Genomic DNA, 57,671 nt, shown 5'->3' with positions numbered 1-57,671 from the left:
AAAAAAATAAAATTCTATGAAAGGAATAGTAGATATATTATTAGTATCTTAAGCGAGTAGAGGATGGTGTAAGCTCTATGAGAAAGTATGTATTGAAGACATCCTGGAGAAGTTTATCTGAAGGTGTTAATATGCAGGGAGTATTTGGATTTCCCTAGTATTTGAAAGTTAATTTTAGTAGGATAAGCCGGAAGCCTCCGTTAAAAGGTTAGAGATGACTTAGTTTATTTGCTTAGTCAAAGTAGAATGGCACCGTGAAGATAATGCTTTCACTTCTATACATGAAGTGGGAGTTTTTTTATTTTTATAAATTGGGCCCGGTTTATGTTTACAATGCTGCTATTTTATTTTTAAGCAATATTTTAAGTCAAAAAGGGTGGTACCGCGAAAATTTTTTGCCCCTTGAGTTTAGCTAGCTCAAGGGGCTTTGTTGTTAAAAAATATATGTAAATTTAAAGGAGTATTTGAAATGAAAAGAGTAATGATTAATGAAATAGATAATTATATAAATAAAAAAATAGTAATTAAGGGATGGGTATATCGCATAAGAAAATTAAAATCCATAACATTCATCATATTGAGGGATAGAACAGGCTATGTTCAATGTGTAGTAAGTAATGATGAGTTTAAATTAAATACAATTAAAGTGGAAGCCGTAATAAGTATTTATGGAATGGTTAAGGAAAGCAATAATAAATATAACGGATTTGAAGTTGATGTGGAACAGCTGAATATTATTAATAATGTTTTGGCAGAACTGCCAATAGAATTAAATAAAGAGAATCTTGATATTAATTTGGATACAAAATTAAATAATAGAATGTTAAGCATAAGGCATGATAAGGTAAATTCAATCTTTAAAATCCAAAATATTATAGCTAATGGTTTTAGAGAATACTTAAATAATGAAGGATTTACTGAAATATCAACACCTAAGTTGGTAAAAGAAGGAGCAGAGGGTGGCACAGAATTATTTAAGGTTGAATATTTTGAAAGACAAGCCTATTTAGCCCAAAGTCCACAATTTTATAAACAAATGATGGTTGGAGCAGGTTTTGAAAGAGTGTATGAAATAGGCCATGTATATAGAGCAGAAGAACACAATACTAATAGACATTTAAATGAGTATATAAGTATGGATTTAGAGTTAGGCTTTATTGAAGATGAAGAAGACATAATGGATTTAGAAGAAAGGCTGCTAAAACATATACTTACAAAAGTATTGAAAGAAGGAGAAGAATATTTAAATATTTTAAAGGCAGAAGTTCCAGTTATAGAAGACAAAATTCCAAGAGTTAAGTTTTCTGAAGCAATAGGAATATTAAAGACAAAGTATAATAAAACAGGATTAGATGGAGATATTGACCCAGAAGGAGAAAAATTAATATGTAAATATGCCAAGGAAAAATATAATAGTGACTTTATCTTCTTAACCCATTATCCAAGGGAAAAACGACCTATGTATACAATGCCTTGTGGTACTGAAGAAACACATAGTTTTGACTTGTTATTTAGGGGGATTGAAATTACCACTGGAGGACAGAGAATACATGAATATGATATGCTAATAGAAAACATGAAATATAAAGGATTAGACCCTGAAAATTATGATAGCTATATATCAAACTTTAAATATGGAATGCCACCTCATGGAGGTTTAGCAATTGGACTAGAAAGAATAACAGCTAGACTTTTAGGTTTTGAAAATGTGAGAGAAGCAAGTTTAATACCGAGGGATAGAACAAGATTGATGCCATAATCCTAGAGCCAGGCTCTTAAATTTTACTAATAAGTATATATAAATATTGGATAATATATAGATACACAACGTAAGAATTAGACTTAAGCTAAAATTACCGAAATCCAATACATTTGTCTTCCACAGGACTAGTGAAATTTTCGCTGGAAGGTTCTAAGTGGAAGGTTGCACCCATTTCTGCATGTTCCTAAAGTAAATTTATGACAAGCAGAAAATGAAACAACCTTCCACTAATAACCATCATCAGCTCAATTTCACATGCCTGCTTCCAGAAAAATGTATCTGATTTCTGGTGTAGTGTTACGATTATAATTACTCAATAATACATATATATATATTCCATTTATAAGTTTGATTATTAAATTGGATATATATATAATTTAATCTTAACTTTTATATTACGATAAACTAAGGACTCTATGGAAATACATGAGTAGCATTTAAAAATTAACTATAATATGATAAATTATTGTTAAGGGAGTGAAGAAAAAATGAAATATGATTTTGAAACACTTATATCAAGAAAAAATGTTGGAGCAAGCAAATGGAATTTGATGCAAAAGTTAAATAAGGATATTAATGAAGAAATAGTTCCATTTTCTATTGCTGATATGGAATTTAAGAATCCTCCAGAGATAATTGAAGGTTTAAAAAAATATATGGATGCTAGTGTTTTTGGATATACTGAAGCCACAGAAGATTATTATAAAGCAGTGTGTAATTGGATGGAAAGAAGACATGATTGGAAAATTGAAAAAGAATGGATCACAGAATTTTCTGGAGTTGTTCCAGCACTATTTACTATTGTTAGGGCACTAACCAATGAGGAAGATGGTGTTCTTGTTATGACTCCAGTATATTATCCATTTTATAAAGCAATAGAAGCTGGAAATAGAAAGATAGTAAAAAGTTCTTTAAAACTTTGTGAAGATCATTATGAAATTGATTTTAAAGATTTTGAAGAAAAGGCAAGTTTAGAAAGCACAAAGTTATTTATTTTATGTAGTCCACATAATCCTGTTGGACGTGTATGGAGTAAAGAAGAACTGATAAAGATAGGAAAGATATGTATAGATAACAATGTGCTTATAGTAGCTGATGAAATTCATTTTGACTTAATTATGCCTGAATATAAACATATGGTTTTTGCAAATATTTCTGAAGAATTTGCAAGTAATTCAGTAATTTGTACAGCACCAAGCAAAACATTTAATTTGGCAGGGCTTCAAGCATCAAACATAATTATTCCTAATAAAAGAATAAGAGATAAAGTATTACATGAAAAAATGATTACTATGGGAAATGCAGGGTTAAATATTTTTGGATATAAGGCTTGTGAAATAGCTTATAATGAATGTGAAGAATGGCTTAATGAGCTTATTGAAGTTATACATCAAAACAAAAAGCTTGTTGAAGAATTTATGAAAGCAAATTTACCAGAGGTTAAAGTAATAAACTTAGAGGGGACATATCTTCAATGGCTTGATTTTAGTGCAATTGAAAAGGATCATAAAGTCCTTGAAAAGTTTATGAGAATGGAAGCTTTAATGTTTTTAGATGAAGGATATATCTTTGGAAAAGAAGGAATTGGCTTTGAAAGAATAAATTTAGCTTGTCCAACAAAGATACTTGAAAAAGCATTAGAAAGACTACTTGAAGCTGTGAAGAAGTGCTATAAGTAGTAAAATTCAATAGTTATATGCCACGATGACTTGGAAAATAATAAGAACAAACATACGTATAATTATCATTGTATTTGGTAAGAATTGCATTATAGATTATATTAGCGCTTATGATTAAATCCATGTTATAATTATTCTAGCAAAATTAAGTATAATGTCTTTTCACTTAATATATAATTTAACAAAGGATTTACTAAAGAAAAAGGAGTGAATGCTTGTGGCAGATAATGATCAAATGTTTGATTTACTAACTAAAATGTATTCAGAAGTTCAAGGTATAAAATCAGATGTTGGTTACATGAAATCAGATATCGGTAATATGAAATCTGACATTAGTAATATGAAATCTGAGATAAATGAAAGATTTGATAATTTAGAAAATGTAGTTCGCAAAACTGATATGACTATTGAAAATGAAATTAAACCTAAAATTGATGCTTTATTTGATGGATATAAACAAAATACAGAATTAATTTTTGGTTTAACTACTAAAGTAGATAATTTACAAACCGATGTAAATAATTTAACCATAAGAACTATAAAAAATGAAAATAGTATAATTCAGCTTTCAAAACATAAAACCATAACTGGAATGAGTTAAATCATATAAAATGTAGTAGCATAAATGTGTGCTGCTACATTTTTTTGTAGTTTTTTATTTGATGTAATAGATAATTATTCCATAGATAAAAATAAGGGGTATAATGGTGGAGATAGCCTAATTAATAGTGGATGGGTTTGATTCTTATTATGTCTATAATTAGAAGTTTATGTTCATGAGAAAATGCTTAATTTCTAAATTAAATTTAGGATAATGAATGGTGAACCATATCATAAGTGAGCAATAAATTTACTAAAATTGGGTATGGAATTGCTAGAAATGACTTACCATATAAAAATGAATATGGTAAGTTTTTTGTATAAGATAGATATGTTAGAGAATATTAATTTATTGTGTCTTATAGGTAGTATATAAATGACTACTTTATTAAACGCGCACCTAGTTCAAATGCTTTTTGACTGTCGAAAGGAAATTGAACTTTTCGATGTGTTGCTTTTGCTTCTTCAGAAAAAAAAGTAGATTCATATTTTGAGTAATCATCAAATTGGTAAGTATCATTACAATACATTACTTGTGGTTTTGTAAATATACGTTCTATAAAGGATTCAAATTTACTGAATGTTAATTTATAATTTAAATTTTCCATTATTTCTTCTGGAGAACCCATTGTATAAATGAAAGCTGTTGACATCCTTTTTGGTGCAATTGTAGAAAGGTTCTTATCGTACACTAAATAGGGAAATAACAATCTTTCTAAAAATGAGTGTAATTGACCTGATATATTATCCCAATATACTGGAGAACCAAAAATAATTCCATCAGCTTGAGATAACCTTTCTAGAATTTCTTGAATATCATCTTTAACTGCACATTTTCCATAACTTTTACCTTCAAGTCTTTTGCAAGCAAAGCAACTTCTGCATCCAGTATAGTTTAAGTCATATAAATTGATTATTTCAGTTTCAACTTCTTTATCTTTTGCAACTTGTACTACCCCATCTAAAACTCTTTGAAGTAAAGTAGCTGTATTCTTATTTTTTCTTGGACTTCCGTTAATAGCATAAACCTTCATAGTAACACTCCTATTTTCAATATTTTATTTTTCTGTTATAATCAATATACCATTAGGATATAAATATACAAGTATGTAGTTTTTTCTTCGTTAGTATAAAAAGTATACTGTAAAGTTTAAAGGAGTTGTGATTATGAATAAGAATATAGATTGTAATCAGAAATCCCCTAATAATATATATGAGGTACAATGTCCTACTTTATATGCACTTAATATTTTAGGGCAAAAGTGGAAATTGCCCATTATTTGGTATTTGGCGGAAAATGATATTACAAGATATAATGAATTAAAACGAAGAATTAAAGGCATTACTACCACTATGCTCACAAAGTCTTTACGAGAATTAGAAGAATATAATATTATTGTTCGAACTCAATATAACACGATTCCTCCTAAAGTTGAATATTCTTTAACGGAAAGAGGTAAAGCGTTAATTCCTGTTTTGAGTGGATTAAATGCGTGGGGTGAAGAACAAATTGAAATTGATAAATCAAAGTAAGATTATATATAACATAAAAGAATTGTGTATGAATTTATTTTAATTATTGGAAATATTTTAGATATAGAAAGTTTTGAGGATATTGAAAAATATTTAAGTATATGATAAATATATTTTGGTAAGAGAGAAAATGGTTCACAAAAAACTATTATTGACAAAATTTATACTATAAGCTATTATTTTAAGTAAATTGAATAATAAAAGCAATGAAAAAGAGGAGTAGAAATTTGGAGGCATTGAAAGGAAACTAACTCATAGGAGTTGAGGAGTACAGTTCTTTTCTTGAATCATAGATTTGGAGAGAACTAGTTAGAGAGAGGGAGTAGCTGAAAACCCTTATGCTGAAAGTTTTGAAGGTAGCTTTTGAGCTTCTTTAGTGAAATAATAGTAGCTAAAGACGGTTTATCTGAATCGTTATTTAAATTAAGAGTCCATTAGAGCATATATAATTGCTTGTGTGGAAATAAAGGTGGTACCGCGAGTCTTCGTCCTTTTGTGATGAAGGCTCTTTTTAGCGTTGAAAATTAAAAATATAAAATTCATAATTAAAATTCAACGATTCAATTTAGGCATTATATTAATAGAGGAAGGAGTGTTAGAATTTTGTTTATGAATTATTGGTGGCAATTATCATTATTAGTTGTATTTAGTTATTTTATTGGTAATTTTTGTACAGCTATTGCTATATCAAATAAGTTTATTCACAAAGATATTAGAGAACTAGGAAGTAAAAATCCAGGTACTACTAATATGACTCGTGTATTTGGTTTAAAATATGGAGTCATGACTTTATGTTTAGACTTTTTTAAAGGTTTTGTTTGCTCGTTAGTGGGCAAAATGATATTTACTTCAATAGGTGGAGCAGAGATTGGAATGTTTGCTGGTTATTTAGCTGGCTTTGCTGTTATACTAGGACACATTTATCCAATATTGCTTAGATTTAAAGGTGGAAAAGGCTTTGCCACAGGTATTGGAGTTTTCATGGCTGTAAATCCAGGTTTTACATTGATTTCATTGATTGTAGGGGTAATTTTATTGCTAATTATGGATAGGATGTCAGTGTTTGCATTAATCTTTTTTGCAGCAGAGGCAATTTATCATTTGATTGTATATACAAAAGACTATTGGTGGATTTCCTTATTTGCATGTTTATACTTTGTATTAGCTACTATTGCCCATCGATCTAATATAGCTAGATTAATGCATGGTGAAGAAAAGCCTCTTGGACTAATTGGTATTCTTAAAAATGAGAAAAAAAACTAATAGAATAAAAAATAATTATTCTAAGCCGATTTTTTTAAAAGCAAGGCTTTGAGATATATGATTACTAATATATGTCTTAAATAATTTTAAAATGCTACAGTAATTTGAATGTAGCTATATATAGCGCTATGACAAGGAGCATTTAATACCTTGTACATCAGATTTTAAACGGAGGAATAGAAATGTCAGAAGAAATGAAAAACATTGCAACCACATATGATCCAAAAGAATTTGAAGACAGAATTTATAAGAATTGGGAAGAGAAAGGCTATTTCACACCAGTAGTTGATAAGCGTAAAAAACCTTATACTATAGTTATGCCACCACCAAATATAACAGGTCAACTTCACTTAGGGCATGCCTTTGATGATACACTTCAAGATATGCTTATTAGATTTAAGAGAATGCAAGGATATGCTGCTTTATGGCTTCCTGGTGAAGATCATGCTTCTATTGCAACAGAAGTTAGGGTGGCTAACATGCTTGCTGAACAAGGTTATGACAAGAAGGAAATGGGAAGAGAAGCTTTCCTTGAAAAAGTTTGGGAATGGAGTGACAAATACAGAGCTACTATAAGAAACCAAGTTAAAAAGCTTGGAGTATCTGCTGACTTTACAAGAGAAGCATTTACAATGGATGAAAATCTTAGTGCAGCTGTTAAGCACGTATTTGTTAAGTTATATAACGAAGGGTTAATTTATCAAGGAAATAGAATAACTAATTGGTGTACACATTGCCAAACAGCTTTATCTGATGCAGAAATTGAATATGAAGAACAAGCAGGACATTTCTGGCATATCAATTACCCATTAGCTGATGGAAGTGGCTTTCTTGAAATTGCTACAACAAGACCAGAAACCTTACTTGGAGATAGTGGTGTTGCTGTAAATCCAAATGATGAAAGATACAAACATCTTATAGGTAAAACAGTAATACTTCCATTAGTAAACAGAGAAATTCCTATAGTTGGTGATGACTATGTTGATTTAGAATTTGGAACTGGTGCAGTTAAGATGACTCCAGCTCATGATCCTAACGACTTTGAAGTTGGAAAAAGACATAACTTAGAAATCATAAGAGTTATGGATGATCAAGGAATTATCAACGAAAAAGGTGGAAAATACAAAGGTCTAGATAGATACGAAGCTAGAAAAGTTATAGTTAAAGATTTAGAAGAATTAGGTCTTTTAGTTAAAATAAAAGATCATGCTCATAACGTTGGTACTCATGATAGATGTGGAACTACTGTTGAACCAATTATTTCTAAGCAATGGTATGTTAAGATGGAAGACCTTGCAAAGCCAGCTATTGAAGTAGTTAAGAGTGGTAAGACTAAATTTGTTCCTGAAAGATTTGATAAGATTTACTTTAACTGGATGGAAAACATTCAAGATTGGTGCATTTCAAGACAATTATGGTGGGGACATAGAATCCCAGTTTACTATTGTCAAGATTGTGGTGAAATGATGGTACTTGAAGATGCACCAAATGCTTGTACTAAATGTGGAAGCACTAATATTAAACAAGATAATGATGTACTTGATACATGGTTTTCTTCAGCATTATGGCCATTCTCAACACTTGGTTGGCCACATAAAACAGAGGATTTAGAATATTTCTATCCAACAAGCACATTAGTTACTGGACATGATATTATCTTCTTCTGGGTTGCTAGAATGATATTCTCAGGACTTCATTGTATGGGAGAAACTCCATTTAATACAGTACTTATTCATGGTTTAATTAGAGATTCTCAAGGAAGAAAAATGAGTAAATCTTTAGGAAATGGTGTAGATCCATTAGAAGTAATTGAAACTTATGGTGCAGATGCATTAAGATTTATGATAGCTACTGGTAATGCTCCAGGAAATGATATGAGATATTATCCAGAAAGAGTTGAATCATCAAGAAACTTTGCTAATAAGATTTGGAATGCTTCAAGATTTGTTATGATGAACCTTGATAAGGACATAATGAACAAATATAAAGACTGCAAGGAATATTCTTTAGCAGATAAGTGGATCTTATCAGAAATGAACACTTTAGTTAAAGAAGTTACAGAAAACATGGAAAAATATGAACTTGGAATTGCAATGCAAAAGGTTTATGACTTTATGTGGACTGAATTCTGTGATTGGTATATAGAACTTGTTAAACCAGTATTCTATGGTGATGATGAAAAAGCTAAGGGAATAGCTTACAATGTATTAAATACTGTATTAATTACAGGCTTAAAATTATTACATCCAGCTATGCCATTTATTACAGAAGAGATCTTCACTCATTTAAGTGATGAAGAAACTATTACAACTTCAGCTTGGCCAGTATTTGATGAAGCTTTAATAAATAAAGAAGCAGAAGCTGATATGGCATTCGTTATTGAAGCTATAAAAGGCTTAAGAAATGTTAGAGCTGAAATGAATGTACCACCATCAAGAAAAGCAAAGGTTATTTGCTATATAGCTGAAGATGCTAAAAAAGCATTTAATGCAGGAAGTGCCTATATTGAAAAATTAGCTTCAGCTTCAGAAGTAGAATTTATAGCTGATAAAGCAAATGTACCAGCTAATGCAGTATCTTTAGTCGTTAAGGGTGGAGAACTATTCATGCCTTTACTAGACTTAGTTGATAAAGATAAAGAATTAGAAAGATTAAATAAAGAAGTTAAAAAGCTTGAAGGCGAAATTGAAAGAATTGATAAAAAATTAGGAAATCAAGGTTTCGTAGCTAAAGCACCAGCAGCAGTTATAGATGCTGAAAAAGAAAAGAGAGTAAAATATGTAGAAATGCTTGAAGCTGTTAAAGTTAGAATTGAAGCTTTAAATTAGCTAATTGTAGGTAATATTTATAGAGGATGAGTTATTATTTTAATGGCTCATTCTTTTTTCATATAAAAGGTTAGAATTTAAAAAAAATTAGGCCGTGATAAAATTTATGATTATCAAAGAAAAAAGATTAATAATTTGATAGGAAAAACCTACAGAATTTTAATGGGAATTATTCAACCTTAACATAAATATACTAGAGTATAGAAATAATAAATGGTACATTATAGTATTTTTCATTAAGAAATGGAGGTTTAAATGAATACTAAAAGAAATTTTATTAATTTAATTTTTTGGATAAGTATATCAATATTATTTAACATCTTTATATATCTAACAAGAGGTCAAACAGCTGCAGTTGAATACTTTGGTGGATACATATTAGAAATGTCGTTGAGTTTAGATAATTTATTTCTATTTATTATGGTATTTAGTAACCTTGGAATAAGAGAAGAATATCAGGAAAGAGTATTACTATATGGAGTAGCAGGTGCTATGGTACTAAGATTGATATTTATTTTGCTTGGAGTAAACATAGTTAATAGATTTCATTTTGTGCTTCCTCTTTTTGGTCTTATATTAATATATAGTGGATTTGCTGTATTTAAGAAAAAGCATGAGGATAAAAAACTTAACAATAATTTTTTGATTAAACTAGTAAAAAAAATAATACCAGTAACAGATCTTTTTTATGGACAGGCTTTTTTTGTTAAACAAAAGAAAAGAATATATGCTACACCTCTTTTTGCAGCTCTTATAATAATAGAAGGTTCAGATGTAATTTTTGCTATCGATTCAATACCTGCAATTTTTTCAATAACTACTGATACTTTTATAGTATATACTTCAAATATCTTTGCTATCCTCGGCCTTAGAAGCATGTATTATGTCTTAGCTAAAATGAATACTAAATTTAGATTTATGAAATATGGAGTAAGTGGAATACTGATTTTTACTGGAATAAAACTTATATCACTTATTGTTAAGATACAAATTTCAGTTACAAATTCTGTATTAATTATACTTAGCATTCTTTTAATCAGCATTTTATTGTCTATAATATTTAGTAATACAGCTACAAATAAAAATAAAAAAATATATCACTAGAGTAATTTGACTATGATAAAAATTGCTTTTTTCTAGAAAAAAGCATAAAATAAAACAAGAATAAAATTATAAATAAAAGCAATAATCAAAAAAGTTAACAACTGACAGTGAATTTCGATTTGTAAGTATAAACTACAGACTGCTATTTGCAAGTTGCGCCTGTAAACTGATAACTACTAACTGCAACTGTAAATTGTAACCTGTAAACTGCATAACTCAACTGTTAACTGTAAACTGAACAAATTGGGGGTAAATTATGTTATCAAAAGATATGATAGAAATAGGAAGCAAAAGATCGACAATTAGAGAAATATTTGAATTTGGGAAAAGAAGAGCTGAAATTGTTGGGAGAGATAAAATTTATGATTTTAGCATTGGAAATCCTAATGTACCAGCACCAGAATCCGTTAAGGAAGCTATTCTTGACATACTAGAAAATGAAGATTCAACTGTTGTTCATGGATATACTAGTGCTCAAGGTGATGATAAGGTAAGAGAGAGTATTGCTGATTCAATTAATAAGAGATTTGGCACTAATTTTACAAAGAATAATTTATACATGACAATAGGGGCAGCAGCTTCTATAAGTATATGTTTTAAAGCTTTATCCTGCAAAGATGATGAATTCATTACCTTTGCACCGTTTTTTCCAGAATACAGATGCTTTGTTGAAGCAACTGGGGCTAAGCTTATCGTTGTAAAGGCTAATATTGAAAATTTTCAAATTAATTTTGAAGAATTTGAAAAGAGTATAAACAAAAATACAAAGGCAGTAATTATAAATTCGCCAAATAATCCATCTGGAGTTGTGTATTCTGAAGAGACAATTTTAAAATTAACTAAACTTTTAAAAGAAAAATCTAAGGAATATGGCCATACAATTTACTTAATTTCAGATGAACCATATAGAGAAATAGTGTATAAAGGTGTTGAAGTCCCATATATTACTAAATACTATGACAATACTTTTGTTTGCTATTCTTATAGTAAATCACTATCATTACCTGGTGAGAGAATAGGCTACGTATTAGTGCCTAATGAAATTGAGAATTTTCAAGATACTTATGCAGCTATTTGTGGAGCAGGAAGAGTTCTTGGATATGTTAATGCACCAAGTTTATTTCAAAGGGTAGTAGCAAAATGTGCTGACCAAACTTCTGATGTTTCAATATATGAAAGAAATAAAGAATTATTATATAATGGTTTAATTGAAATGGGATATAAATGTGTAGAACCAGGTGGTGCATTTTATTTGTTCCCTCAATCGTTAGAAGCTGATGCTAAAGCTTTTTGTGAGAGAGCAAAAAAATATGATTTGCTATTAGTACCTGGTGATGATTTCGGCTGTCCAGGTCATGTTAGAATTTCTTATTGTGTGCAAACTGAACAAATAGTAAATGCATTACCAATATTTAAAAAGTTAGCTGAAGAATATAATATTACAAAGTAGAGATAAAAATATAAAAAGAGGTACCGTATAGCAGCTATTAAGTAGTTATAAGGTACCTCTTTTTAAGTGTATCCAAGTGTTAGTGGGCATTATCCATCATTTGATTAAGATTGTTCTAAATGATAAAATTTGTGCAGTCAAATATAAAAGCTCCAGGGAGAAAGTTTGTGTTTCCAAATGTAAAAGCTCCAGAGGAGAAAGCTCATGTTTCCAAATATAAAAGCTCCAGAGGAGAAAGTTCGTGTAACCAAATATAAAATTTGGACATTTACTTTTTGGACATTCACTTTTTGGATTTTCATTTTTGTGACAGTCATTTTTTATAGGTTCGCTTATATTTTAGAAATTCTTCATACTTAATATTTAATTCGTAATTGTAATATAAATAGATATATGTATTAGGAATTTGTTTGTATTTGAAGTATAATGTAAGAAAGGAAATACACAAAGCAAAGAGGTAAGCAGAAATGAATATGACTTATGAAGAAGCAATGAATTATATAACAAGTGTAGGGAGATTTGGTTCTAATTATGGACTTGAGAGAACTTTTAGAATTTTAGAGTTACTTGGAAGTCCACATAAAAAACTAAAATTAATACATATAGCAGGAACAAACGGAAAAGGCTCGACTACAGCTATGGTCACTAAAATTCTTAGAGGAGCAGGTTATAAGGTTGGAATGTATACATCTCCTTATTTAGAAGAGTTTGAAGAAAGAATACAAATAAATGGTGAAAACATAAATAAAGATAGATTAGTTGATTTATTAGAAAAAGTTAAAGTTGTAATTGAAAGGGTAGTTGAAGAAGGTTATGAGCATCCAACCGAATTTGAAATAATAACAGCTTTAATGTTTTTACATTTTTATAATGAAAAAGTTGATTATGCAGTTATTGAAGTTGGGCTAGGAGGAAGGTTAGATTCTACAAATGTAATTGTACCTAAGGTTTCTGTAATTACTTCTATTAGCCTAGATCATGTTAATATTTTAGGAGATAGTTTACAAGCAATAGCAAAAGAAAAGGCTGGGATAATAAAAGAAAATGTACCTTTAATATTATATCCACAAGAAAAGGAAGTTGAAGAAGTGATTCTTAAGGTAGCTGAAGAAAAGAAATCTAGAGTTTATTTAGTTAAAAAAGAGGATAGTAGATTACTTAATATTAATAATGATGAATTATATCAAGAAGTTCAGGTAAAAAGTAATAAGAATACATATTCAGTAAAACTACCTTTATTAGGGGAACATCAAATAATAAATTTATCTGTAGCATTAAATGTTATAGAGGCATTATATGAAATAGAAAATATTATAATTAATAGAGAACTAATAGAGAAAAGTTTAGAAGATGTTAAATGGATTGGAAGACTTGAAGTGTTAGGCAAAAAACCTGCAATAGTTATTGATGGAGCACATAATATTGATGGAATAAAAGCACTTAGACGAAATGTTGAAAAATATTTTAAGTATAATAAGTTATATTTATTGCTTGGTATTTTAGCAGATAAACAAGTCAAAGAAATGGTAAAAGAAATAACTCCAATAGCAGAAAAGGTTTATGCATTGACACCTCATAGTGAAAGAGCAGAGCTTAGTGAAGATTTAAAAAAAGAGATATTAGAGTTTAATCCTAATGTTGTTTCATTAGAAAGTTACGAAGAAGCATTTTTTTCAGCAGTAAATGAAGCTGAAAAAGATGATTTAATATTAATCAGTGGATCGTTATACATGGTAGGAGATATGAGAAAAATTATTACTTCGAAAAATAAATGTAGCATATAAATTCTAATTAATATTGCATGCAGTAATTGATAAGTGAATGTTGAGAATTTACAATTGATAATTGAAATATTTAAAAATAAGTATTGATCTTGAAGAAAAGGGGCAAGGATGGGTTTATGGTTAAGAAAGACAAGAAAAATATAATAAAATCTATTTATTATGATTTAAAAGAATATCATTATAGTAATGCAAATGAGATTTATGGGTATCAAGATTTTGAGACAGCTGGAAAGAGAGAGTATAAAGTTATAACTAAGAAAACTCACCAGCTTGAAAATTATGAAAAAAATAGACTTGCAAATGAACTGATGAAAATATTTATTAAAGAAATCTATTCTTCAAATGAATTAAAAAATGTAAATAGCTTTATAACATCAAATCCAATAATAAGATATTATGATAATTTTATTAAATTGTTTAAGGAATTTATAAGTAATGATAATAATGCGTTGGAAAATTTTAGAAATGGTATAATTAAATTAATCAAAGAAAGTGCTTATAGTGAAGAAGTAAAATTAGGATTGTCATTAGCTCCATTTTGCAATATTGAAGATATAGATGAGATATTGGAAATATTCTCTATTCACAATGAATATTTGTTTTATACAATAATGGCATATGAGCATATTGGAAAATGCAACAATATTATATTTGAATTAGCAAAGAAATCAAACGGATATGGTAAAGTATTTTGTGTAATGAATCTTAAGCCAATAACTAATGAAATAAAGAAATGGATGATAGAAGAAGGTGCAGATAATAATGTAGGAGGTACAGAATTATTATCGTATACTATGCTTTCTTTAGATTTATTAGACTATCTTGAAAATATAGAATTCACAAAAAGAGAAATTGAACTTTTGTCAAAATCGTTTAGTTTACTATTTTCAGACTATGGCATTGAAGAAATTAACGATGGAATAATAGTTTGTCGTAAGTTATTAGAAATCATAGATAAAAATAGTAGCGGAATATATTCTTTATATGCGGTAATATCAATACTTTATTCAATAGAAGCTGTTATTATAGAGGATTATAAAAACAAAAGGAATTTTCTTTCAAATAGATTTACTGATGCTTATAAAGAATTAATTGAAACTTGCAAGGAAATTTGTAAGAAAGAAATATGGCATGAAATAATAGCTAAAGAAGTGTCTAATGTTGAAGTAGAAAGCAGTGTTTTGATAAGCTGTGCAGAAAAGACACAATATAAATTAAAGAAAAAAGAATTTGAAGCAATTTTTAAGAGAGATTATACAAATGCATTATTATATAAATATGCGTTTGCAGTAGGTAATAAATCTATAAAAAAGGTTATCCTTGATTTGGGATTGCAAAAGTTGCCTCTTGATCAAATATTAAAAGGGCAAGATGAATTGAAAATGGATAATTTAGTTTATGATGATATTGCACAAATTTGTTTCTTTATATTAATTAAATATCTTGAATATGAGGATTACAAAGATAAATATAAGGAATTAAATCTTCAAGCCTTGAGAGCAGCTTTAATTGAAACAAGGCTTCAGGCGGCAACTAATCTTCAAAGATTCAAGGATCAATTTGATAAGATCGACAATGAACTTATAAATGATGCTATCAGCAGTGAAATGGTTGTTGAGGTTAGAAGGTTATTAAATTCCTTAAGAATAAAAACAAATGATAAGGAAAAGAAGTATATTGAGGTTACTGAGGATATGCATATTGATATTCATGTGAAAGATATTTATTTGATTACTGTAAATGTATCAGGTACAAGATATATAGATATGAGTGAGGTAAGTAGTAAATTATTTGAAGAGGATTTAGTTTATTTAAAACGAGAATATGATAATCCTTATGATTCTTATGCAATTCGGGTAATAACAAAAGAAGGTTATATTATTGGATATATTCCTAGGGAAAATAATTATATTTTGAAAAACCTAATGGATAAAGGAAAATATTTATATGGTAAAATAAATGAAATCAGCGAGGATTATAATAATATAAGTATTAAAATCTACTTGAGCTATAAGGATGTAATAGAAGAAATAACAAGCACTTTATCATTATTATCAGGAGAAAGAGAACATTTCGTTCAATAAAAAAATAGTAGGCGACTTTGGAGCCGGAGATTTTTAATATTAAGTTCCGTATTGTGCTTCGCACTCTTTTTATAGGTGCGCATCTGCCTTTTCGAACGTATGTGAGAAAAATGTGCACCTTAGAAAAGGCAGCTATGCTGAATATGAGAACATTTTATGCAGGCGAATATGATTTGTTTTTTATTCTTTTCTTATATACAACTCAGTTAAATAGCCGTTTTAATATATTATCTACAGATTCTACTGCATTATAAATTCCTAAAGAATAAAAAAATATACCCGAAATCGGGTATATTTTTTTTATTATAGATTATTTTCTTCTTTCCAAGCTAATAAGGCTTTAGACAGTTGATCAGGACATGAAGTACCTTTGCTTCTACAATCTATTCCTTTTAATCTTTCAATAACATCGTCTACTGGTAATCCCTTAACTAGTTGTCCAATTCCAAAAAGGTTTCCTGGACATCCGCCAACAAATTCCACACTTTCTACAATATTATTATTGATTTCCACATTGATTGCACTTGAGCAAACACCTGATGTTTTATATGAAAACATTATAACAACACTCCTTAAAAATAATATAAATTATAACTCGTCCATATATTAAATATATATGTTGCAAAAAGAATCATTCAAGACATAAAGATTTCTAAAGATAATTAACATTGAGTATTGAACATTGATAATTGCAATATATAAGCACTAATAGCATTATATGAGTCGAGTTCACTTTATTATACTAGAAATCTGTCAATAAATAAAGGTTATGAATTAATAAATAGTGCCAATAATGTATTTTCAGAATATATTATATATATGAAAATGATTATCTTTAGGGAGGAAAATGGATTGAGTTATATTATATTATGCAATACTGCTTCAGATAGTTTAAATAAGATAAATACTGAAGATTTAAATAGTGAAAGTATAATTTTATCTGATGGTGAAGGTCCATTTGGTCCTCATGGATTATCATTATACAAAGATAAAATTTTAGTTGCTAATAATTATAATAATAGTATTTCTATAATAAATTATAATAACTTTAAAGAAGAGACTAATTTATATGTAGGCGCACACCCAAATGACATTGTTGCAATAAATGATATAGCGTATGTTTTATGCGGCGAGTCAAATTCGGTTATTATTTATGATTTTATCGGTGAAAGAATAAATTTTGAAATCCCAACAGGTAGGTTTCCTCATAATGCTACATTATTTGAAGATAATAAATTAATATTTATCAGTAATATGGGAGACGATAGCATATCTGTAATAGATTATTTAAATAATAGAGAGATAAAAAGAATAAAAGTAGAAAATATACCTATGAAAACAATTATATCTAAAAATAAAAAATATTTATATATATGTCTAAGTTGTCTTGGCTATGATAAAAATGGCACAGTTGGAATTATCGATTTAAGCACTCTTGAATTAATTAATAAAATTGAAGTTGGAAATTCTCCAGTGGACTTATTTGAGGAAGAAAGCTTCCTATATATTTCAAATTTATGTGATGGAACTATCAGTGTAATAGACTTAAAGGAATTTAAAGAAAAAAATAAAATTAGAATTGGTGGAATGCCAAGAGGCATTGTAAAGGTTGAAGATAGAATTTTTGTTGGAGATTATTTGAATGGAATATTAAAAGTAATAAATCTTACAGAGAATAATGTAAAAGTCATACGTATAGGGGACGAACCTAATAGTATGACTTTGTGCACATGAAAATAAATAACAAGTCAAAAATTGCTAATATAAGTTGTGGATTGCAGGATGATTCCTGATTAAAAAATAGTCTAGATTGCGAAATAGCTCCGGATTGCAAAAAAGTTCTAGATTACAAAATAGTTTCGAATTGCAGAATTGTTCCGCATTGCAGCATAGTTGCCCTTTTCTAAGGTGCATAGCTGCTTTTTTTTATGATCTTAATTGCAGCATAGCTGCTTTTTTTATAGGTGTATATTTTTAACTAATTAATCAATAAATTAATGATATTTGTATAAATGTCAGAAGGATTTTCCTTCCACTTATTGCAAATTAAAGTAGCCTGATTTTTAGATGGAACAGATAACTTTAATTCCATTAATAGTGCTTGATCTTCAATGGCTTTAAGATCAACTATAAAGCTATCATTACTTCCTAAAGTATAATCAGCATGTATTGTTAATTCTTTCTTTATAGCTTCGATTTTATCTTTAATATACGCATCAATGATGGATATTTTTGAAGGGGATAATCTATCTTTAAATAAGGATAGAACATTATCTCCTTTTTCGGTTAATATAATAAGTTTTTTATCATTAACATCATTATATTCTACAAATCTAGATTCTTCAAGCTCAGACAAATATTGCTGGAATGTAAAATAATTAATAAAGTTATTTTCAAGAATTATTTCAGTAAGCTGAGTATTTGAAATGGGCTCTTTAATTGATTTTAATACATATAACATTAATAATTTATTTTCTGCTAATTCTGATGAACTTTCGTACATAAATACCTCCATAATTAATGAAAATCTCTTTTTATTATAAGTCACATTGAAAAAAATAACAAGTGAAGTATACGGTTTCTAATATATTATCGCTAATTAATATTTAATAAAAATAATTATATAGGGAAGGTATACTTTAAAAGGTATTTTCTTATGCATTAAATTCAAAATACTTTTAAGGAATAAAAAAATATGTAATGAATATAGTTAAAATGTAAAGCACGAAAAGGGAGAAAAAAAGTGGTATGGAAGAAAAAAAGAATAGGGCTAAGTGTTATTTTGATTGTTCTATTAATGCTTATGTCTATAGGGACTAGCAAAACTATTCACGCAGTATCAAATATAAATGAGGAAGAACCAATATACTGTGTCGATACAAATGAAAAGGTAGTAAGTTTAACCTTTGATATTAATTGGGCGGAAAAAGATAACTTGCAAGTAATATTAGACATATTGAAAAAATATAATATAAAAGGAACATTCTTCATAATGGGAGGGTGGGTTAATTATAGTCAAGAAAATGTTGATAAGCTAATGGCGATAAAAGAAGGGGGGCATGAGATAGGTAATCATAGTTATAAACATCCTCTATTTTCAAAAATAGGACCAGATAGGATGAAGGAAGAGATTGAAAAAACAAATGACATAATTGAAAAATACACAGGTGAAAGACCAAAGTTATTTAGATTTCCAAGTGGAGATTATAATAAAGCAGCCTTTTCTAAAATTAGAGAATTAGGATACAAAGCAATTCAATGGGATGCAGATTCAGTTGATTGGAGAGAAGTTTCGGCTGAAACTGAATACAATAGGGTTATGAAAAAGGTAAAACCTGGATCAATTGTTTTATTTCATAATAATGCCAAGTATACTCCAGGAAATTTAGATAGGATTATTAAGGAGTTAAAAAGCAAGGGATATGAATTTAAAGCGGTTGGAGAAATGATATACCATGAAAACTATATTGTGGATGGTGATGGAATTCAGCATAAAAAAATTTAATAAATATTGAAAGATAACTAGTTTTTGTATTATAATGGTAATATATGCAAGTGGGAGCATATATTAGACACAAAATAAATTAATTTCCGATGGAGAGAGGGATTACAATGGATAATTTAATGCTAAATAACAAGATTTACCTTGAAGGTAAAGTGACATCTGAATTAGAGTTTAGTCATGAAATGTATGGGGAAGGGTTTTACACTTTTGATTTAGATGTAATGAGATTAAGTGATTCAGTAGATACTTTAAATATTACTGTTTCAGAAAGATTGCTTAATGACATTAAGCTAGAAGTAGGTGTAGACATAATTTTGGAAGGACAGTTAAGATCTTATAATAAATTTATAGATGGATCTAATAAGCTTATACTTACTGTTTTTGCAAGAAATATCGAACCATGTCTTGAAAGAAGTAAAAATCCTAATGAAATATTCCTAGATGGGTATATTTGCAAAGAACCAATCTACAGAACAACACCTTTTGGACGTGAAATTGCTGATGTTTTACTTGCAGTAAATAGAGCATATAACAAGTCAGATTATATTCCAACTATTGCTTGGGGTAGAAATTCAAGATTTTGTCAAACATTAAGTGTTGGAGATAATATTAAAGTATGGGGAAGACTTCAAAGTAGAGAATACCAAAAAAAGGTATCAGATAATGAAGTAGTAAAAAAAGTTGCTTATGAAGTTTCGATTTCTAAAATGGAAAGAGCTCATAAGGAAGAAGTTACTGGAGAACAACAAGGCGCAGTATAGCAAAAAAAGTGGCATAGGCCACTTTTTTTATTATACAAACATATGTAAATTCCTATTTTCTTAAATCTTCAAGAATTTGTGTTTTGTCCTTTGTTTTATCATCTACAGTCTTTACGATTTTTGCAGGTGATCCAGCAACAACAACGCCAGCAGGTACATCTTCAGTAACTACTGAACCAGCAGCAACAACGCTACCAGCACCTATCTTAACTCCTTCAAGAATTACAGAATTAGCACCAATTAAAGCATTGTCTCCAATTTGGCAAGGTTCCTTACTAGGTGGTTCTAATACACCAGCAACAACTGCACCAGCTCCTAAGTGAACATTTTTACCTAATTGTCCACGAGCTCCAACTACTGCATTCATATCAACCATTGTTCCATCGCCGATTTCAGCTCCAATATTAATTACAGCACCCATCATAATTACAGCATTTTTACCAATAGTAACTTTATCTCTTATAATAGCACCTGGCTCAATTCTAGCATCTACTTCTAGTAAATCAAGCATTGGGATAGCTGAATTTCTTCTATCATTTTCTATTCTAAAATGCTTTATAAGATGTTTATTATCTAACACTATTTTAGTTATAGAATCAGATTCTCCCATTAGTATATAAAATCCGTTAGAACCATACCATTCTACATCATTCATTTCTGCATTGCTTAAATCTCCATTAATATAAACTTTTACTGGAGTTGATTTTTTTGATTCCTTAATAAATCTAGCAATTTCATAAGGATCTGTTAAATTGTATGACATTAAATCACCCTTTCTAGTATTTTTCAAAAATGGCATATGAAATAAAATAACAAGTATAGTAACCTGTTATACTTGCATAACCTAGCTTTATTATAATAAAGTTTTAGTATAATTAAAAGAGAAATAAGTATAAAAATACAAATTGTTTGAATCAGGGGAAGTAATGTTGTAAAATGAATTTATATTGCAAATAACAGGGGGCACAATTATTATGAATAAACAAGTTGAAAAAATACAGATCTCAGGTATACGAAGATTTGCAGAAAAAGTTAATAAAGTAGAGGGTGCAATTTCATTAACTATAGGTCAGCCGGATTTTTCTGTACCTGCAAATATATGTGAAGCAATGGCAAAAGCAATAATGGAGAATAAGACAACTTATACTTCAAATGCTGGGATAGAAGAACTCAGAACAGAAATAAGTAGACATTTAGGGAACTTTGAGATTAAATATGATAAAGACGAAATATGTATAACCGTTGGTGGAAGTGAAGGTTTATATTCAGTATTATTTGCACTCATGAATTCTGGAGAAAAGATTTTATTGCCAGGGCCTGCTTATCCAGCTTATGAAAATATCTCAATAATGATAGGGGCAGAGGTTGTCACTTATCCTTTAAAAGAGGATTTTACAATAGATATTAATGTAATTAAGGAAAAGTTAGATAAAGAAAATATAAAAGTATTAATGTTATCTTTTCCATCTAATCCTACAGGTGCAATTTTAACTAAAGAACAAAGAGATGCACTTATAGATATTATAAAGGAAAAGGATATTGTTGTAATAACAGATGAAATGTATTCTTCTATTATTTTTGATGAATACTACTCAGTAGCTCAGACTAGTGAAATAAAAGATAAGGTTATCTATGTAAGTGGATTTTCAAAGATCTTCTCGATGACGGGTCTAAGAATTGGTTATGTTGCTTGCGTAAATAAATATATGAAAGAAATAATGAAGGTTCATCAATATGGGGTATCTTGTGCTCCTTCTATTGCTCAATATGGGGCTTTGGAAGGGTTAAGAAATTCATCAGAGGATGTTGAACGGATGAGGAAATCCTTTGAAAGAAGAAAAGATTATTGTATGAAGAGGTTAAAAGAACTACAATTAGATGTGGCAGAACCTAAAGGAGCGTTTTATATATTTCCTTCAATTAAAAAATTCAATATGCCAGCAGAAGAATTTTGTGAAAAGTTATTAAATGAAGGAAAAGTTGCTTGTGTGCCTGGAACTGCTTTTGGAAGCCTTGGGGAAGGCTATATGAGAATATCTTATTGTTATTCTGAGGAAGTGCTAAAGGAAGCTTTTGATAGAATTGAAAGCTTTTTAAATAATAATTTTATTAATTAATAGGGGGCTATGACTAATGGTTAAATTTACAGAAATGAATGCAAAAGAATTAGAAGAAAAAAAAGAGATACTTTTAAAGAAGTACGAAGATTTTAAAAATATGAATCTTAAATACGATATGTCACGTGGAAAACCCTGCAAAGAACAATTGGATTTATCAATGAAGATGATGGAAATTACAGATTATATGAGTTCAGATGGAGTAGAATGCAGAAATTATGGTGGACTTGATGGACTTTTAGAAGCAAGAGAACTTTTTGGAGAGATTCTTGGGGCAAATGCAGATGAAGTTCTTGTAGGTGGGAATTCAGCGCTTAATATGATATATGATACAATAGAACGTGCAATGAATTTTGGAGTGTTACCTGGTGAGATTCCATGGGGAAAACTACCTAAGGTTAAGTTTTTGTGCCCTAGTCCAGGATATGATAGACACTTTGCTATATGTGAACTTTTTGGTATTGAAATGATTCCTATAGATATGAATTTAGATGGACCAGATATTGAAACAATTGAAAAACTTGTAGGTAGTGATGAAGCTATAAAAGGAATTATGTGCGTACCTAAGTACAGCAATCCAGATGGAATAACATATTCAGATCATATTGTAGATAGGCTTGCTCAAATGGAAACTAAGGCTAAAGATTTTAGAATAATTTGGGATAATGCATATGTAGTACATGATCTTTTTGGAGAGGGAGATAAACTTAAAAATATATTTGAAGCTTGTAAAGAAGCTGGACATGAAGATAGAGTATTTATGTATATATCAACTTCAAAGATAACTTTTCCAGGTGCAGGTGTAGCAGCTATGGCTACTAGCAAGGAAAATTTAAAGGAAATTAAAAAGAAACTATCAATTCAAATGATAGGACCTGATAAGATGAATCAGCTTCGCCATGTAAGGTTTTTAAAGGATATGGAAGCTATTGAAGCACATATGAAAAAGCATGCTGAAATTATGAAACCAAAATTTTCAACTGTTTTAAGTACACTTAGTGCTGAACTTGATGGAAAAGAAATTGCTTGGTGGAATAAGCCTAATGGAGGATACTTTATTAGTCTTAATACTCTCGATGGTTGTGCTAAAGAAGTAATTAAAATGACAGCTGACGCTGGAGTAATTATGACACCTGCTGGAGCTACTTATCCATATGGTAATGATCCAAGAGATAGAAATATTCGTATTGCTCCATCATTTCCTTCAGTTGAAGAACTTAAAAATGCAATGGAAGTTTTCTGCACTTGTATACAAATAGTAAGTATTAATAAACTATTGCTTAAGTAATTTTTAACTAATCTAACTTTGGGGGTAAAAAAATGAGTGAATTTAAAAATGTAACAGCAGTGAAAAAAGCAAATATATATTTTGATGGCAAGGTTACAAGTAGAACAGTAATCCTTGAAGATGGGGAAAGAAAAACCCTTGGAATAATGTTGCCAGGGGACTATGAATTTGCTACAGGTGATAAGGAAGTAATGGAAATCTTGGGTGGCTCAATGGATGTTAAGTTACCAGGGAGCGATAAGTTTGTAACCTATAAAGAAGGAGAAAGCTTTGAAGTTCCAGCTAATTCTAAGTTTAACTTAGAAGTTAAGGAAGTAGCAGATTATTGCTGCTCATATATTAAAGAATAAATTTAAAACGACACTTAATTATAAGTGTCGTTTTTTTTAAGTGTTACTAAGCAAGGCTTTCTATTCATTTTAAATAATATATATGATATCATCTATTTTAACAAATCTAATATTTCGTCCTCTGGAAGTGAAGAATCACAACGAACCTCTATTTCATTATTTTTGCTAACAATAAATCCTGGTACAGTCACAATATTATATTTTTCTCTAAACGAGTTAATTGAATCATCTGAAGAATCAACACTATCCACGTAATAAATAGTTGTGTTAATTTTACTAGTCAAAGCACTTAATTTTTTGGCAAATTTACGGCAGTATGGGCATGTTGATCGACCAATATATGTAACGGCTATGCCTTCATTAGATAATAATTCGTCTGCTTGTGTAGAAGTCACTTTTTTAAATAACTTTACATCTTCTTCATAGCTATCATTTTCAAACATTTATATCCCTCCTAGCTTTTTACAATATTATATCAAAGCTAAACTATTTAATCAATTTAGTTAGTTTTTCTTGTAGCTATTCTGAGGAATTATAGAAATTATTCTTAAAACGGAACTTAGTTATAAGTAATGTCGTTTTTTTACAATACAAGATCCAATAATTATTGGTAAAATTAAATTGATATACAAAAAAATAGCTACATGCTGAGTTAAATATTGAAGATATTTATAATTAGTAAATAAAGGGGGAATAGTATGAAGTTTGTAACCGAAGAAGTGAATAAAAGTTATATTGAAGTTAAGCATACTGATAAAGAAGGTATACTGCAATATGCTTATTGTTTGTTTGATTATGGAATTATGCCAGCACCAGCCTCTACGGCTGTTCATATTGCATTTATTATTGATGGAATAGGTCACTATAATGGTATGAAAATAAAAACAGGAGATGTACTTGCTTATGGAATAAATAAAGAGCCTATGATTAGCAGAGTTGAAAATGTTGCTGTATTTATAGTAAGTATAGAGTTTTGGCTATTTTATCAAATGACAGGAATTACTCCAGCAGCTTGCCAAGACATAATACTATTTAAAGAAGAAGATTCAATATATAAGCTTGGAAATAAACTGTTTACACATTCTCCAGAAAAGTGGATGTATATTGTTGAGGATTATATAAATGAGATTCAAGATAGTGGAAAATATAAATTTACAAATCAAATGACGCGAGTATTTAATGTAGCAAATTTATGTCATATACAAAATCAAAAAAGTTTTAAAGAAATTGCTTCAGATTTAAATATATCTTATAGACAACTTCAAAGAGATTTTAATACTATTCTCGGAATTACATTAAAAGAATATGAAAGTATTGCTAGGTTTCATAAAGCTGTTAATCATTTAGAAGAAAAAAATATAGTTCAAAGTGCAGTTGAAGCTGGATATTGGGATCAGTCTCATATGATACGTGAATTTAAAAGAATGTGTGGATATACTCCTACTTATATTAAAAAGAACCAAACTAACGGAGTATAAGAAGAAATATTTTATGGAATTCTAATATTTCTGGTAGAGGAAGATTAATAAATAAAAAGTTACAATTAGGACAATTGATGAGGAAATCCTTTTTTGGGACAATTTTTGATGGAAAGCTATCTGAGGTAAAAAAATTATAGAGTGAATTTTAAAGAGAATACATAGCTTTGATTTAAACTAAACTATGTATTCTCTTTAATTTTTAAGGAGTTATGTGCAGAATTAATTATTATTTAAAGGTTTCTATAAACTTTTTAGCGTACTCTGGTTTCCAATCTCGTTCTAAGAGAGTTTTATTATTTTTAAAGGCTGCAACTATATCGGTATATTCAGTTTTTTCCTCTTTATATATAATCCCAAGAGGTATACCATTTTCCCACTCCATAGCTTTTTCTAGAGATTGAAGCTTATTGCTGTAGTCATAATTATCATCAAGCTTATAGGTATTATCTTTATACCATTTAAAAGTATTTATATGGTTAAAGGTTACACAAGGTTGAAGAATATCTACTAAAGCATAACCTTTATGTGTAATTGCAGCTTTCATTATAGCTTTTAAGTGCTCTTTATCTCCAGAGAAACTTCTTGCAACAAAGGTTGCTCCAGCAGTTATTGCAAAGGCAAGAGGCTTGAAGGAATCTACAGTTGTTCCTTCAAATTGCAATGAAGTTATTTGTCCTTTGTTAGTAGTTGGTGATCCTTGACCTTTTGTAAGTCCATATATTTGATTGTCATGAACAAAGTGAGTAATATCAATATTTTTTCTAATATTATGAAGTAGATGGTTTCCACCTTCACCATAAGAATCACCATCACCTGAGTTTATAATTACCTTTAAATTCTTATTTGCAAGTTTAATGCCAACAGCAGGAGGAACTGCTCTTCCATGAAGGCCGTTAAAACCGTTCAAATTTATATAGTGAGGCATCTTTGCTGCTTGGCCTATTCCTGAAGATAGTACAACTTCGTGAGGCTTTATTTCTAGTTCTGCTAAAGTTTCTTTCAAAGCATCTAGTATTCCAAAATCTCCGCAGCCAGGACACCATGCAATTTCTTCTTTTGTATCAAATTTTTTAATTTCGATCATTTTAGAATACCTCCTTTTTAACTCGAGAACAAATTTCTTCTGAGCTTAATTGTCTTCCATCATATTTCAATATGCTATTATCAATAGAAATTCCAGTTTCCATCCTAATTAATTTAGCAAGTTGGCCGTTAAAATTTTGTTCTACATTAACTAATTTTTTAGCTAAAGTTGAATACTTTTCTAAAAGCTTTGTTGGAAGTGGATATAAATCTCCAAAAACAAGAGCTCCAACAGAATAACCTTCACCATTTAAAAGTTTAACAGCTTCTTCAACAGGGCCCTCAAGTGATCCCCATGCTAGCAAAAGTACTTCAGGAGTTTCAACTCCAAAGTAATCTGGTTCAATTAAATCTTTTTCTAGTAGTTTAAGTTTTCTCATTCTTTTATCCATTTGTTCTATTCTAACTTCAGCAGATTCTGTTATCTGACTGTCTTCAGTATGCTCATCGCTATCAATTAAAACTACAGCATTTTCAAATTGACCTGGAAGAATTCTTGGAGATATTCCACTCTCAGTAACTTTATATCTTTTATAGCTTCCATCGCTTTCTAAAGCTTCTTCTCCAGCAATATTTCTTTCGATTTTCACTTTGCTTAAATCGAATTCTGGTACAGTTACAGCTGTATCAGCCAAGTATTGATCAGTTAATAATATAACTGGTATTTGATACTTTTCAGATATATTTAAAGCTCTAGCAGAAGCATAAAAAGCGTCTTCAGCATTTCTTACTGAAAGTACCATTCTTGGTCCTTCTCCATGAGAAGCAGTAACTAAAAAGCTCAAATCACTTTGTTCTGTTCTAGTAGGAAGTCCAGTAGCAGGTCCAGGTCTTTGAGAATCTATTATTAGCAAAGGAGTTTCTGTTATACTCGAAAGTCCAATAGCTTCGACCATAAGTGAAACACCACCTCCAGAACTTCCAGTAGCTGATCTTGCACCTGCATAAGAAGCTCCAAGCGCCATATTTATAGCTGAGATTTCATCTTCTACTTGTTCAACTATTATTCCTGCATCCTTTTGAACTTTAGATAAATAAGTCATTATGCTTGTTGCAGGAGTCATAGGATATGCTGAATAAAAGCTTAGTCCACCTGCTAGTAGACCTAAAGCCAAAGCTTCATTACCAGAAATAAGAATGTTGTTATTATTTTCGGCTATAGAAAGATTAAAGCGCTCTTTTGAAATTGCATATCCTCTAGTAAAAGCTAATTTGTTTGCTTCATTTGTTTTTATGTCCCATTTTTTATTAAAGATAGAGTCTATATTATCTATCTTAAGATTAAAGAGTTTTGTTAATACTCCAACAGCAACTGTTCCAAAAGTTTTAGAATTACCAACTTCAGTAGATATTGCTTTCATTGGAAGCTTTAACACTCGTGAATCTTCCACATCAATACTTTCATCACAAATCACAATTCCAGTTTCATTTAACTTTTCAATGTGATTAACAATTGTATTTTTATCCATAGCTACAATTACATCTATTATAGAGCTATGGGAAGTTATTTTTTCATCTCCAAATCTTATTTGAATAAAATTATGTCCGCCTCTGACTCTAGACATATAATCTTTTGTGGTATAAAGATTATACTGGCTTTTCTTAAGGATTTTTTCAAAGAGGGAACTGATAGTATCTATACCTTGTCCAGCAGAACCCCCAATTAAAATGTTATATTTCAATGTAAATCAACTCCTTTAAATAAATTATATTTATTAAAAATCATAATCGATAATAATTATCAGTTAATATTTATACTTATTATATATCACCTTTTAATGGATTTCAATATATACCAAAAGAAATAATTATTAGAAAAGAGGTGTATTATTATTCTGGCGTCGGTTTTAGTGGTGGAGGCTGCGAAAGCTGGTAATAGGATACTTTAGGCAGAAAACAGAAATAGTCTTTAATGTATATATAGCTTAATTATCAATTGTCATTAGTCAAGAAATCCCTTAAGTATTTCTTGATGGGAGATTTAAAATCTTAATTGGAACTTTTATATAAAGAAAATTGCATTAATGTCGAAAATTAAATAAGTTGATAGTGTGGGACATAATTTAAAAAATATAATATGGAAGGGAGGAAAGGTTATGAGTTATACCATTAGTCCATTAGCGAGAAGTTATGCTTACAATAATCTTATAAATAGTTCATCTAGTTTGAATAAAAATTCTAACAATAATATAAGTAAGTTAAATAATAAAACCAATAATTATAACAATGCATTTACTGGTGTTAATACTACTTCAAGGTTTAATGACACCTTTACAAAAAAGTTAAATGAACTTCAAACTTACACTAATGATTCAAAAAAGTTTTATTCTGAATTTGTTAATGATTTTTCTGAATTAAAAAAATCATCTAATGCATTAAAGGCTTATAGCTCAACTTCAGCTTTTAAAGCTGACAGTTATGGCAGCAGCAATACAAATGTGGTAACTGCAACAAAGACAAGTGGCTATGATAAAAAGGATTATTCAGTGGAAGTTAGTCAATTAGCAGCTGGAAAATCAATATCTTATAATGAATTGGCTTCAACTGGAAAAGATCTAGTTGCAACTGGTAGTATATCGATAAATAATGGCCAAAATTCTTATAACTTTGATGTTGGTACTGAAAATGCTTTAAATAACAAGGATGCTATGAACAAAATAGCAGATAAAGTTAACAAAGCAGCTATAGGCGTAAAAGCAACAGTAGAAGAAGTAAACGGAAAGAGTTCATTGAAATTCCAATCAAATACAACAGGTGAAAATTCAAAATTAACTGTAACTCTAGGAAATAATTTAAATCAGGAAATGACAGTTAAAGCAACTCAAGAAGGAGTAAATGCAAAGTACAAAGTTAACAATGTAGATTATACTTCTGAAAGTAATAATGTAAATTTAAGTAGCACAGTTAAAGCAACTCTAAATGGTGTTGGAAAAGCAGCAATATCCTCTGACAATATTGATAGCAATAGAATTGTAAATTCAGTTAAAGATTTTGCTAATGATTATAATAAAGTAGTAAATTTTTTAGGAAGCAATTCAGATAAGTCATCTAAAATTGAAAGTTTATCTAATTCCTTTAAAGGAACTAAAAATAACAGTGATTCATTATCATCTATAGGAATTACAGTTGAAAATGATGGAAAACTTTCAGTAAATGAAAATACTTTGAAAAATGCAATTAGCAAAGATTTTAAAAATGTTAGAGATATTTTAGGTGGAGCTTCAGGAACAGCTACTGAAACGTATAGTAAAGTACAGGATGCTATGAATAAATCAAAAAATTTATATCCTAGTTTTCAATTTGATTCTGGAGAAAATTCAATATACTCATATAAAAATACTAACGTTATATATAGTCAGTATAATTCATTATACTCAGGAGGAGTTTTCTTAAATTCATTAATTTAAAATTTTAAGAAGCGATATTAATCTTGAGAGATTGAATTATATTAAAAAGAATAAATTCATAAGAAAAGCTCTTTCATTAATTATAGAAGATTTTATAAAAATCTTAAATATATTGATGAGGGAGCTTTTTTAATAAAAATACACAAATGCATATAAATTAAAATACAATATAGGTGAGTTAATTATTTTTGGGAGAATCAATAAGCTTTATGGAACAATATAATAAGCCAATTAGTAATGATGAACAATTGCAGATGGCACTGAGGGATTTATGTCAGGTTATTTTGAATTTAAAAGGATTAGTGAAATTCTAGAAGCTTACGATAGACAGCAAAAACAATTTACAATTGAAGAATTGTCACAATATAATGGGAAGAATGGAAAACCAGTTTATGTAGCAGTTGATGGGATAGTTTATGATTTAAGCAATGTAAAACCGTGGGCTAGTGGAATGCATTTTGACGTTGTAGCTGGTAAGGATTTAACAGCTGAATTTAATTCACATCATGGAATTAAAAAAGTTCTTGAGAATAAACAAAAGGTTGGAATACTTATTTAATATTAGAAATTTTTAAAATTAAAAATCATAATATTTAAGAATTTGTCGCAATTATACAATACAATGGCTCTATTACTAAGTAAAATAGGAACTGTAAAGAATAATTTTTTAATAAGGGGAGAAATAATAATGAAAAACTTAAAAAAATTTTTTGCAGTTTTCTTAGTAACTGTGATAGCATCAACAATGCTAATTTCATGTGGAGGGCCAAAAGTAACAGCAGAAGAAAGTGCTAAAATATTCTTAAATGTTTTATTAAAAAATGATAAAACAAATATGGATAAGATAGGGTTTACTGAAGATGCTTATAACAAACTTGTTAAAGATAAAGAAGACAAGTTAATGAAGAGCTTCACTGGAGATAATATTGATAAAAGCGTAATAACAGATGAAGTTAAAGCAAAATTTAAGGATAGCTTAATCAAAGGATTATCAAATTTAAGCTATGAATTAAAGCAAACTTCAGCTGACAAAAAAGTTGAAAAATTTGATTTAAAAATAAAAATATTTGACATGAAAAAGATTTTTGCTGATGCACAAAATAAAGCAATGCAAGACATTAATAGTAATCCAGATATGACTAAGGAAGAAATCCAAAAGAAATTATTAGACTACATTTGTGATGGAATTGCAGCAGGTACAGCTAAATCGGAACCACAAACTGTAAGCTTAATCTTCACTAAAGGAGAAAAAGTTTGGGAACCAATGGAAGAATATAGTGGACTAGAAGGAGTTATTTTAGACTATATATTCATGGGTTAAAAGGTATTAAAGTAAGGTAAATAAAATTCTATAACATTATTTTAAATGAAACTGGCATATGGAAAAGTCAGTTTCATTTTTTTGCTTATTTTTAGGGAGATAATTAATTGAAAATAATTAAATGGAAGATTTGATAAATAATTTGTACTTTGTGGAAAAATAAAGGAAATATTGTAAAATGTGTTGTATAATTAAGGTAGGTTATTTGAAATGGGGAGTATGTCTATAATCGGAAGTTAAAACATGCTAATTACAATATTCAATGTTAAGTTAGTTGATAAAAAGTGAAAAGAAGATAGTAGATTTAGTTGTTTTTAAACAGATTAGAAAAATATCATATATAGTTTTAATAAAACTAAGATAGTTAACTTTGAGGAAATATCTGATTTACTATTAATATTGGGGGTGTTATTTTGTCAAATGTGAAAGCTCTTGTTGTAGGTGTTAGCAATTATTATATTCCTGGAGCAGGAAACCTACCATTCTGTATGAATGATGTTATAGTGATGGAAAAATCTTTACATAATGGTTTGAAACTTAGAAAAAGTGATATTGTTTCATGTGGAAGTTCTGGCGACGTAAAGAAGGATGAATTTATAAATGCTTTATTACAAATGACCACATTAACTAATGAAAATGATATATTAATTTTCTATTTTTCAGGTCATGGTACTACAATAGATAAGCAACATTATCTTGTTTTTAGTGACGGTTTAATAAGTACTCAAGAAATTATTGGATACTTTGAAAAAGTTTTAGCTAAAAGTAAGATAATATTTCTAGATTGTTGTTTTTCAGGAAACTTTTTTGTTGACAAAACATCTATATTTAATATCGAAAAAACTGTTACAGAGTTTACAGGTAAAGGATATGCAGTATTTACATCAAGCAACTCAGCTCAAGTATCATATGGGCATCCAGATAAGCCAATCAGTGTATTCACAAGTTTTTTATGCAGTGCCTTCCAGGATAAGTATATTATAAGAAAAGGAAAAATTACGTTATATGATATAAAGAAACTAGTTTCTTTATATTTAGAAGTATGGAGTAAAAGAAATCCAGATAAGCAGCAGCATCCTATCTTCAGAGCAAATATGGGAGGTACTATATTTTTTCAAGTGCAAGATTATCAACCCTTTTATACCACTAGAATATACGCAGAATATGATAAATATATAATCTACAATGTAGAGCCAGTGCATGCAGGGTTAGCCAAACGGTATTCTGTTAAAGTTATTCTAAAAGAACCGCTTTTGCTTGAAGAAATAGGAGAGATTTCTTTAGAAATAAAAGATAAGATAAAATTAGTAGAGGTTTATAACAATGAAATAGCTCAAAAACGTTTATCTGGCAGATTAGCAAACATTGTATGGATTTATTTCGGACGTGATGAAAGTGATATGATAAATAGTAATTTTATATGTCATACAACATGGGTTGATGATGAACAAGATAAAAAGTGGTGGTATAGAGTAAATGATAAAGATATGTTTATGCTAAACGGAGTTCATTATGATGTACATTCATATTATGAACAATTAAAAAGTTTTACTAAAGAAAATACAGCTAGCAAAGATGAATTAATATTAAAAATAAAAGAGTTATTATCAAATATGTTAGGGTTAGCAGAAAAAGTTATATGCAAGTATAACGAATATAAAAATGAAACTCTTACTGAAGCAAAGTTATTTGATGAAATGGAATTCTTGATTCCTACAATAGATAATAACTATTTCGCAAGTACAAACTTAGGAATCGCACCAGATGAATTACATGACTGGGCTCAGGCATGTGCATTACTATTTGGAACCATTCATGATTTTACATTGCTGTATAATAGAGCATATAAGTCCAAAAGAACGTCTGAGAATAGGCAAGCTTGCATGGAAGATGTAATTAAGAGATACTATTTTGATTTAGATAAAGTTTGCAAATTAGAAAGACAAATGTAAAATGAGTTTTTCATTAAAATGATTATAATTTCAAATTATCTAAAATATTGTTTTATTTAAAGTTAATAGTTATGAGTTTATTAGGATAATTGGAATGCAAAGTAATTAAAGAATACACCAAAATTATTCAACTATATATTAGGCTAATAATACGTAGCTATGATTAGGGAAGCTAAAACATAAGTTTGAAATAAAGATAATAAATAGTGGTTATTGTAAATTATTTGCTGAAGGTGATGAATTGGAAACGATTATTTTTGAAGGTTGGAAAATAGAAATTAACAAGGAAAAAACTGAAAAATATTATTCGCAGTTAAATAATAATGTTTTACTTGAATGTTGTTCTGATTGTAGAAATTATTATTATGGAATAAAACATTTACCTAAAGTTTTTATAGATTTTTTAGAGAGTTTGTTTATTATGCCTGAGACACCAATATTCGCGAATAAGCTATATAAAGTTGCCGATAATATGTTCCTATATGATGTGTATTATTTAATTAGCGGTAACATATTAGAAAAACCTTATAATGCTGAAACTGCTTCGGAAAATGGAAAGAAGGTACTTAATACAAGTACGTTAACTGATGGAGTAGAGTTTTATTTTACAAAAGAATTGTATCCAAGTTTACGCAAGCTTCATAATTATGAATCGTATTTTCAACTTGAATTATTTTGTGAAATTCCTTGCGATTTAGATGAGCCATATTAATAGTTGCTGATTATAAATATTTTTGCAATTAAAAATAATCAACTCCAACTTAAGGTTAAGTATTATAAATTGTAATTAAATAATAATAGGTTAAGGTGCAACAAACCTATAAATTATGTAACAGTAATGAAAGTGAACTAACCAATAGTGGAGAAATAGAACTGTATGCGTATGAATATTTTCAAGAAAGTAAATAATTTAATTTTATCGAATACTTAGATTGAGGCTTTGTATATTAATTATTAAAGGCGGACGATGCTGCCTATAATTTTTTGGGGTAATTTCTACATCATATAAAAAATTGTAAATGCTTTATGAATATAAAAGGGAAGTGGATTATGAATAGAAAAGTATTGATTGAACAGAAAAAGAAACAATTATATTTTAAAAATTTAATGAAATCAATGAATGCAGTTACTACTAAAGAAATTTATGAAACTGATACTGTGAGAGAGTATTATAAAAATATCATTTCTTCTTACTATAAATTATTGGAAAGGGATAATATTGAACCATACAGTAAATTGACATGTAGGGCTACAGATAAGCAATGTTGTAAATGGATTATAGAGCAAGCAAAATTAAAAATCGATAAAGAATATATTTTTATTAAAGGTGGATATTATGAAGGTTATGCTAAAATTATCCTTAATGATTTATCTGAGTCGGTTCTTCAATTATGGTATCATGAATTGAAACTAAATAATTTAAAGAGTTCTATAGAATGTGGTTTTTGTAAAGGATTTTGTTTAATTGATTTAATAGATAAAAAAGTGATTGATGTTAGTTTAGTTAGTGATGACGAATATAATTATCAACTTTGGCAATGGAATTATTGAGCATATTTCTGGTTCACAAATTTCCATTTTGTAGAATTATCAAGTTCTAGTAATGTTGTTATAATCATTAATAGAATTTAAATTCCAATTATTCATATAATTAGACTTATTGTGGTGATTATTATTAGGTTAGTAATATTAATTAAATATAATCATTTCAATAAATGCAAAGGGTGTGTGAATTTATTGCTAAATGAAATTAAAAACTTTTATTCAATAGAACAATTATATAATATGAATTTTTCGTGCATACCTGAAAATAAAGGCATATATATTGTAAAAAAATCTAAAGAAATGAAAATTGAATTTTCTACTGATATTACTGCAATTAAAGAATATAGAAATAGAAGTATGCTTTATGATATTGTTTTATTAAAGGATAAATTTAATAAATCTGATAAAGAAATATTATATATTGGTAAGGCTGGAGGGAAAAAGAACAAGCTAAAGCAGAGAATGAAACAGTATATAAGATATGGATATGGTGAAGTTAATAATCATAGAGGGGGTCGTGCTATTGGGCAAATAGTTGACAATAAAACTCTTTTGTTAGGATTTATAGAATGTGATAATCCTGAAGAAATTGAAAAGGAACTATTAGAAGAGTATGAAAATAAGTATAAAGTATTGCCGATAGCAAATTGGAGGAAATGAGTGGCTATACCGATTTCTATATTGATTTATTAGCAATATCAGAGAAAATAAATTATTATGATAAGTTTTACAATTTTATTTTAATTGATTTATATTCAATTTGTAATTGGATAGGAGGGGAAATATGAAAAATTATGCTCAAGTTTATGTGAAAAATAGTTTTGAAGCGGCAGAAATATATTGTGAAGCCTTTGGTGCAACGATTACATTAGAAATGAAAAATGATGATAAAACTGCTTATACTCACTGTGAATTATCTGTAGATGGTGAAGGATTTTTAGCATTAAGTGAAGCCGTGAATCCTTGTGACATAAACATAGTTCACAAAGTGAAATGGGAAACTATGACGTTTAATGTTTTTGAGATGGGAAGTGAAGAAGCGGTTTGTAACGCCTTTAATATTTTGAGTAATGGCGGTGTTATTATTAATTCCATTCAGGAAGTTCCTTGGAGCAAGTGTTGTGCGACTGTTATAGATAAATTTGGAGTGTGTTGGTGGATTGCAATTTGATAAAACCAATAAGCATAATACGAAGTTAGTTTGATTAGTAATCTGTAGAAAGTGCGTAGAAACTTATAACTAATGTTCTTTGAAAATTGAATAATGTGATATTTGCTAAATATACTATAACTGGCTTATAATGTAAATGAATTATATAATGCTATGGAGGGGATATAAATGTATATTAATGAGGATGAAATTGTTTCACTAACAGACGAGTATGGTGGCCAGTGGGGTATAAACCATACAAAAAGGTTATTACAGATTATTTCAATTATTGGTGAAGGGCTACAATATAATCGTGAGGCTGTATGGGTTGCTGCCTATTTGCATGATTGGGGAGGATATGCCAAATGGTTTAATCCAGATATTGAACATCATATACGGTCAAAACAACTAGCAGAAGAATTTTTAGTTAACAAGGGATACAAGAAGGAATTGTTGGAACTTATACTGGAGTGTATAGAGTTTCATCATTCAGATAACCATAACAGATCAATTGAGGCAATGCTTCTAAGTGATGCGGATAAGTTGGAACTGTTAGGAATAGTGGGTATATTAAGGGAATTTTCCATGAAGCCAAGGGATTTAAGAAGAGCATATGAAACTGTTATCAGCAGGAAAAGTAAGTTGCCTGAAGCGCTTTGTTTAAAAAAATCACGGGAAATTGCTGAAAAAAGAGTGAAACTGATGGATGAGTTAATAAAAGAATTTGATGAAGAGACATTTGGATATTTTTAAAAAATGTAAACTTTTTATAAAGTGCTTATTATTATGTATAAACAAAAATAAATAACAGATATAAATATCGCATTATTCAGAAAATGAGTTTGCGGTATTTTTTTATTTTAAATACTGCGCAATTCTAAGAAGGGATGAATATATAAGTATTACATTAGAAGCTATTAATATTAAATCAAAATTTTTATAATTCATATAAATGGACGTGATGTTGTGATTCTAATTAGGCTAATAATGTGCATACCATGCAGACATGATGCAGTAAATTATAAAAATATTCTTTGAAAATTAAAATTAATATATTAAAAATTTAGTTTATGGAAGGAGATATTATGTTAAGTTCAAAAGAAGCAGAAAGCGAGCTGTCAATAGGTGCACAACTAAATCCAGGACCGTGGATAAAGCATAGCATGTCTGTTGGCTTGAATGCTAAATTGATTGCAGATAAAATTGATATATTAGATAGTAATAAAGCTTATGTTATGGGATTACTACATGATATAGGTCGAAGGGAAGGCATAAAATCAATTATGCATACGATTGACGGGTATAATTATATGATGAGTTTAAACCAAAAAGAGATTGCTAGAATATGTTTAACACATTCATATCCAATACAAAATGTAAATACTTTTTTTGGAAAATTTGATTGTACAGAAGAACAAAAGGTCTTCTTGTCGCGATTTATAAGGAATACAGTATATGATGATTATGACCGATTAATACAATTGTGTGATGCAATATCATTACCAAATGGTGCGTGCATAATGGAGAAAAGGTTAATTGATGTGGCATTAAGACACGGTTTGCCAGATTTCACTATTGATAAATGGAAAGCATTTTTAGATTTGAAAAAATATTTTGATAAATTGTGTGATTGCAATGTTTACACATTGTTACCAAATGTAGTAGAAAATTCTTATGAGAGTTTGCTATAAATTCCGGTTTGTAGGGTTGCCATAATATAATTTTAGATTCCTCAGCTAGGTCGTATTTTTCAGAAATTATTAAGCATTAAAAATAAATAGCAAATTGTAAAATCGTATTTGGTTTAGATGAGGGGTTAAGGTGAAAGAGAATGACATAGATATTAAAGATACTAAGGGAAAGAAAATGCTTTTATTTAGCAAGTTATATTATAGGCATTATATGTGTATCTTTGAGCAAAGTACTATGGAGAATTGTATAGTATTGTATCTTGAAATATCTATTAACCAACATATTGTTTAGGCAATAATAGTAAAGTGCTATTAATAAGGAGATGTTAATGTGGTATATAGATTAGCAAGAGAAAGTGATATTTCAACGCTTTCAGAAATGAGATGGGAACATGAATTTGAGGAAGAAGGGAAATTCGATATTTCAAAAGAAGATTTTATTAGTGAGTGTAATGTATTTTTAACTAATGGTCTTAAAAGTGGTACTTGGGAGTATTGGGTTGCAGAAGAAAATAATATAATTGTTTCAAATATTTACATAAATAAAATAAGGAAAGTACCAAAGCCACAAAAACTATTTGCAGAAATAGGTTATGTTACAAATGTTCACACAAAGGTTGAATTTAGAAATAGAGGGATAGTTACAGAACTTTTAAAACAAGTTAAGGAATGGGCTATAATTAATAAAATTGAATTATTATTTGCTTGGCCAAGCAAAAGAGCGGTGACTTTCTATGAGCGACAAGGGTTCTCAATGAATAACGAAATAATGGAATTGGATATGTAATCAACTAATTATTTTAATACGAGATGTAATCGTAAATTATTGTGTACTAATAAAGAGATCACAATGGAATGTCATGACTAAACAGTTATCAGATAGAGTAAAGTAAGAATTAGGAAGTAATAGTAAGAGTGTTGTATATGAGAGTACGCAATTTTATAATCGTAAAAATATTTGATGATGCAGATTAATTTAATGATGATAATTTATATTAAAAGTTTCAAATATGATTAGGGAGAATAATAATGAACAAGGAAACACAAATAGAACATTATAATAAATATTTAAATGAATATATGAGTGAGAATAAAATTTGTAATACAGATAAAATACGAAATGATTTGAAAATATTCAGTATGAAAATTAAATCAGCAATAAAAGTAGCATTGGAAGATTCAAAAGAAACATATGAAAACGAAAGAATTTATATGTTTTCTTTGGCATATGCATATGAGTTTGAAGATAGTTACTTTTGGACAATAGTTAGTACTGAAAAAGAATATGATGAGAATTTAAAGAAATATTCTGAGAAAAAAGCGCATTCGCAGCTTATGTATTATAAATATTGCCCTGAAGAATCATGCCACTGGGATGTTGGAAAGAATGCATTTGATATATTAAATGAGTATTATATTAGTATGGTTGAGAAGCAAGAATATGACGATGAAGATTCATTTTGGAGTAGTGATGAATTTGAAGATTTTTATGAAAAGATAGAGGAAACTTGCTTAAGAGCAATTGAAGAGGTTAAGTTAGAAGGTATCTTAGAGGAGCTTCAATTTGAAAATATCCTATTTCAATATTATGTTAGGGAATATTATACCAATGATAAAGATATAGAAATGTTTAAGCGTTTAAATCGTAATGATAAAATTGCTATTGAGGAATTTAAAGAATGGTTGTAAAAGTTAAAATTCAATAGAACAATTATATAATCTGAATTTTTCTTGCATACCCGAGAAGAAAGGCATACATATTGTAAAAAAAGCTAAAGAAATGAAAAGTGAATTTTCCATGGATCTCACTGCAATTAAAGAATATTTAAACAAAAGTATGATTTATAACATCGGATTTAGTAATCATTGATTGAATACTAGATCATAATGTTAGTTCAGATGCGAATTATATAGGCGCATATGACGAGGAAAGTCCTGCGTGGTTACAGCATTATTTAATAGAATGGATTAAAGTTAGACCAAGATATTATGAATTACAAGAAGGCATATTAGTATTATACGATATTCTATGCTATGTAATATTTGAATGAGAACTGAAGCAGATTGTGGATAAGATGCGTGAAGATTCAAGAAATAGTGTTATTCATTTATAATAAATAATAAAATTTTACAAAAAGGGGAAGTGTAATGCTATCAAATAAGCCATATATTGAAACATACAAAAAAAAGCTTAAGCGCTATAATTTTACAGCAATATTAGAAGAGCCTACATACGGAGAAGAGATAGTTAAATCTGAATTATCTCAAGGGGCATATGAACTGATTACAGAATGGCAAAGAGATATATATTTTAATAAAGAGTTTTTGAGGGATTATTTTGAATTAAGAAAGTTTCCTATATCTGAAAAAGTAATCAATTTTTTTTGCATATATGGTGGGAAAAATTTCTGTTTTGAAAATGATTTGTTATTTAACAATACGATACAAATTAATGGAGGATATATAATTCAAAGTTTTCCTATACACGCAGATGAAAAGAATGGAAATTTATATTCAGAAACAAATTTTAATTTAAAAGTGAGTAATAAAAATTTGAATTTGTTAAATAGAGAGGAAATGAAGTTTAATGATGCAAACATTGGATTTCTTACCAACTATTTGGAAGTCAAATAGTATAAGAGAAGAATTATTAAATAACCTTAAATGTGAGAAAAAAGAATTTATTGATATTGGAGTACATCGATTAAAGTTTGATTTTAAGTATCAGACTGTATATATAACCTGTAATGCTAATGATTACATTTTTATGTCAAAAATGGTGCCTTTGAAAATGTCATTTGAAACACTGATAAATTTGATTAATAAGGATTTTGATAATAAGAATAATAAATGGAATATATTGCAAGAAAAAGATAAATTCTAATTTGTAGAATTATCAAATCAATATTGATGCAGAGAACAAGCATTAATAGAATTCAAATGCCTATTCTTTATATACCCATTAGGATAATAATTTGAAGTAATATTTTGAGAGAAGAGAGTTTAAAAAATATATTAATTTATAATGTGATAACAAAGTATGTAAAAGTTACTATGGAGGGATAATATGAATTACAGTGATGAAAATAATAAATTTGAATTAGCATTAACAACAGCCTTAAAAATACCAGGAGTGAAAGTAGATAGGACTAGCTTTTTAAAAAGCGAACTAAGTAATCATGTTTCAGAAGAAAAAATTAATCAAACTATTCAATCAAATACAATAGAAGCAGGTATTGATTTGCATGTATTGGACAAGATTGCAAAAAATATAGTAAATAAAAGGACAACTCAAACAGCAGGAGTTTCCTTTTTGGCAGGATTACCAGGTGGACTTGCTATGGCGGCAACTATACCAGGGGACACATTGCAATTTTTTGGAGTGGCGCTTAAGATTGCACAAGAATTAGCGTATCTATATGGTTTTGAAGATTTATGGAAAGAGGACAGTATTGATAGTGAAAGAGTGAAAAATGAATTAATACTTTTTTTAGGAGCAATGTTTGGTGTTGGTGGAGCCAATACTGCATTAAGATTAATTTCAACTAACATGGCAAAGCAAGTATTAAAAAAATTACCACAGCAAGCATTAACTAAGGGGATATATTATCCTATAATAAAGAAAATAGCAGGGATAATAGGTTTAAAGATGACAAAAGATACATTTGCTAAAGGAGCATCTAAAGCAATACCTATTTTAGGTGGTGTAATTTCTGGTGGGTTAACATATATGTCCATGAAGCCAATGGGAAATAGATTAAGGGAAGCATTAGTAAATTCAGTAAATCAAAATTATACGGAAGAAGATTTAAAAAATGATATTCAAGATTTAGAAAGAGAGACTGGAGAAGCTATAGATATTGAATATGAAGCTGTAGATACTGAATATAAAGATATAATTGAAGAAGCTTCTATAGAAAAAGAAGAAAGTCTTAATATAAATAAATTTAATTTAACAGATGAACTTGTAAAATTAAAGAAGATACTTGATGATGGTATAATAACAGAAGAAGAATTTAAAGAAATTAAAAAGGATTTAATACAAAAGAGTATGCGATCTATTTGATTCCTTTTCTCTATTCATATTGGTTACATAAAAAAGGAATATAAGTAACGGAGGCGTCGTGGCTTCCTTATAATATTAATGATTTTGAAAGCTTTATCACTAATATTACAAAGATAATTATTTAATTAAGCTTCTAATTATTCATATAATTAGACTTATTGTGGTGATTATTATTAGGTTAGTAAATTAATTAAATATAATCATTCAAATAAATGCAAAGGATGTGTGAATTTATTGCTAAATGAAATTAAAAACTTTTATTCAATAGAGCAATTATATAATATGAATTTTTCGTGCATACCTGAAAATAAAGGCATATATATTGTAAAAAAATCTAAAGAAATGAAAAGTGAATTTTCTACTGATACTACTGCAATTAAAGAATATAGAAATAGAAGTATGCTTTATGATATTGCTTTATTAAATGATAAATTTAATAAATCTGATAAAGAAATATTATATATTGATAAGGCTGGAGGGAAAAAGAACAAGCTAAAGCAGAGAATAAGACAATATATAAGATATGGATATGGTAAAGTTAATAATCATAGAGGGGGGCGCGCTATTTGGCAAATAGTTGACAATAAAACTCTTTTATTAGGATTTATAGAATGTTATAATCCTGAAAAAATTGAAAAGGAACTATTAGAAGAGTATGAAAGTAAGTATAAAGTATTGCCGATAGCAAATTGGAGGAAATGAGTGGCTATAACGATTTCTATATTGATTTATTAGCAATATCAGAGAAAATAAATTATTATGATAAGTTTTACAATTTTATTTTAATTGATTTATATCCAATTTGTAATTTGATAGGAGGGAAAATATGAAAAATTATGCCCAAGTTTATGTGGAAAATAGTTTTGAAGCGGCAGAAATGTATTGCAAAGCCTTTGGTGCAGCGATTACATTAGAAATGAAAAATGATGATAATACTGCTTATACTCACTGTGAATTATCTGTAGATGGTGAAGGATTTTTAGCATTAAGTGAAGCTATGAATCCTTGTGACATAAACATAGTTCACAAAGTGAAATGGGAAACTATGACGTTTAATGTTTTTGAGATGGGAAGTGAAGAAGCAGTTTGTAACGCCTTTAATATTTTGAGTAATGGCGGTGTTGTTATTAATCCCATTCAGGAAGTTCCATGGAGCAAGTGTTGTGCGACTGTTATAGATAAATTTGGAGTGTGTTGGTGGATTGCAATTTGATAAAACCAATAAGCATAATACGAAGTTAGTTTGATTAGTAATCTCTAGATAGGACGCAGTAAATTATAAAAATGTTCTTTGAAAATTGAATAGTACGACTTTTACAAAATATGCTATAATTAATACATAATAGTAAATTATTATGTATGATAGATTCATCTCTAATTTAAACAGTTTTGGGGGAAGTACTATGATATTAACAGTTAAAAAGCAAAATGATATTTTTTCATGCTTAGATGATATAGGACTAAAAAAAAGTATTATTGATTATAAATCAGTGGTAATTAAAATTAATTTAGCACGTCCTGCTGAAAAAAATCATCCAAGAACAGACATTAAATTACTCTCCGATTTAATACAGTACATATATTCCAATAATGGTACTTGTGCAATTGCCGAGAGTGCAAATGGATATCTACGGCAAAATTTAGAGTCAGCAGGATTATTAGAAATTATAAATAAATATAATTTATCTATAATTGATTTAGATTTAGAAGAAGTTGAACAAATAATAATAAATGGAGAAGAACACTATCTTCCAATATGTTTAAAGAATTATGGGGTAAGGATCGCTATACCTGTGACTTCAAAACGCCCTCAAATGATTTTTTCAAATAATGTAAAATTGTTTGTTGGGGCAGTACCAAGGCGTATGTATCAAATAGATAATAAGGTTGTTGACTGGCGACCACGTATACACATAAACCTTCATAAGTCTGTTGCAAATATTTTTTGTGGAATTCAAGAGTATTCACCATTTAATTTCTTTATAAATGGGGGATTAGCAATGGATGAAAACAAAGGTGAATTTATGTATGAGGATACTTTAATAGGGAATGATGGCATTGAACTTGACCTATATGTCCTTAAAAAATATTTTAGTTACCTTGAGATTCCTGAATACTTAAAAAGACTTGAAAATAAGTGAAGAAGATTCGTGATTTTCTTAATATACGAACAAACTCATTTTCTTCATTATGAAAATTAGATGGTATTAGGTAGATGAAGATAGCAAAAATATTCTTCATTCAATTGATTTAAAGGAGAATAAATATGACAGATAATTTAGTAATCGATGAAAAATTATGGTTTATTTTAAAAGACAGTGAATGTAAAGGCAAACACTATATTATCGGAAATTCACATACCTTCCATGGAAGAATAAGTGGATATTGCATTGAAAAAAAACAAGAATTTGCCTTCTCAATCTCAGAAATTGAAAGCATGTCATTAGAAAGTGAATATTGGATTAAAGGCTATCTTTTTGGAAATGAGCCTAAACCACCAACTGATGAAGAAGGTGATGATTTACCTTTTGAAAATGAAGAAATGAAACATTGGTGGAATAGCATAAACCTCTTTCATGAAACAGGAAATTGGTATAGTGGTGAGAGGAATTGTGAGATATGTGGTAAAAGACTACTAAATGCATGGGTTGGATTTGAATGTGAAAAATGCATAAAGAAGTAGCAGAATAAGTTCTAAATAATTCCTATTAGGTTAGTCGCAATATTCTTATATCATGAGAATTAATAAAACAAAATAGCAAATTATAAAATCGTATTATTCAAAAGAAATTGAATTTACGATTTTTTTAATGCGCAATTCTAAGATATTATGAATTACTCCTTTAATCATTAAATATTTTTAAGTTTGTATTAATTATAGATTAACAATATAGTTGTAAAATAAAGGAATGTTATTAAAACTTAAAATTTTCTAACAATATTGTAAAAAGCAGATCTTAACATATGAAAAGATTTTCATAAATATTAACTTAGGGGAGTGATATATAGGTTAATAATTTAAGGGGTATATGTGGATCGTAAAAGACTAATTAAAAGAGCTTGAAATCTTAGTAAAAGTTGAAGGAAGAGGACGTTTAATTTCTTCAGATTCAAAAATTAGAAAAGAGTGCTAACTTATAAATTTTAAACTAGAGGACTATAAGCAGCACTTTAGAGTGGGGATAAATGATATGCAAAATTCATCAAAGATAATAATACTTAGAGGCAATTCTGAAAGTGGAAAAACAACAGTTGCTAATGTATTACAAAAGAGATTAGGTCGTGGAACATTTGTTATTTCTCAAGATGTAATTAGAAGAGAAATGTTATGGGTAAGGGATGGAAGTGAAACAAAGGCAATATCTTTGCTAATCAACTTGGTTAAGTATGGGAAGGAAAATTGTGAGTTTGTTATTCTTGAAGGTATTTTAAATGCAGTATGGTATAAAGAATTGTTTGAAATAATTAAATTAGAATTTGACAGTTCAACTTATGCATATTATTATGACTTATCTTTTGAAGAGACTTTGAAACGTCATCAAACAAAGCTAAATTGTAATGACTTTGGTGAAAATGACATGAAACAGTGGTGGAATGATAAGGATTTTATTGAAATAATTGAGGAAAAGATATTATCTCGAGAATTAAGTATAGAGGAAACAGTAGATATAATAATTAAGGATATAAAGAATAGATAAATTATAAATTTATCGAAGTAAAAAAATTAGAACCTTGATTTAAGGAGAAACAAAAAGTGACGATGGAACGAAAAAAGCAAAAATGGTCAAAAATTAACTACGGTTCTTTAATTAAGTGAGTAATAAAAATTTAAATTTGTTAAATAGAGAGGAAATGAAGTTTAATGATGCAAACATTGGATTTCTTACCAACTGTTTGGAAGTCAAATAGTATAAGAGAAGAATTATTAAATAACCTTAAATGTGAGAAAAAAGAATTTATTGATATCGGAGTACATCGATTAAAGTTTGATTTTAAGTATCAGACTGTGTATATAACCTGTAATGCTAATGATTACATTTTTATGTCAAAAATGGTGCCTTTGAAAATGTCATTTGAAACACTGATAAATTTGATTAATAAGGATTTTGATAATAAGAATAATAAATGGGATGTATTGTAAGAAAAAGATAAATTATAATTTGTAGAACGTATTATTTTTACGATTTGATGTTAGGAGGAACAATATTTTGAAAATATATAGTACTTATCTTCCAGAAGTAAAAATTATAGAATATGATAAGAAAGCTGATAATAGAGGTTTTTCATATTCTATTTATAATAGAACAGAAATGGAGAACGCAGGAATATTTTTTGAATATAAGGAGGAGCGAATCTATTATTCGCAAAAAGCTGGTACGCTTTACGGTATACACTTTCAAAATAATCCCAAACCTCAAGCCAAATTACTTTATTGTATTGAGGGGAGCGGAATAGATTATGCCATTGATCTTCGTAAAGATTCATCAACCTATTTAAAATGGATAAGCGTGGAATTAAGCATAGAGAATCGAAAACAAATATATATTCCAAAAGGTTTTGGACATGTTTTTATTTCACTTGAGGATAATACAAGAAATGTTATGCGATTTGATGAACCTTTTGATTCTCGATATTCTAGACAGATAGCTTATAATGATCCTGATATAGGAATTGAATACCCTATTGACGATCCAATATTAGCTCCGCATGATATTAATGCTGCTTTTTTGTCGGAGAGTGATTTGAATTTGTGATTTATCTTATGAATCACCTCAATGATAAATTACAATTTAAAGTAGAGTATATAAATTGTAATTTAAAGTAGAGATTATTTATATTATTTTCATATTAATTAACTATTTAAAAGCAATAGATATGGATTAATTAGAGTTGAAAGTATAAATGAGAATGAATTTTAGATTTGTAAGGAGCACGATGTTATGAGTAAATATAATGCTTTATGGGAATATGTTCAAAAGAATGGCAGTTCATCAATAAAACTATCTTTTGATGAAGTACACCATATTGCTGGAATTGAGATAGATCATTCTTTTTTTGAAATACAAAAAGGAACTAACTCAATATGGATATGAAGTTGGGAAGATTTCTCTTAAAGAACATACAATAATTTCTAATAAGATTGGTTAAGGTCTCAAATTCCAATTTGTAGAGTTATCAATAGCTATTAATCTGGTGAATAATCATTAATGGAAATTTAACTTCCCATTATTCATATAATTGGACATGAAGTGATTCCTCAACAATATGAATAATATGTAGAAAGTGCGTAGCAATTAATAACTGAAATGTTCTTTGAAAATTGAATAATGTGATAGTGGAAAGTTATGTTATAATTTATATTATATAGAATTTGGAGGCGTTATACCATGGATGATAAAATTAATTCGGAAATCATAAAGACGGAAGATGATGTATTTCGTATGCTAGATGAGTTTTTAGAAAAACGAGATAACGAATGGTGGAATAAATTCTATTCAAATAAGGAAAAGGCAGTTCCATTTTTTAAAAATATTCCTGACGAAAATCTTATTACTTATTTTGATAGAGGAATATTAAAAGAAGGAAAAGCTCTTGATATTGGTTGCGGAAAAGGCAGAAATTCTATTTATATAGCGAAAAAGGGACTTGAAGTTTGTGGTGTAGATTTTTCAGAAACATCAATAGAAATGGCTAATAAAATAGCTACAGAACAGGGGATAAAAGTAAAATTTTCATGCCAATCAATATTTGACTTTCAAAGTGAAAAAGAGAATTATGATTTCATTTATGATAGTGGTTGTTTTCATCATATAAAGCCACATAGAAGAGAGCAATATTTAAGTACTATATTAAAATATTTAAAACCTAATGGATATTTTGCTATGATATGTTTTAATTTGAAAGGTGGAGCGAATATATCTGATTATGATGTTTACAAAGATAATTCGATGCATGGAGGAATGGGGTTCTCTGATTATAAACTAAAAATTATTTTGGAATCTTATTTTGAAATAGTTGAATTTAGAGAAATGATAGAATCTGACAATGAAGAAGTATTCGGTAAGTCTTCCCTTTGGTCTGTATTAATGAGAAAAAAGAATTAATAGTAAATATAATTACATAAATTTAAAACATCGCATTATTAAATTTGCGATATTTTTATTGAACAATACTAAGAAGGGATGAATATAAATACTGCATCAAGAACAGTTTCAACGAATATGGCAAAACAAGCATTAACTAAGATTATATATTATCCTATAAGAAAATAGTAGCGACAATAGGTTTAAAGATGACAAAAGATACATATGCCACTGCTTGAACAATCTACAGTAAAAGCTAAACTTTAAAGTATTAGAAGATAAAAGTTATTTACTTGGAGAAGTTATGTTTTTTACATTTTGGAGGTGATAAAGATAAAGCGAGATAGACTTTTTTTGAGTACAACTATTATTTGTTTTTTGCCATTGATTCTTTCGTTTACACTATATGATAAATTGCCTGACAAATTGCTATTCATTTTAGTAGAATAAGGGGAGACGGTTATGCTCCAAAAGCGTTTGCGGCTTTTGGTGTACCAGTTTTAATGGCAGCAATTAATATTCTTACACACCTAAAAGTTAATAATGATCGAAATAAAATAAGCTCTATATCTGTATCTAAGTACTTAGGGATGTGGTCTGCTCCTGTTACTTCGGTCATATTAGTACCAGAACTCTTATTTATTGCACTTAGATATAAAAATCCTATTCAAGGTATTTTATCAGAAGTATTAGGCATTATGATCACAATGTTTGGAAATTATCTATCAAAGTGTAAGAGAAATTATACTCTTGGTATCAAATTACCATGGACATTAAATAGTGTGAATAATTGGAATAAGACCCATAATATCGCAGGCGATATCTGGATACTAGGTGGTATTTGCATGATAATTAGTGGTTATATATGGATTCAAGGTATTCAATTAATTTTAATTATTTTAGCAATTATTACGATAATTCCTTTTCTCTATTCATATTGGTTATATAAAAAAGGAGTATAAGGAATTCATTGGGTGTTGCTTCCTCATAATATTAATGATTTTGAAAGACTTAGAACTAATATCACAAAGATAATTGTTTAATTAACCTTCTAATTATTAATATACCCATTAAGATAATAATGTTTAGGAAAGTGCAATATCAAATAGAAGGAGAATTTTTTATGGAAATACATAATCATAATTTAAATATTCATTACTCATTACCAAATGAAATATGGAAAAAGTTAGCTGAACTATATAAAGAGATGCCAGGATGGAGTGGTTTTATTGATGGAATTCCGCATTGGTATGCACAAGATAATGACAAAAGAATAATTAATGCTTCAGTTGAACCTAGTGGTCTGCAATTTTATGCTGAAATGCAGCAAGACGAATGGAATACGTGGTTTGAAAGGTTCAAGAAGGAAGCTTCGGTATTATTAGGTTTTGAAGTAGGAGAACCAGAAGATGGAGTTGACTTTCCTAATCTATAGATATTAAATAACAATTATCTATATTTACTAAATAGATTTTAGAAGGTGAAATATGAATATTAATAAATTTAAATATTTCTTTTTAGATGCATTAAAGAGCTTAAAAAGAAATATTACACTGACAGTTTTTTCAGTATTTACTGTGTCAGCAACTGTTTTTATTGTTGGGTTATTTTCAATATATTTGTTATCAGTTAATAAAAATTCATCAACTATTTTTATTAACAATAAAGGAATGAGCGCAGTTTTTCAGTTGCTGGAAATTGCAGTTTTTATAATAATACCAGTTGTTTCATTATTTTTAATTGTAAATGCATTTAAGATGGCTATGTTTCAAAGGAGATATGAAGTAAATATAATGAAGCTTGTTGGAGCTACTAATTGGTTTATTCGATGGCCTTTTATTATTGAAGGGGTATTTATAGGAATTGTAGGAGCTTTTGTGGGAAATTTATCTTTATTTGTTATATATACCTTCATTTACACAAAAGTAATTGCGTTTACACCAGAATTAAGTCTTGTACAACCTTCTTTTATAATAAATACAATGCTTTGGCTATTTGCAATAGTTGCTGCATTTATAGGATCTATAGGAAGCCTTATAGCTTTGAGAAAAATTCTTAAATGTGGAGTTTGGGAAAGTTGAAAATATTAATAAAAGTAAATAATAATAAGTTTATAGAAAGGTGAGAATATTCCTATGAACAGCAGATATGAAGGTATAATAAACAATTTAATTAAATATGGAGAAACATCCGAGCTTATTAAAGCAGAAGTCCTCATTGGCTCACAGTCAAGAGAAGATAATTGCGCCGATGAATATTCAGATATAGATGTTATATTATTTGTTTCTGATATCGATTTCTTTATTAAATCAGATGAATGGCTTAACTTCCTTGGAAAATACCACATATCATTTGTTGAAGAAACAGTCTCGGGAGGTATGGAAAGACGTGTTTTTTTTGAGAATGCTATGGATGCAGATTTTATTTTTTTACAGGCAGATGATATGAGTAGAATTGATGAATTATCTGAGATAGTTTCAAGGTCATATAAAATACTTATGGATAAATCCGATTTCACAGATATTATTCATAGTGTAGCAAAATCTTATAAACCATTTTCTATACCGTCAGAAAATGAATTTCAGAATCTTGTCAGTGAATTCTGGTTTCATGTTATATGGGCTGCAAAAAAGGTTATGCGAGGTGAGCGCTGGTCTGCAATAACATGTGTAGATGGTTATATGAAAAAAATCCTTTTAAAAATCATAGAATATTATTCTCATGCTTTACATGGTGTAGATTATGACACATGGCACAATGGCAGGCTAATTGAGCAATGGGCAGAACCATGGGTCGTAAAAGAGTTTCAGAGTATTTATGCTGGATACTCAGATAAAGATATTATGAATGCCCTATCAGCCACCATGAATTTATTTCAGAAAATATCAATAGAAACTGCAGATAAATGGGATTATCAATATCCTATCATTAGTGAGAAATATGCTACTGAATGGTTTAATAGGCATATATATTGTAAAAAAAGTTAAAGAAATGAAAATTGAATTTTCTATGGATGCCACTGCAGTTATATAATGAGACTTTATTCTTGTAGTTACTTCTTCTAAGCATTGAAGAAGTAGTGTGCAAATATTTAGGTGACAGCAGTAAAAAACTTGAAAACCGTAGTCCAAAATAGCAAGACTGGTTTCAAAGGAAAGGCCAAAACAACAACAAACAAAGATCGATACTAATAAAGGAGGAAATTAAAAATGAGCAAGTACGAGAATGCAATGAAACTTATGGAGGAGAGGTGTGGAAATGGAAAGGAAGAAGTGATTGCCCTTGCAACAATATCACTATCTCCAGGAGCTGCCGGAAATCCACGCCCGGTTGTCCGCATGGTTTGTGCCTATTATGAAGATGGCGTATTTTATGTTTCTACGGATGCAAAGAAAAATAAAATGCTACAAATTAAGAAGAACGCTGAGGTTTCCGTATGTGGGTTAGACTGGTATTCATTCCAAGGCACGGCTGAAAATCTCGGTTGGGTAAAAGATGAGAAGAATGCGGAAATCATAGCTAAATTCAAAAGCATCTTCGATTGGTTTGATGAAGTTGGTGATGAAGATAATCCGAATTCAATCGTTTTGCGTATCACCCTTACAGAGGGGACTATTATTGACCATGAAAGAAAATACGGTGAGCAGCAGTATGAAGTTGATTTTATTAACCATACAGCAAAATAATTAATCCATATGATATAAGTGTTTGCGTCTGTAGTCGAAATTAAATAAAGCTATAAGAAATTCATTTAGTAAAGTGGTAAATTTCAATTTTTAGAGTTATCAATTGCTATTGGTGCTAATAACAATTAATTAGACAGTTAAAGATAGGAAAACACTAGCTATGTGTTTTCCTATAAATATATTGATACAGTAAAATTGTTATTAGAAATTGATGTAGATATTAGATAACAGAAATACTTTGCAGAAGTGTTCATTAGACTAATAATGTGAATAACATTTAAATTTGACGCAGTAAAATTAATCTATAAGAATTCCGGCTCCAGTATAAAAATAGTTAGAATTTCGATCTAGTGTAAGTTTATTATTAGTTTCTATAGTAAAGTCTTCCCAAATTACACGGTCAATACCATAAATTGAATCTAATATTTTGAAAGTAGAATGATCTAGGTTATATAGAGAATCTAAAAGTTTAAATGTATTTTGCTCATATTTAATAAGCATGTAATGTAGTGATGGAGTCATATAACCTATACTACAGATAATAATTGCGTATTTATTAGCACCTTTTTTAACTTTATCAATTATATCTATATTTTTTGTAGATATGTTAAGGTTTTTTGCTATTGGTATAACAGTGCTATTGCTTAACATACATGTGTAAGAGTACGAACTCCAATTATTACTTAATTCATAAGCAATTTTTTCTGGGTTTGAATAAATTTCAGGAATTCCCATATTGTTTGGACCAATTTGAATTTTTTTATGTATATTAGCAACAAAGGTTCTATCATTTATAGGTTGAGCTTTAGTAGTTTCCCATAAATAGTAAGCAATTGAGTGTGCACCACAACTATTGCTTTCTATAGTTTGAGAAATATATGGTTTCATAATAAAATCAGTCTCCTTTCAAATATAGCATATTAATTTAATCACTATAAAAATTATAGCACTTATTTTATACAATAAAACTAAATTCTGTATTTAGTGGAAGTATAATCAGAATATTAACATCATCTTATTCAGTTTGATTTTTACGCAATTCTACTATTAGATATTACAATTAAAAAAACCTAATAGGGGCATAAAATGAATGGAACAAAAGAAAAAATATTCAGGAGGCACCATTAATTGTATGATGATTATTCTTAAATAATTAATGATACAACAAAAAATAAAAAAGCCCCGATTAAGGGGCAAAAGGTAATTTTTTTTAAAACTATGAAACCAATATTATTATATGATTATTTATATCAATTAATACACGATATCAATTGTAGGTTTAACGCAGTTCTTACTAAAAAATGTTCTTTGAAAATTGAATAATGCGGCATTAGGAAAATATTTTAGAATTAATTTTATTATATTGGAAATATTTAATTGTAATTAAAAACTGAAAAGGGAACATATTAGGTTCCTCTTCCAGGTATTCGATTATGCTCTTTTCGATGTTTCAGAATAGTTGTATAGCAATCTAGATAAAGAACCCATAAGCTTATGCATTGGCGATATTAAAGTTATTAATGCAATTCCTGTTAAGCAGGCTAACAAAATCATACTTACGTTATAGTGTAGTATATTTGCAGAGGTAAATAATAACCAGGTACTAGGAAATAAAAATAGAGTTGATGTTATTATTCCAGGTACATAGTGTTTAAAACGGATGCATGAAACCATATGGATAAAAACAAAATGTAAAGTTATTCCTAAGAAACCACTATACCATATAAAATAATTTTGAAAAATTAGAGAAAATAAACTAATCAGCACAAAAATTAAAAAGATAATTTCGACTCCAATAGAAAAGGCTGGCGTTTTACAGCAATGTACATAATTTAAAGCAAATGGTTGATGTTCTGGCCAAGTAGTATCAATTGCTTTTTTATAGCGCTTCCCCCACACTTCAGCCATAATGATTTCTTCAAAATCATGAAGCATAAAAATGATTGGAAACATCCAAACAATAGAATTCATAGTATTCATAAAATTTCCTCCTTTTTATATTGACACAATTGTGTCTATTAACAATATCAATTATAATATGTGGAAAAGCATATTCAAGCATTTTTGCTCAAAAGCTACAAATTAGCAGATTTGTGACAATAGAGGAGGGACAAACTATGTATGGTAAAAATAAAGGAAATACGGTATCTAATCAATCAAAACTTTGGATGGAGGATGCACTGTTAAAACTGATGGAGACAGAAAATTATAGAGAAATTACGATACAAGAAATTACAGATAATGCAGGGCTTTCAAGGCGGACTTTTTACCGTAACTATTCTTCGAAAGATGAAATTTTAGAAGGGTGCTTCTATAAAATTTGGTTGGAATATAGATCAGTTATTGTGCAAGAAACAGATTTATCATTGCCTAATATTGCCACAATATTTTTTGCTGTAATGAAAAGGCATTTCGTTTTTTTATCCCTTGTTAATCGTCATCACTTACTCCCACTTTTTCTTTTAAAGATTGATGAGCTTTTGCTTCCAGCATTTGATGAGGTAAAGGGGAAAAATATACCTTTTTCTAAAGAAAGTATTCAGTACGCTTTAACATTTAGCACTGGTGGATTTATGCGAATTCTTATTAAATGGATGAATGACAGTAAGCAGAAATCACCAGAAGAAATGGCAGCAATGATAAAAGATTTTATTTCAATTTGCAACTATCCGAATCTCTAAAAAGTTGATTAGCCATGGAAAACTCTAGAATCAAGGAATATCGCATAACAATAAATATTTTAGAAAAGTATGTTTTACTAAAATAATAGAAATAATGAATCTACAATATTTTTGTTACGTTATACTAGTAACAGATGCAGATCTATTGTATACAATGTAAATTTGATACAGTAAATAAAAAATATGTTTTTTGAAAACTGAATAATGTGGTAATTTAACAAAACATGCTATAATTAACTAAAAGATAAATTATCGCGTAAAAACTGTCGATTATTATATTTAGGAAAGGGAGTGGAGGCTATGGAAATTTTTAAATTAACCAAAGAGCGCATTCCTGCAGTTGCGCAATTAATGTGTACGATAAAACCAGACTGGTGGGATTATGAAGGTGCCTTTGGACAACTGAGCGATATCAATGAAACGATTAGGACAGTTGGATGGTATCTCGGTGAGGATGAACGACATCCAAAAGGTTGGATACTTTGCAGGGAGTTTATTGGTTACCATACATTAGAACTTGAATGCAGCGGTTTTGACGATAATGGAATTTTTAAGTTGGAGCATAAGCTGGAGGATCTGATAGATATCGCTTCACGGTATGCAAAAGAAAAAGGTTATCTAACATTCAGAAATGGAATAAGTTCTATTGGATTTAATATTCACGGGCAAGATATTGATAATATTTCGGAAGCAATTCAAAATCTTACCTGTGAAAGAACTGATTATAAGTGGATGTTGGACTATGGATTCAGAGTAATTGGGATTCAGCCTAATGCGTATGAAAAAGGATTCCACCTGATACTACTGGCCAAAGATATTTCATAGAGATTATAATCATTATATTAAGACGACAAATTATAATTTGTAGAGCGGATCTTTTATATTTGAAAATTTAATAGTAAATTAGAATATCGCGCTATTTATAACTAAGAATAGGTTTGCGATATTTTTTTATATTAAAATACTAGCAATACTAGTATTAAACAAACTGTAGAAAATGTGTATCAATTAATAAAGACGTTCTTTGAAAACAGAATAATATGATATTTATAATTTGTACTATAATTGATTCATATTCATAGATTAAGATGATTTTTATATAAATAACATAAGTTGTTATTTAAAGTAAAAAGGGGGCAGTATATAAATGAGGATATTTATATCCAGACATGGTGATAAAATAAGGGGGAGATATTATAATGAATCCCTAAAACATCAGGATGAACCATTAACTGAAAAGGGAGAGATAAGTGCAAAAAGACTGATAGAATTTTTTGACCATATAGAAATAAAAAGGATTATAGTAAGTGAATACCTCAGAACAAGTCAAACTGCAAAATATATAGCAGAAAACAAATGTATAACCGTTGAAATAGACAGCAGACTTAATGAAATTGATAATGGAATAATCGAGTCTATGGATGAAGAAGAAATTATACAAAAGTATCCTGAATTTTGGCGGGACTTTAATTCTCATACTATGGATGTGCGATTTCCAGAGGGCGAGACTGGTGAAGAGGTGAAGTTAAGACAAAAAAGCTTTTTAGATGAACTTATTCAAAGAGACGAGGATGTTTTTATTGTCTCTCATGAAGGCTACATTAGGCTTCTAATCTGTCATCTACTCGATATTCCTGTTTACAAAAGATACATGTTCCAAGTGGATATGTGTGGCATAATGGAATTTGAGTATAATAAGAGTACTGAGGAGTGGAAAATAATCCGATTTAATTATACTTTGGACATGCCATATTAACAAATCATAAATCAACAAAATTAAATAGCAAATTGTAAAATCTTATTATTCAAGAGAGTGAATTTATGATTTTTTTAATACGTAATTTGTAGATAGTGCGCAATATTTTATCTGCAATGATCAATTACATTTTGAATCTTATGTAGCAACTATTTTGTTTTAAAAATAAAATATTGATTTAGCATAAACTTTTTTTAATAAAGGCATAATAAAATTATATAACAAATGGCAAGGAGGATTTAAATGGAAGTATTTAAGAGAAGATTAAGTATAGCTTTACTTACAATTATATTGGTTATAACTCTAAGAAATAGCTCATACATGACTACGAATACTAGCACAAACTTTCGTCAAAGCGCTCCTGTTAAAGTAGGCTTATTTACAAGAGATCTTAATGATGATTACATTATACTCCTTCGCAAAAATTTTGAAGATATTCAAAAGAATAATCCAGGAGAAGTTTTATTCTCTTTTTATAATGCCAATTTTAATCAATCAACTCAAAACATAGATATTGAAAATGCACTTCATAAGGGCATTGATCTTATATTATTAGATATGGTTAATCTACTTGAAATACGAGAAATGATTAACAGAATTGCACAATTTAACATCCCAGTAGTAGTCTTTAATAGAGTACCATTTTCAATGGAGGCAATTAAATCGTATAAAAAAGCTTTTTATGTAGGAACAGATTCAGTACAAGGCGGCACTTTACAAGGGAAAATGATTGTCGATGCTTGGAGGAATTATAAACAATTAATTGATAAAAATAAAGATGACGCATTACAATACGTATTGCTCGTTGGTGAAAAACTTAATAAAACCTCCATCGATAGATCAGCATACTCCGTTTCAACTATTAACGAAGCTTTTATAAAAACCGAACAACTTGCATCTCCTATTTTGAATTGGGACACAGCATCTGCTAAAGATGACATTGATGCATTATTTTTAAGATTTGGTAACAAAATAGAAGCGATAATTTCAAATGATGACTCTATGGCAATTGGTGCTGTTCAAGCGTTGCAAAAATATGGTTACAATACTGGAGATAAATCTCAGTCAATCATAGTTGTTGGTCTAGATGGAGTATCTGAAGCTAAAGAACTAGTTTCAAAAGGCTTCATGTTAGGTACTGCTTCACAAGAAACAACTGATATGTCTAATACAATATATACCGTAGGAATGAATTTAGTTAATGATAGAAACCCTATTGAAGGTGTATCCTATAAATCAGATGAAACAGGAGTGGCAGTTTTACTTCCATATGAACCATATACCGGGCCAATGTTTCAATAATAATTAATTTCTAAAGATAAATTATCATTCAATATCAAATTTAATTTAGATTGGATAACAAATCGTATAAAAGATGGGACTATAGAAAAACATGTTTTTACTAAAGATGAAATTGAAATAGATATACATTATTCAGAAAAAAATTAAATGAATTTTATAAAGTTAATCAAGGTATTACATATAAAGATATGCTTAAAAATGCGGTTGAAATATATAGAATAAATAAGATGCTAAATAACAAGAAGTCTATACGATATTGCGGCTAATAATACTACACAATACTACTGTGCGACAAGAAGTCGCTAAATAACAGCGTTTCCAATAGGAAACTATGCTAGTCATTAAGCATATTCCCGCTC

Annotated in this window: 60 protein-coding genes and 2 other annotated features; of the genes, 51 read left to right on the top strand and 9 right to left on the bottom strand. The window is 28.9% G+C overall.

Features of this window, described 5'->3' with window-relative positions; all coding sequences use genetic code 11:
• Positions 1–7: 7 nt before the first annotated feature.
• Positions 8–280 (top strand) — a binding site (T-box leader).
• 189 nt (positions 281–469) lie between these two features.
• The 3 genes from aspS (at position 470) to L3B98_RS22495 (ending at position 4,042) form a co-directional block, all read left to right on the top strand.
• Positions 470–1,759, top strand: coding sequence for an aspartate--tRNA(Asn) ligase (gene aspS, locus L3B98_RS22505; protein ID WP_077363993.1), 1,290 nt, complete (start codon positions 470–472; stop codon positions 1,757–1,759).
• A gap of 491 nt (positions 1,760–2,250) precedes the next feature.
• Positions 2,251–3,441, top strand: coding sequence for a MalY/PatB family protein (locus L3B98_RS22500; protein WP_238918326.1), 1,191 nt, complete (start codon positions 2,251–2,253; stop codon positions 3,439–3,441).
• Positions 3,442–3,658: 217 nt separating this feature from the next.
• Positions 3,659–4,042 carry a hypothetical protein gene (locus L3B98_RS22495; protein ID WP_238918325.1) on the top strand — a complete coding sequence of 128 codons (384 nt, stop codon included), beginning with the start codon at positions 3,659–3,661 and terminating at the stop codon, positions 4,040–4,042.
• Between the two features lie 379 nt (positions 4,043–4,421).
• On the opposite strand, the gene L3B98_RS22490 is transcribed toward L3B98_RS22495, so the two are convergent.
• Positions 4,422–5,075, bottom strand: coding sequence for a flavodoxin family protein (locus L3B98_RS22490; RefSeq protein WP_238918324.1), 654 nt, complete (start codon positions 5,073–5,075; stop codon positions 4,422–4,424).
• A 133-nt stretch (positions 5,076–5,208) separates the two neighbouring features.
• Between L3B98_RS22490 and L3B98_RS22485 the strand changes: the two genes are divergently transcribed.
• The 7 genes from L3B98_RS22485 (at position 5,209) to L3B98_RS22455 (ending at position 16,087) form a co-directional block, all read left to right on the top strand.
• The gene (locus L3B98_RS22485) at positions 5,209–5,574 is read left to right on the top strand and encodes a helix-turn-helix domain-containing protein (RefSeq protein ID WP_238918323.1); all 366 of its coding nucleotides are present in this window, start codon (positions 5,209–5,211) and stop codon (positions 5,572–5,574) included.
• Between the two features lie 197 nt (positions 5,575–5,771).
• Positions 5,772–6,070 (top strand) — a binding site (T-box leader).
• A 113-nt stretch (positions 6,071–6,183) separates the two neighbouring features.
• Complete coding sequence (locus L3B98_RS22480; protein ID WP_238918322.1) at positions 6,184–6,837, top strand: glycerol-3-phosphate acyltransferase; 654 nt, start codon at positions 6,184–6,186, stop codon at positions 6,835–6,837.
• Positions 6,838–7,019: 182 nt separating this feature from the next.
• Positions 7,020–9,665 (top strand): valine--tRNA ligase, encoded by a 2,646-nt coding sequence (locus L3B98_RS22475; RefSeq protein WP_238918321.1) that lies wholly within the window; start codon positions 7,020–7,022, stop codon positions 9,663–9,665.
• Between the two features lie 255 nt (positions 9,666–9,920).
• Positions 9,921–10,769 carry a TerC/Alx family metal homeostasis membrane protein gene (locus L3B98_RS22470; protein WP_238918320.1) on the top strand — a complete coding sequence of 283 codons (849 nt, stop codon included), beginning with the start codon at positions 9,921–9,923 and terminating at the stop codon, positions 10,767–10,769.
• A gap of 256 nt (positions 10,770–11,025) precedes the next feature.
• Positions 11,026–12,219: a pyridoxal phosphate-dependent aminotransferase gene (locus L3B98_RS22465; protein WP_238918319.1), complete on the top strand. Its 1,194-nt coding sequence runs from the start codon at positions 11,026–11,028 to the stop codon at positions 12,217–12,219.
• Between the two features lie 467 nt (positions 12,220–12,686).
• Positions 12,687–14,003 (top strand): folylpolyglutamate synthase/dihydrofolate synthase family protein, encoded by a 1,317-nt coding sequence (locus L3B98_RS22460; RefSeq protein ID WP_238918318.1) that lies wholly within the window; start codon positions 12,687–12,689, stop codon positions 14,001–14,003.
• Positions 14,004–14,119: 116 nt separating this feature from the next.
• Positions 14,120–16,087 (top strand): HIRAN domain-containing protein, encoded by a 1,968-nt coding sequence (locus L3B98_RS22455; RefSeq protein WP_238918317.1) that lies wholly within the window; start codon positions 14,120–14,122, stop codon positions 16,085–16,087.
• A gap of 303 nt (positions 16,088–16,390) precedes the next feature.
• On the opposite strand, the gene L3B98_RS22450 is transcribed toward L3B98_RS22455, so the two are convergent.
• Positions 16,391–16,645 (bottom strand): TIGR03905 family TSCPD domain-containing protein, encoded by a 255-nt coding sequence (locus L3B98_RS22450; RefSeq protein WP_015393596.1) that lies wholly within the window; start codon positions 16,643–16,645, stop codon positions 16,391–16,393.
• Between the two features lie 294 nt (positions 16,646–16,939).
• Between L3B98_RS22450 and L3B98_RS22445 the strand changes: the two genes are divergently transcribed.
• A complete protein-coding gene (locus tag L3B98_RS22445; protein WP_015393595.1) occupies positions 16,940–17,821 on the top strand; it encodes a YncE family protein in 882 nt (293 codons plus the stop codon).
• 244 nt (positions 17,822–18,065) lie between these two features.
• On the opposite strand, the gene L3B98_RS22440 is transcribed toward L3B98_RS22445, so the two are convergent.
• Entirely contained in the window at positions 18,066–18,590 is a 525-nt protein-coding gene (locus L3B98_RS22440; RefSeq protein ID WP_015393594.1) for a DUF4364 family protein, read from the bottom strand.
• 240 nt (positions 18,591–18,830) lie between these two features.
• Between L3B98_RS22440 and L3B98_RS22435 the strand changes: the two genes are divergently transcribed.
• Both L3B98_RS22435 and L3B98_RS22430 read left to right on the top strand, forming a co-directional pair.
• Entirely contained in the window at positions 18,831–19,592 is a 762-nt protein-coding gene (locus L3B98_RS22435) for a polysaccharide deacetylase family protein (RefSeq protein WP_015393593.1), read from the top strand.
• Between the two features lie 107 nt (positions 19,593–19,699).
• Complete coding sequence (locus tag L3B98_RS22430) at positions 19,700–20,353, top strand: single-stranded DNA-binding protein (protein ID WP_015393592.1); 654 nt, start codon at positions 19,700–19,702, stop codon at positions 20,351–20,353.
• A gap of 52 nt (positions 20,354–20,405) precedes the next feature.
• Here L3B98_RS22430 and dapD read toward each other — a convergent pair whose 3' ends face one another.
• Positions 20,406–21,116 carry a 2,3,4,5-tetrahydropyridine-2,6-dicarboxylate N-acetyltransferase gene (gene dapD, locus L3B98_RS22425; RefSeq protein WP_015393591.1) on the bottom strand — a complete coding sequence of 237 codons (711 nt, stop codon included), beginning with the start codon at positions 21,114–21,116 and terminating at the stop codon, positions 20,406–20,408.
• A 211-nt stretch (positions 21,117–21,327) separates the two neighbouring features.
• Here dapD and L3B98_RS22420 point away from each other — a divergent pair, with 211 nt between their 5' ends.
• Genes L3B98_RS22420 through L3B98_RS22410 form a run of 3 tightly spaced genes read left to right on the top strand, consistent with a single transcriptional unit; the run spans position 21,328 to position 24,108 of the window.
• Complete coding sequence (locus L3B98_RS22420; RefSeq protein ID WP_077363965.1) at positions 21,328–22,470, top strand: aminotransferase class I/II-fold pyridoxal phosphate-dependent enzyme; 1,143 nt, start codon at positions 21,328–21,330, stop codon at positions 22,468–22,470.
• A gap of 16 nt (positions 22,471–22,486) precedes the next feature.
• Complete coding sequence (locus tag L3B98_RS22415) at positions 22,487–23,758, top strand: aminotransferase class I/II-fold pyridoxal phosphate-dependent enzyme (protein WP_077363963.1); 1,272 nt, start codon at positions 22,487–22,489, stop codon at positions 23,756–23,758.
• Positions 23,759–23,790: 32 nt separating this feature from the next.
• Positions 23,791–24,108 (top strand): pyrimidine/purine nucleoside phosphorylase, encoded by a 318-nt coding sequence (locus tag L3B98_RS22410; protein ID WP_077363961.1) that lies wholly within the window; start codon positions 23,791–23,793, stop codon positions 24,106–24,108.
• A 92-nt stretch (positions 24,109–24,200) separates the two neighbouring features.
• Here L3B98_RS22410 and L3B98_RS22405 read toward each other — a convergent pair whose 3' ends face one another.
• The gene (locus L3B98_RS22405; protein ID WP_077363959.1) at positions 24,201–24,551 is read right to left on the bottom strand and encodes a thioredoxin domain-containing protein; all 351 of its coding nucleotides are present in this window, start codon (positions 24,549–24,551) and stop codon (positions 24,201–24,203) included.
• A gap of 255 nt (positions 24,552–24,806) precedes the next feature.
• On the opposite strand from L3B98_RS22405, the gene L3B98_RS22400 reads away from it, so the two are divergent.
• Complete coding sequence (locus tag L3B98_RS22400; protein ID WP_077363957.1) at positions 24,807–25,586, top strand: AraC family transcriptional regulator; 780 nt, start codon at positions 24,807–24,809, stop codon at positions 25,584–25,586.
• Positions 25,587–25,815: 229 nt separating this feature from the next.
• Here the strand turns inward: L3B98_RS22400 and L3B98_RS22395 are convergent, their stop codons facing one another.
• Both L3B98_RS22395 and L3B98_RS22390 read right to left on the bottom strand, forming a co-directional pair.
• Positions 25,816–26,673 (bottom strand): 2-oxoacid:ferredoxin oxidoreductase subunit beta, encoded by an 858-nt coding sequence (locus tag L3B98_RS22395; RefSeq protein WP_077363955.1) that lies wholly within the window; start codon positions 26,671–26,673, stop codon positions 25,816–25,818.
• A gap of 1 nt (position 26,674) precedes the next feature.
• Positions 26,675–28,354 (bottom strand): 2-oxoacid:acceptor oxidoreductase subunit alpha, encoded by a 1,680-nt coding sequence (locus L3B98_RS22390; RefSeq protein WP_238918316.1) that lies wholly within the window; start codon positions 28,352–28,354, stop codon positions 26,675–26,677.
• A gap of 414 nt (positions 28,355–28,768) precedes the next feature.
• Between L3B98_RS22390 and fliD the strand changes: the two genes are divergently transcribed.
• The 30 genes from fliD to L3B98_RS22240 all read left to right on the top strand — a co-directional run bounded on the left by fliD (position 28,769) and on the right by L3B98_RS22240 (position 51,573).
• A complete protein-coding gene (fliD, locus tag L3B98_RS22385) occupies positions 28,769–30,079 on the top strand; it encodes a flagellar filament capping protein FliD (protein ID WP_077363951.1) in 1,311 nt (436 codons plus the stop codon).
• Between the two features lie 271 nt (positions 30,080–30,350).
• Positions 30,351–30,638, top strand: coding sequence for a cytochrome b5 domain-containing protein (locus tag L3B98_RS22380; RefSeq protein WP_236907731.1), 288 nt, complete (start codon positions 30,351–30,353; stop codon positions 30,636–30,638).
• Between the two features lie 129 nt (positions 30,639–30,767).
• Positions 30,768–31,400 carry a hypothetical protein gene (locus tag L3B98_RS22375; RefSeq protein ID WP_077363949.1) on the top strand — a complete coding sequence of 211 codons (633 nt, stop codon included), beginning with the start codon at positions 30,768–30,770 and terminating at the stop codon, positions 31,398–31,400.
• A 422-nt stretch (positions 31,401–31,822) separates the two neighbouring features.
• A complete protein-coding gene (locus tag L3B98_RS22370) occupies positions 31,823–33,352 on the top strand; it encodes a caspase family protein (protein ID WP_238918360.1) in 1,530 nt (509 codons plus the stop codon).
• Between the two features lie 241 nt (positions 33,353–33,593).
• Positions 33,594–34,064: a hypothetical protein gene (locus L3B98_RS22365; RefSeq protein ID WP_238918315.1), complete on the top strand. Its 471-nt coding sequence runs from the start codon at positions 33,594–33,596 to the stop codon at positions 34,062–34,064.
• 338 nt (positions 34,065–34,402) lie between these two features.
• Positions 34,403–34,903, top strand: coding sequence for a hypothetical protein (locus L3B98_RS22360; protein WP_238918314.1), 501 nt, complete (start codon positions 34,403–34,405; stop codon positions 34,901–34,903).
• Positions 34,904–35,089: 186 nt separating this feature from the next.
• Positions 35,090–35,557: a hypothetical protein gene (locus tag L3B98_RS22355; RefSeq protein ID WP_238918313.1), complete on the top strand. Its 468-nt coding sequence runs from the start codon at positions 35,090–35,092 to the stop codon at positions 35,555–35,557.
• A 124-nt stretch (positions 35,558–35,681) separates the two neighbouring features.
• Entirely contained in the window at positions 35,682–36,068 is a 387-nt protein-coding gene (locus L3B98_RS22350) for a hypothetical protein (protein ID WP_238918312.1), read from the top strand.
• Positions 36,069–36,236: 168 nt separating this feature from the next.
• Entirely contained in the window at positions 36,237–36,800 is a 564-nt protein-coding gene (locus L3B98_RS22345; protein ID WP_238918311.1) for an HD domain-containing protein, read from the top strand.
• A gap of 332 nt (positions 36,801–37,132) precedes the next feature.
• The gene (locus L3B98_RS22340; protein ID WP_238918310.1) at positions 37,133–37,738 is read left to right on the top strand and encodes an HD domain-containing protein; all 606 of its coding nucleotides are present in this window, start codon (positions 37,133–37,135) and stop codon (positions 37,736–37,738) included.
• 130 nt (positions 37,739–37,868) lie between these two features.
• On the top strand, positions 37,869–38,030 hold the full coding sequence (locus L3B98_RS22335; RefSeq protein WP_238918309.1) for a hypothetical protein: 162 nt from the start codon (positions 37,869–37,871) through the stop codon (positions 38,028–38,030).
• A gap of 39 nt (positions 38,031–38,069) precedes the next feature.
• Entirely contained in the window at positions 38,070–38,525 is a 456-nt protein-coding gene (locus tag L3B98_RS22330; protein ID WP_238918308.1) for a GNAT family N-acetyltransferase, read from the top strand.
• A 242-nt stretch (positions 38,526–38,767) separates the two neighbouring features.
• Complete coding sequence (locus L3B98_RS22325) at positions 38,768–39,427, top strand: DUF4303 domain-containing protein (RefSeq protein ID WP_077363935.1); 660 nt, start codon at positions 38,768–38,770, stop codon at positions 39,425–39,427.
• Positions 39,428–39,886: 459 nt separating this feature from the next.
• Positions 39,887–40,372, top strand: coding sequence for a hypothetical protein (locus L3B98_RS22320; protein WP_238918307.1), 486 nt, complete (start codon positions 39,887–39,889; stop codon positions 40,370–40,372).
• Complete coding sequence (locus tag L3B98_RS22315; protein ID WP_238918306.1) at positions 40,326–40,622, top strand: hypothetical protein; 297 nt, start codon at positions 40,326–40,328, stop codon at positions 40,620–40,622. Before L3B98_RS22320 ends, L3B98_RS22315 begins: the two co-directional genes overlap by 47 nt.
• Before the next feature lie 183 nt (positions 40,623–40,805).
• Positions 40,806–41,804, top strand: coding sequence for an SHOCT domain-containing protein (locus L3B98_RS22310; protein WP_238918305.1), 999 nt, complete (start codon positions 40,806–40,808; stop codon positions 41,802–41,804).
• 282 nt (positions 41,805–42,086) lie between these two features.
• On the top strand, positions 42,087–42,506 hold the full coding sequence (locus L3B98_RS22305) for a hypothetical protein (RefSeq protein ID WP_238918304.1): 420 nt from the start codon (positions 42,087–42,089) through the stop codon (positions 42,504–42,506).
• Positions 42,507–42,630: 124 nt separating this feature from the next.
• Positions 42,631–43,017, top strand: a complete 387-nt coding sequence (locus L3B98_RS22300; protein WP_238918303.1) for a hypothetical protein — start codon at positions 42,631–42,633, stop codon at positions 43,015–43,017.
• A 190-nt stretch (positions 43,018–43,207) separates the two neighbouring features.
• Positions 43,208–43,945 (top strand): DUF362 domain-containing protein, encoded by a 738-nt coding sequence (locus tag L3B98_RS22295; RefSeq protein ID WP_238918302.1) that lies wholly within the window; start codon positions 43,208–43,210, stop codon positions 43,943–43,945.
• A 125-nt stretch (positions 43,946–44,070) separates the two neighbouring features.
• Entirely contained in the window at positions 44,071–44,487 is a 417-nt protein-coding gene (locus L3B98_RS22290) for a hypothetical protein (protein WP_238918301.1), read from the top strand.
• Between the two features lie 508 nt (positions 44,488–44,995).
• A complete protein-coding gene (locus tag L3B98_RS22285) occupies positions 44,996–45,502 on the top strand; it encodes a kinase (protein WP_238918300.1) in 507 nt (168 codons plus the stop codon).
• A gap of 164 nt (positions 45,503–45,666) precedes the next feature.
• A complete protein-coding gene (locus L3B98_RS22280; RefSeq protein WP_238918299.1) occupies positions 45,667–45,945 on the top strand; it encodes a hypothetical protein in 279 nt (92 codons plus the stop codon).
• A 67-nt stretch (positions 45,946–46,012) separates the two neighbouring features.
• Complete coding sequence (rfbC, locus tag L3B98_RS22275; RefSeq protein ID WP_238918298.1) at positions 46,013–46,558, top strand: dTDP-4-dehydrorhamnose 3,5-epimerase; 546 nt, start codon at positions 46,013–46,015, stop codon at positions 46,556–46,558.
• A 186-nt stretch (positions 46,559–46,744) separates the two neighbouring features.
• Positions 46,745–46,897 carry a hypothetical protein gene (locus L3B98_RS22270; protein ID WP_343073705.1) on the top strand — a complete coding sequence of 51 codons (153 nt, stop codon included), beginning with the start codon at positions 46,745–46,747 and terminating at the stop codon, positions 46,895–46,897.
• 294 nt (positions 46,898–47,191) lie between these two features.
• Complete coding sequence (locus L3B98_RS22265) at positions 47,192–47,908, top strand: class I SAM-dependent methyltransferase (RefSeq protein ID WP_238918297.1); 717 nt, start codon at positions 47,192–47,194, stop codon at positions 47,906–47,908.
• Positions 47,909–48,390: 482 nt separating this feature from the next.
• Positions 48,391–48,849 carry an SdpI family protein gene (locus L3B98_RS22260; protein ID WP_238918296.1) on the top strand — a complete coding sequence of 153 codons (459 nt, stop codon included), beginning with the start codon at positions 48,391–48,393 and terminating at the stop codon, positions 48,847–48,849.
• A 161-nt stretch (positions 48,850–49,010) separates the two neighbouring features.
• Positions 49,011–49,322 (top strand): hypothetical protein, encoded by a 312-nt coding sequence (locus L3B98_RS22255; protein WP_015393576.1) that lies wholly within the window; start codon positions 49,011–49,013, stop codon positions 49,320–49,322.
• Between the two features lie 52 nt (positions 49,323–49,374).
• Positions 49,375–49,968, top strand: coding sequence for an FtsX-like permease family protein (locus L3B98_RS22250; RefSeq protein WP_238918295.1), 594 nt, complete (start codon positions 49,375–49,377; stop codon positions 49,966–49,968).
• Positions 49,969–50,022: 54 nt separating this feature from the next.
• Positions 50,023–50,874: an aminoglycoside 6-adenylyltransferase gene (locus L3B98_RS22245; protein ID WP_238918294.1), complete on the top strand. Its 852-nt coding sequence runs from the start codon at positions 50,023–50,025 to the stop codon at positions 50,872–50,874.
• A gap of 222 nt (positions 50,875–51,096) precedes the next feature.
• The gene (locus L3B98_RS22240; protein ID WP_238918293.1) at positions 51,097–51,573 is read left to right on the top strand and encodes a pyridoxamine 5'-phosphate oxidase family protein; all 477 of its coding nucleotides are present in this window, start codon (positions 51,097–51,099) and stop codon (positions 51,571–51,573) included.
• Positions 51,574–51,870: 297 nt separating this feature from the next.
• On the opposite strand, the gene L3B98_RS22235 is transcribed toward L3B98_RS22240, so the two are convergent.
• Positions 51,871–52,461 carry a hypothetical protein gene (locus L3B98_RS22235; protein ID WP_238918292.1) on the bottom strand — a complete coding sequence of 197 codons (591 nt, stop codon included), beginning with the start codon at positions 52,459–52,461 and terminating at the stop codon, positions 51,871–51,873.
• Between the two features lie 543 nt (positions 52,462–53,004).
• Positions 53,005–53,553: an HXXEE domain-containing protein gene (locus L3B98_RS22230; protein WP_238918291.1), complete on the bottom strand. Its 549-nt coding sequence runs from the start codon at positions 53,551–53,553 to the stop codon at positions 53,005–53,007.
• A gap of 137 nt (positions 53,554–53,690) precedes the next feature.
• On the opposite strand from L3B98_RS22230, the gene L3B98_RS22225 reads away from it, so the two are divergent.
• The 4 genes from L3B98_RS22225 (at position 53,691) to L3B98_RS22210 (ending at position 57,312) form a co-directional block, all read left to right on the top strand.
• Positions 53,691–54,254 carry a TetR/AcrR family transcriptional regulator gene (locus tag L3B98_RS22225; protein WP_238918290.1) on the top strand — a complete coding sequence of 188 codons (564 nt, stop codon included), beginning with the start codon at positions 53,691–53,693 and terminating at the stop codon, positions 54,252–54,254.
• A gap of 300 nt (positions 54,255–54,554) precedes the next feature.
• A complete protein-coding gene (locus L3B98_RS22220; protein ID WP_238918289.1) occupies positions 54,555–55,079 on the top strand; it encodes a hypothetical protein in 525 nt (174 codons plus the stop codon).
• A 322-nt stretch (positions 55,080–55,401) separates the two neighbouring features.
• Positions 55,402–56,010, top strand: a complete 609-nt coding sequence (locus tag L3B98_RS22215; RefSeq protein ID WP_238918288.1) for a histidine phosphatase family protein — start codon at positions 55,402–55,404, stop codon at positions 56,008–56,010.
• 243 nt (positions 56,011–56,253) lie between these two features.
• Positions 56,254–57,312, top strand: coding sequence for a galactose ABC transporter substrate-binding protein (locus L3B98_RS22210; RefSeq protein WP_238918287.1), 1,059 nt, complete (start codon positions 56,254–56,256; stop codon positions 57,310–57,312).
• The last annotated feature ends 359 nt before the right edge of the window (positions 57,313–57,671 follow it).

The organism is Clostridium sp. YIM B02555, assembly GCF_022320955.1.
GTDB lineage: Bacteria > Bacillota > Clostridia > Clostridiales > Clostridiaceae > Clostridium > Clostridium saccharoperbutylacetonicum.
This window is presented reverse-complemented; position numbering and strand designations above follow the sequence as displayed.

What these genes read in the sequence shown, in the direction of transcription:
- L3B98_RS22430 (WP_015393592.1), top strand. Translation starts at nt 19,700, where the DNA reads ATGGATAATTTAATGCTAAATAACAAGATTTACCTTGAAGGTAAAGTG.
- L3B98_RS22320 (WP_238918307.1), top strand. Translation starts at nt 39,887, where the DNA reads ATGCTATCAAATAAGCCATATATTGAAACATACAAAAAAAAGCTTAAG.
- L3B98_RS22420 (WP_077363965.1), top strand. Translation starts at nt 21,328, where the DNA reads ATGAATAAACAAGTTGAAAAAATACAGATCTCAGGTATACGAAGATTT.
- L3B98_RS22325 (WP_077363935.1), top strand. Translation starts at nt 38,768, where the DNA reads ATGAACAAGGAAACACAAATAGAACATTATAATAAATATTTAAATGAA.
- L3B98_RS22490 (WP_238918324.1), bottom strand. Translation starts at nt 5,075, where the DNA reads ATGAAGGTTTATGCTATTAACGGAAGTCCAAGAAAAAATAAGAATACA.
- L3B98_RS22480 (WP_238918322.1), top strand. Translation starts at nt 6,184, where the DNA reads ATGAATTATTGGTGGCAATTATCATTATTAGTTGTATTTAGTTATTTT.
- L3B98_RS22455 (WP_238918317.1), top strand. Translation starts at nt 14,120, where the DNA reads ATGGTTAAGAAAGACAAGAAAAATATAATAAAATCTATTTATTATGAT.
- L3B98_RS22240 (WP_238918293.1), top strand. Translation starts at nt 51,097, where the DNA reads ATGAGCAAGTACGAGAATGCAATGAAACTTATGGAGGAGAGGTGTGGA.
- L3B98_RS22475 (WP_238918321.1), top strand. Translation starts at nt 7,020, where the DNA reads ATGTCAGAAGAAATGAAAAACATTGCAACCACATATGATCCAAAAGAA.
- L3B98_RS22460 (WP_238918318.1), top strand. Translation starts at nt 12,687, where the DNA reads ATGAATATGACTTATGAAGAAGCAATGAATTATATAACAAGTGTAGGG.
- L3B98_RS22290 (WP_238918301.1), top strand. Translation starts at nt 44,071, where the DNA reads ATGACAGATAATTTAGTAATCGATGAAAAATTATGGTTTATTTTAAAA.
- L3B98_RS22450 (WP_015393596.1), bottom strand. Translation starts at nt 16,645, where the DNA reads ATGTTTTCATATAAAACATCAGGTGTTTGCTCAAGTGCAATCAATGTG.
- L3B98_RS22225 (WP_238918290.1), top strand. Translation starts at nt 53,691, where the DNA reads ATGTATGGTAAAAATAAAGGAAATACGGTATCTAATCAATCAAAACTT.
- L3B98_RS22400 (WP_077363957.1), top strand. Translation starts at nt 24,807, where the DNA reads ATGAAGTTTGTAACCGAAGAAGTGAATAAAAGTTATATTGAAGTTAAG.
- L3B98_RS22395 (WP_077363955.1), bottom strand. Translation starts at nt 26,673, where the DNA reads ATGATCGAAATTAAAAAATTTGATACAAAAGAAGAAATTGCATGGTGT.
- aspS (WP_077363993.1), top strand. Translation starts at nt 470, where the DNA reads ATGAAAAGAGTAATGATTAATGAAATAGATAATTATATAAATAAAAAA.
- dapD (WP_015393591.1), bottom strand. Translation starts at nt 21,116, where the DNA reads ATGTCATACAATTTAACAGATCCTTATGAAATTGCTAGATTTATTAAG.
- L3B98_RS22350 (WP_238918312.1), top strand. Translation starts at nt 35,682, where the DNA reads ATGAAAAATTATGCTCAAGTTTATGTGAAAAATAGTTTTGAAGCGGCA.
- L3B98_RS22485 (WP_238918323.1), top strand. Translation starts at nt 5,209, where the DNA reads ATGAATAAGAATATAGATTGTAATCAGAAATCCCCTAATAATATATAT.
- L3B98_RS22415 (WP_077363963.1), top strand. Translation starts at nt 22,487, where the DNA reads ATGGTTAAATTTACAGAAATGAATGCAAAAGAATTAGAAGAAAAAAAA.
- L3B98_RS22440 (WP_015393594.1), bottom strand. Translation starts at nt 18,590, where the DNA reads ATGTACGAAAGTTCATCAGAATTAGCAGAAAATAAATTATTAATGTTA.
- L3B98_RS22230 (WP_238918291.1), bottom strand. Translation starts at nt 53,553, where the DNA reads ATGAATACTATGAATTCTATTGTTTGGATGTTTCCAATCATTTTTATG.
- L3B98_RS22280 (WP_238918299.1), top strand. Translation starts at nt 45,667, where the DNA reads ATGATGCAAACATTGGATTTCTTACCAACTGTTTGGAAGTCAAATAGT.
- L3B98_RS22245 (WP_238918294.1), top strand. Translation starts at nt 50,023, where the DNA reads ATGAACAGCAGATATGAAGGTATAATAAACAATTTAATTAAATATGGA.
- L3B98_RS22405 (WP_077363959.1), bottom strand. Translation starts at nt 24,551, where the DNA reads ATGTTTGAAAATGATAGCTATGAAGAAGATGTAAAGTTATTTAAAAAA.
- L3B98_RS22310 (WP_238918305.1), top strand. Translation starts at nt 40,806, where the DNA reads ATGAATTACAGTGATGAAAATAATAAATTTGAATTAGCATTAACAACA.
- L3B98_RS22360 (WP_238918314.1), top strand. Translation starts at nt 34,403, where the DNA reads ATGAATAGAAAAGTATTGATTGAACAGAAAAAGAAACAATTATATTTT.
- L3B98_RS22300 (WP_238918303.1), top strand. Translation starts at nt 42,631, where the DNA reads ATGAAAAATTATGCCCAAGTTTATGTGGAAAATAGTTTTGAAGCGGCA.
- L3B98_RS22265 (WP_238918297.1), top strand. Translation starts at nt 47,192, where the DNA reads ATGGATGATAAAATTAATTCGGAAATCATAAAGACGGAAGATGATGTA.
- L3B98_RS22315 (WP_238918306.1), top strand. Translation starts at nt 40,326, where the DNA reads ATGATGCAAACATTGGATTTCTTACCAACTATTTGGAAGTCAAATAGT.
- L3B98_RS22235 (WP_238918292.1), bottom strand. Translation starts at nt 52,461, where the DNA reads ATGAAACCATATATTTCTCAAACTATAGAAAGCAATAGTTGTGGTGCA.
- L3B98_RS22375 (WP_077363949.1), top strand. Translation starts at nt 30,768, where the DNA reads ATGAAAAACTTAAAAAAATTTTTTGCAGTTTTCTTAGTAACTGTGATA.
- fliD (WP_077363951.1), top strand. Translation starts at nt 28,769, where the DNA reads ATGAGTTATACCATTAGTCCATTAGCGAGAAGTTATGCTTACAATAAT.
- L3B98_RS22250 (WP_238918295.1), top strand. Translation starts at nt 49,375, where the DNA reads ATGAATATTAATAAATTTAAATATTTCTTTTTAGATGCATTAAAGAGC.
- L3B98_RS22210 (WP_238918287.1), top strand. Translation starts at nt 56,254, where the DNA reads ATGGAAGTATTTAAGAGAAGATTAAGTATAGCTTTACTTACAATTATA.
- L3B98_RS22410 (WP_077363961.1), top strand. Translation starts at nt 23,791, where the DNA reads ATGAGTGAATTTAAAAATGTAACAGCAGTGAAAAAAGCAAATATATAT.
- L3B98_RS22285 (WP_238918300.1), top strand. Translation starts at nt 44,996, where the DNA reads ATGCAAAATTCATCAAAGATAATAATACTTAGAGGCAATTCTGAAAGT.
- L3B98_RS22295 (WP_238918302.1), top strand. Translation starts at nt 43,208, where the DNA reads ATGATATTAACAGTTAAAAAGCAAAATGATATTTTTTCATGCTTAGAT.
- L3B98_RS22340 (WP_238918310.1), top strand. Translation starts at nt 37,133, where the DNA reads ATGTTAAGTTCAAAAGAAGCAGAAAGCGAGCTGTCAATAGGTGCACAA.
- L3B98_RS22305 (WP_238918304.1), top strand. Translation starts at nt 42,087, where the DNA reads ATGAATTTTTCGTGCATACCTGAAAATAAAGGCATATATATTGTAAAA.
- L3B98_RS22260 (WP_238918296.1), top strand. Translation starts at nt 48,391, where the DNA reads ATGGCAGCAATTAATATTCTTACACACCTAAAAGTTAATAATGATCGA.
- L3B98_RS22500 (WP_238918326.1), top strand. Translation starts at nt 2,251, where the DNA reads ATGAAATATGATTTTGAAACACTTATATCAAGAAAAAATGTTGGAGCA.
- L3B98_RS22345 (WP_238918311.1), top strand. Translation starts at nt 36,237, where the DNA reads ATGTATATTAATGAGGATGAAATTGTTTCACTAACAGACGAGTATGGT.
- L3B98_RS22380 (WP_236907731.1), top strand. Translation starts at nt 30,351, where the DNA reads ATGTCAGGTTATTTTGAATTTAAAAGGATTAGTGAAATTCTAGAAGCT.
- L3B98_RS22470 (WP_238918320.1), top strand. Translation starts at nt 9,921, where the DNA reads ATGAATACTAAAAGAAATTTTATTAATTTAATTTTTTGGATAAGTATA.
- L3B98_RS22215 (WP_238918288.1), top strand. Translation starts at nt 55,402, where the DNA reads ATGAGGATATTTATATCCAGACATGGTGATAAAATAAGGGGGAGATAT.
- L3B98_RS22465 (WP_238918319.1), top strand. Translation starts at nt 11,026, where the DNA reads ATGTTATCAAAAGATATGATAGAAATAGGAAGCAAAAGATCGACAATT.
- L3B98_RS22220 (WP_238918289.1), top strand. Translation starts at nt 54,555, where the DNA reads ATGGAAATTTTTAAATTAACCAAAGAGCGCATTCCTGCAGTTGCGCAA.
- L3B98_RS22270 (WP_343073705.1), top strand. Translation starts at nt 46,745, where the DNA reads ATGAGTAAATATAATGCTTTATGGGAATATGTTCAAAAGAATGGCAGT.
- L3B98_RS22255 (WP_015393576.1), top strand. Translation starts at nt 49,011, where the DNA reads ATGGAAATACATAATCATAATTTAAATATTCATTACTCATTACCAAAT.